A 53,141-nucleotide genomic window follows, 5' to 3' on the forward strand; every position below is an offset into this window, starting at 1 on the left:
CGCTTCCTCCGTGCAGGGGAAGGGGGCGGGTGGCGCGACGCCGTCCGGATCCGCGCCGGCCTCCGCCTCGCCTTCCGTCTCCCCGTCCGCTTCCGCCTCCCCGTCCGCTTCGGGTACGCCGTCCCCCTCCCCCTCCGACTCCGGGCAGGAGCGGCCCGGTGCGGCCGTCGAGGACGACAGCGGCACTCCTCCGCTCACGGTCGGCATCCGCCCGTACGCCTGGGAAAGCCCCTGCGGTCAGCGCTACCTGATCGACCGGGAGGCGGGGCGGGTCTCACCCCCGCCCGTCGAGCAGGACGCGCCCGCCTGGGTGGCCGCGCACGGGGCCGTGTCCTCCGGGCAGCAGTTCCTGGAGCTGACCGTGCAGGGGACCGGCGAGGAGACGGTGGTCGTCGACGGGCTGAAGGTCCGCACGGTCCAGAAGCGGTCGCCGCTCGCCTGGAACGACTACGCCATGGGCTATCCGGGCGTCGGCTGCGGGGGCGGCGTGCCGACCCGCTACTTCACCGTCGCCCTCGACGCCATGCGGCCGGCCGTCGTGCCGGAGGCCGGGCACGCCGACTTCCCGTTCAAGGTCAGCGAGTCCGACCCGGAGGTCTACTACGTCAGCGCCGACGCCTCCGCCTACGACGTGAGCTGGACGCTGGAGCTGTCCTGGTCCAGCGGCTCCCGGCACGGCACGCTGCTCCTCGACAACGAGGGCAGGCCGTTCCGCACCAGCGGCAACAACGGACGGCCCGCCTACGAGTTCCCGCTCGGCGGGTCCGCGTGGCAGCGCGCGGGGTCCTCGCCGACGCCGTAGGTGCACGGCGCCGAGCGCAGGCCGGGGGATCGGAGGCGCACGGGGAGACACGGTGGGCGAGGCGGAGGCCGACGCGGAACCGGACGGCGGCACGGGCCTTCGGCGGCCAGCGGCACCGATGGGAGCCCGCGTCGAGGGGCCGGCCCCCCCCTGCCGGGCTGGTCGCGCCCGTGTCCGGGGGCGGTCCGGCTGCGCGGGCGACGGGTCTCCCGGACTCGCCCTCCGCGCCGCCCACCCCTGCTTCCCTCTCGCACCGGCCCCGACGCCCTCCCGTCCGCATCCTGGAAAACCGTGTGTACACAGCAGCTGTCTCTCTAGGCTGCGGAGCGCGAGGACGAGGGCGTGGGGGATTGCCGTGCCCGTGGTTGAAGGAGCCGTTCCATGACCGTTGCCGCCACACCGATCGCTTCCGTGCCGCCGCTCGCCGCGCGGGCCCGCGCCGTCGGAGGGTCGCCCGTGCGGGACATCCTCGCCGTCACCGCGCGGCCCGAGGTGATCAACTTCGCGGGTGGGCTGCCCGCGCCCGAACTGTTCGACCGTGACGGCGTCGCCGCCGCCTTCCGGCACGTGCTGGAGGAGACGCCGGGGCGGGCCCTTCAGTACGCCACCACCGAGGGCGAACCCGTCCTGCGGGAACATCTGGCGCGGCGCATGTCCGTGCGAGGACTGCCGACCGACGCCGACGACCTGCTCGTCACCACCGGCTCCCAGCAGGGCCTGTCACTGCTCGCCACCGCGCTCGTCGACGCCGGCGACACCGTCCTCGTCGAGGAACCCTGCTATCTGGCCGCCCTCCAGGTCTTCGGCCTCGCCGGCGCGAGGATCGTCGCCGTGCCCGGCGACGCGGACGGCCCGGACCCCGAGGCCCTCGCGGAACTGGTCGTCCGCGAACGCCCCAAACTCCTCTACACTGTCCCCACCTTCCAGAACCCCACCGGCCGCACCCTGCCCACCGAACGCCGCGCCGCCCTCGCCTCCGTCGCCGCCCGGCACGGCCTGTGGATCATCGAGGACGACCCCTACGGCGAACTCCGCTACGACGGCGAGCGCGTCCCCTGGATCGCCGCCCACCCCGACGCCCGGGACCGCACCGTCCTGCTCGGCTCCTTCTCCAAGGTCATGGCCCCCGGCCTGCGACTGGGCTGGCTGCGCGCGCCGGCCGAGCTGCGCAGGGCCTGCGCGGTCGCCAAGCAGGCGGCCGACCTGCACACCCCGACCGTCAACCAGCTCGCCGCCGCACGCTACCTGGCCGTCTTTGACCTCGACGCCCATGTGGCACGGGTCGCCGCCGTGTACCGCGAGCGCCGCGACGCCATGCTCGCCGGCCTGCCGGACGCCCTCCCGCAGGGCTCGGTGTGGAACCGCCCCGAGGGCGGCATGTTCCTGTGGGCCCGGCTCCCGGAGACGTACGACACCGCCGCCCTGCTCCCCGCAGTGGTGCGCGAGGACGTCGCCTACGTCCCCGGCGCCCCCTTCTACCCCGGAGAGCCCGACCGCTCCACCCTCCGCCTCTGCTTCGTGACACAGACGCCGGAGGAGATCGCGGAGGGGCTGCGGAGACTGGGCCGGGGGCTCAGGGCCGAAGGCGCCTGAGGTCAGCCCCGCGTCAGTCCCACCAGAAGGACCAGACGTGCTCGCCGATCAGCCCGCTGGCATACGCCTCCAGGGTGCCGGATCCCTGGAGGACGTTGTCCGGGCAGAACGCGAAGTGCTCGGCGGCCACCGCCTCCGCCTCCGCCACGGTGGTGGGCGGGGCCGCCACGGACACGGCCAGCACGTCGAAGCCGATGCCCACGACCCGTATGCCGAAGCGGTCCTCCCAGGAACGCAGGACCGCTGACAGCCGCGCCGTGTCGTTCTCATGGTTCACCGGGCCCGACCAGCCGATGGCCGCCGGTACGTCCGCGCTGCGGCGGGCCGGCACGAGGGCCAGGTGCGGTACCTCGAACCACGACGGGCCCTCACCCGCGAGGGCGTCCGCGATCTGCGCGGCCCGCACGTCCGGATCGGCGTTGAGCGTGGGGGCGTCGGCCGGACCGGGCCACTCCTCGTCCTCCGCCGCCCACTCCTCCCAGAAGTCCTCCAGCACCTCTTCCGCGTCGTGATCCCCCGGATACGACATGCGGGCGGGCGCCAGATCCCACCGCTCCGGCCCGCCCTGGGAACCGCCCAGGTCGATCAGGACCGGCACCAGCCCGGCCCGCCCCGCCGGCCCGCCCAGCGCCGACCAGTTGCCCGGCGCCGCGGCCCGCTCGGCATGCCACAACAGCGGCTCGTGCCAGACACCTTGGTCCGTCGTGTCGATCAGCCTGCCCGGCGGCAGCTGGAGCCCGAGGGAACGCCCACTGGGATCGGACGCCAGCCGGGGCAGCGGGTTGGGAAGAGTCGCCATGCCTGTGACTGTAGGGGCACCCACTGACATTGATACCCAGGCTTTTCAGCGGCTCCTCCTGGCTCGTAGGCGGTGTGCCAGCCAGATGCCCAGGCCGATCGTGGGGAGGACGACAGCGGCCGGGATGGCCACGCCGGCCCCTCCGATCAGCAGGAAGGTGATCAGTGCCTCACCGACCGACGGGTCGTCCGTGCCGCCCAACCGTCTCTCCTCGCACTCGTCTTCACCATCACCTGCTGAGGGACGGGACGCGCGAGCGCGAGGAGTCGGTTCCGGCTACCGGATACGCGTCAGAGCCGCTCCGGCGTCCGGATGCCCAGCAGGGCCATGCCCTTGTGGAGGGTGCGGCCCGTCAGGTCCACCAGGAAGAGGCGGTTCTCGACGACCTCCGGCGCGTTGTCCGGGGACAGCACGTGACACTGGTCGTAGAACGTCGTCAGGTGCGAGGCCAGCTGGTACAGGTACGCCGCCAGCTTGTGCGGCTCGTAGGCCGCCGCGACCTCGTGGACCGTCTCGCCGAACTGGTCCAGGTGCAGGCCCAACGCCCGCTCCGCCGGGGCCAGTTCCAGCTCGGGGTGCACCACAGGACGCGCCTCGCCCGCCTTGCGCAGGATCGACTGGATACGGGCGTACGCGTACTGCAGGTACACCGACGTGTCGCCGTTCAGCGACACCATCTGGTCCAGGTCGAACTTGTAGTCCCGCACGGCCGAGGTCGACAGGTCCGCGTACTTCACGGCGCCGACACCGACGTACCGGCCGTTCTCCTCGATCTCGCGCTCGCTCAGGCCGATCCTCTCCGCCTTCTCCCGGACGACGGCCGTGGCACGGTCCACCGCCTCGTCGAGCAGGTCGACCAGCTTGACCGTCTCGCCCTCACGGGTCTTGAACGGCTTGCCGTCCTTGCCGAGGACCGTACCGAAGGCCAACTGGTGGGCCGTGGCCTCGCCGTTCAGCCAGCCCGCCCTGCGCGCCGTCTCGAAGACCATCTTGAAGTGCAGCGACTGCCGGGCGTCGACGACATAGACGAGCGAGTCCGCCTTCAACTGGAAGACACGGTCCCGGATCGCCGACAGGTCGGTCGCCGCGTAGCCGTAGCCGCCGTCCGACTTCTGGACGATCAGCGGGACCGGATTGCCGTCCGGACCCTTGACGTCGTCGAAGAAGACACACAGCGCGCCCTCCGAACGGACCGCGACACCCTTCTCCTCCAGGAGACGGCAGGTCTCGGCCAGCATGTCGTTGTAACCCGACTCGCCGACGATGTCCTCGTCGCGGATCTCCATGTCCAGCTTGTCGAAGACGGAGAAGAAGTAGATCTTCGACTCGTCGACGAACTTCTGCCACACCGCGAGCGTGTGCGGGTCCCCCGCCTGGAGGTCCACCACCCGGCGCCGGGCCCGCGTCTTGAACTCCTCGTCCGCGTCGAACAGCCTGCGCGCGGCCTTGTAGAGACGGTCGAGGTTCGACATCGCCTCCTCGCCGCTCACCCGGGCGTCCTTGTGGTCCAGCTCGTGCGGGTGCTCGTCCAGGTACTGGATGAGCATGCCGAACTGGGTGCCCCAGTCGCCGATGTGGTGCCTGCGCACCACGCTCTCGCCGGTGAACTCCAGGATCTCCGTCACCGCCGCGCCGATGACCGCCGACCGCAGATGGCCGACGTGCATCTCCTTCGCCACGTTCGGCTGCGCGTAGTCGATCACCGTCGTGCCCGGCGCGTCCGCGAGCGGCACACCCAGACGGTCGGCGTCCGCGTACCGCGCGCCCAGGTTCTCGACGATCGCCCTGTCGGTGATCGTCACGTTCAGGAAGCCGGGCCCGGAGACCTCGATGTCCTTGATCAGGTCACCGGTGACGACCTGGGCGACCACCTGCGTCGCCAGCTCCCGCGGGTTGGCCTTCGCCTTCTTCGCCAGGGCCAGGATCCCGTTCGCCTGGTAGTCCGCCCGGTCGCTGCGTCGCAGCAGCGGGTCCGCGCCGACGGCCTCCGGCAGAGCAGCCGAGAGGGCGGACGCGAGGTGCTGTTCGACGGAGTGACTGAGGGACGTGACCGAGGCCATGGAGTGGCTGCCGTTCTGCTCGGGTTTTCGGAAGTACTACGGAAACCGAGTATCCCACGCGGTGAAAAGCGGTTTTCGCGGATGCGGTCCGGCCTGGGACAATGGACGGACTTCAAGCCTTCCGGGCTTCTTGCCTTCCAGCCTTCACACCAGAGGACGTGCCGATCGTGGCTCAGAGCACCGAGACCACCGACTGGGTCTCCCGTTTCGCGGACGAGGTCATCGAGGAGTCGGAGCGCCGAGCCGGGGACAAAGCGGCAGCACCCGCCACCGCCCCCGTGGTCGTCGTCGCGTCCGGGCTCTCCCCCTCCGGCCCCATCCACCTCGGGAACCTCCGCGAGGTCATGACGCCGCACCTCGTCGCCGACGAGATCCGCCGCCGCGGGTACCAGGTCCGCCACCTGATCTCCTGGGACGACTACGACCGCTACCGCAAGGTCCCGGCCGGCGTCCCCGGAGTCGACGAGTCCTGGGCCGAACACATCGGCAAGCCGCTGACCGCCGTCCCCGCCCCCAAGGGCTCCGCCCACCCGAACTGGGCCGAGCACTTCAAGTCGGCCATGATCGAGTCGCTGGCGGAACTGGGCGTCGAGTTCGACGGCATCAGCCAGACCCGGCAGTACACCACCGGCGTCTACCGCGAGCAGATCCTGCACGCCATGCGCCACCGCGGCGACATCGACGCGATCCTCGACCAGTACCGCACCAAGAAGGCCCCCCCGAAGCAGCAGAAGCAGCAGAAGCCCCTCGACGAGGCCGAGGTGGAAGCCGCCGAGGGCTCCGGCGCCGCCGCCGAGGACGACGGCAGCTTCGGCGCCGCCGGCTACTTCCCGTACAAGCCCTACTGCGGCAACTGCGAGAAGGACCTCACCACCGTCACCGCCTACGACGACGACAGCACCGAGCTGACCTACGTCTGCGACCCCTGCGGCTTCTCCGAGACCGTCCGGCTCAACGAGTTCAACCGCGGCAAGCTCGTCTGGAAGGTCGACTGGCCCATGCGCTGGGCCTACGAAGGCGTCGTCTTCGAGCCCAGCGGCGTCGACCACTCCTCACCCGGCTCCTCCTTCCAGGTCGGCGGCCAGATCGTCGGCATCTTCGGCGGCAAGCAGCCCATCGGCCCGATGTACGCCTTCGTCGGCATCAGCGGCATGGCCAAGATGTCCTCGTCCAAGGGCGGCGTCCCCACCCCCGCCGACGCCCTGCAGATCATGGAACCGCAGCTCCTGCGCTGGCTTTACGCCCGCCGCCGCCCCAACCAGTCCTTCAAGATCGCCTTCGACCAGGAGATCCAGCGGCTCTACGACGAGTGGGACAAGCTCGACGCGAAGGTCGCCGACGGCTCGGCGCTCCCCGCCGACGTGGCCGCCCACTCCCGCGCGGTCCGCACCGCCGGCGGAGAGCTGCCCCGCACACCCCGCCCGCTGCCCTACCGCACCCTCGCCTCCGTCGCCGACATCACCGCCGGCCACCAGGACCAGGCACTGCGCATCCTCAGCGAACTCGACCCCGAGAACCCGATCGGCTCGCTGGACGAAGCGCGCCCCCGCTACGACAGGGCCGAGGCCTGGATCAACACGCACGTCCCCGCCGACCAGCGGACCATCGTGCGTGACGAACCCGACGCCGAACTCCTCAAGTCCCTCGACGAGGCCTCCCAGAACTCGCTGCGGCTCCTGCTCGACGGCCTCGCCGGCCACTGGTCCCTCGACGGGCTGACCCACCTCGTCTACGGCGTCCCCAAGGTCCAGGCCGGCTTCCCCGCCGACGCCACCCCGAAGGAACTCCCGCCGGAGATCAAGACCGCCCAGCGGACCTTCTTCGCCCTGCTCTACCACCTGCTCGTCGGACGCGACACCGGCCCGCGCCTGCCCACGCTGCTGCTCGCGGTGGGACAGGAGAGGGTGCGGGCCCTGCTCGGGGAGTAAGCGGTTCCTGACCTGTGCACGAGGAGGGGGCGCCCGGTGATCACCGGGCGCCCCCTCCTCGTACCGTCCGCGGACTGCCGCGTACCGCTTACGCGATGTGGTCGTCCTGAAGCTCCGCCGTGTGGCGGTTCGTGAAGCGGCTCACCAGACGGTCGGCCTCACGCTGCGGGAGCGTCGTGCCGAACGTCGCCTCCACATCGCCCCGGAACTGTCCCGACGTCGGATAGCTGCCGTCTATCGACTTCTTGAAGACCAGGTAGAAGTCCTCCTCGTCCGGCTCCGGAGGACCACCGCCCTCACCCAGCTCACGCGTACGGCCGGGAGCCACCGGGATCGGGAAACTGCCCGTCTCCTCCGGAGAAGGCTCCTGCGACGGGGGTTCCTGCTGGTACTGCCCCTGGTACTGCTCCGCCTGGAGCTGCTCCTGGTACCACTGCTCGTACTGTTCCTGCGGGTCGTACATGGGGTCGTAGCCGCCCTGATAGGCGACCTCCTGCGGCGGAGGCTGGAACCACGGGCTCTGCTCCGGCTCGGGTTCGCCCGCATCACGCTCCGCGTTCGCCTGCGCGGGCTGGACGGGACGCTGCTCGCCGGGAGCCTCCGCGGCTGCCGGAACCCGCGCGGTCTCCGCCGGCGCCAGCGCCTGCTGTGCCTGCTGCGGCGGCAACTCCTGCCTCGGCGCCGGGGGCAGCAACGCCGGCTCGATGCCCGCCGCCGCCAAGCCCGAAGGAGCCGTCTCCGCCAGCGGGACGCCGTAGCGAGCCAGACGCAGCGGCATCAGGGACTCCACCGGAGCCTTGCGACGCCAGGCCCGGCCGAAGCGGGAGCGCAGACGGGCCTGGTAGACGAGACGTTCCTGCTCCAGCTTGATGACCTGCTCGTAGGAACGCAGCTCCCACAGCTTCATCCGCCGCCAGAGAAGAAACGTCGGCAACGGCGACAGCAGCCAGCGCGTGAGCCGTACACCCTCCATGTGCTTGTCGGCCGTGATGTCCGCGATCCGGCCGATCGCATGGCGGGCCGCCTCGACGGACACCACGAACAGGATCGGGATCACCGCGTGCATACCGACACCCAGCGGATCCGGCCAGGCCGCCGCACCGTTGAACGCGATCGTCGACGCCGTCAGCAACCACGCCGTCTGCCGCAGCAGCGGGAACGGGATACGGATCCACGTCAGCAGCAGATCCAGAGCCAGCAGGACGCAGATACCCGCGTCGATGCCGATCGGGAACACATACGAGAAGTTCCCGAAACCCTTCTGCAGAGCCAGCTCACGGACGGCCGCATACGAACCGGCGAAGCCGATCGCGGCGATCACCACGGCGCCGGCCACGACCACACCGATGAGAATGCGGTGCGTCCGAGTCAGCTCGATTGGCGCTGCCACCCGTACTCCCCTCCCCTTGCGTGTTGTTGCGCGCAACAGGGTGGCACATGTGTGCGGATCGCGCGTTGCCGGTACGTCAGCTCTTCTTCGCCGCCGAAGCGGAGGCCGAAGCGGACGGCGACTTCGACGGCGCCTTCGACGAAGGCTTCGCCGACGGCTGCGACGGGGCCACCGACGACGAACCACCGCCCGCAGCCTTGCCATTGGCCGCCTCGACCGCCGCCACCGCCTCCTTGGCCGCCAGCTCCGCCGACTTCACCAACGCCGCCGCGTCCGGCGTCTTGTCACCCGCCAGACCCGCACCGTTGTAGTCAACCGTGACCACCACGTTCTCCACCCGGGACACGACCGTCTGCTGCTTGAACGCGCCCTCCGACTTCTTCAAGTCGTACCGCACCGTCGTCGCCTGGTCGCCCGTACCCGCGACCGCCTGCGACTTCGCGTTCGTCGCACCCGCCGTCGCCGCCACATCCTGGACCTGCTTGGCGTAGTACTCCTGCGCCTGCCGCTCGCCGCTGCTCGCCGCGTCCGTCTCGAAACGGACCAAGGACACGTTCAGCCAGCGGAACTGCGACCCCTTCACACCGTTGTTGTCCAGGCTCGACCAGGAACAGGAGGCGCGCGCCGCCGTATCGCTCGACGTCCCCTCCTTCCCGTTCGCCGGAGCCTTCGGCACCAGCGAGGTCAGGGTCTTCTTCGACAACACGCCACACGCCTCGGGCAGCGCACCGTACGCCGCCGCCTGCACCGTCGGCTCCGCACTCGGGGACGTACTCGCCGAGGCGCCACCACTCTTGTGCGCCGCGCCGGAGTCGTCACCCGAGCCGGAGTCGGAGCCGGAGGAGCAGCCTGCGGCGATCAGCATCACGGGTACTGCGGCCGCCGCGGCCAAGAGGCGGTTCAAGCCCCCCGCACGCATCGTTCGCCGGGCTCGCTGGTCGTCTCGCTGGGCTCGTCGCTGCATGGTTCCTTCACTCATGACGCTCGTGGTTCCTGCGGTCGGATCGGGGTCCGGGGGGCCACGGTACGCGGTGAAGAAGCTGTGCGTTTCCGCTTCCACGGCATCGGGCGCGAGCGGCCCGTGTGCCTGAAGTGGCCTCAGCCCGCCAGGGAATCGGCGAGCTGGGCCGCCAGTTTCCGGGCCCTGTCCTGCATTTCCCTGCTGTCCGGGACGACGCCGACCGACGCCGCCTGCTCCTCGTACTCGATCGTCACGATGACATTCGACGTGCGGAACGCCACAGTCACCATGCGCTGCTTCGCCGTCGAACCCGAGCTGGCGAGCACGTCGTTCACGAAGCCCTCGTCACCGAGATCGTCGAGCAGACGGGGCTGGAGGTCGGCGGAGGCCGAAGCGGAGGCCGAAGCGGAGGGGGGTGCGGAAGAAGAGGGGGACGCGGAAGGGGATGTGGATGCGGAAGGAGACGGGGAGGCGGACGCGGACGCAGACGCGGAAGGTGACGTCGCCGTCTCACTGCCCGACGGGGTCGGCGCCGGCAGACCCGCGGCCGTCACCTTCCGGGCGAACAGCGTCTCCGCCTGACTGTCGTCACTGACCGCGGTGTCGTACGAGACCACCCGCTCCAGGTCGACACTCAGATGGTCGATGGCATCCGGGGACTCCACCTTCCAACGGCAGCCCGCCTTGCGGTCCGTGTCGAACGTCAACGTCGCCTGCCCCGCATAGGCACTCTCCCGCTGCGCCGCGTCGGCGATCAGGCGAATACCCGGCAGCAGAGAGTCGAGAGTGCCGCGGGCCACCGCCCCGCAGGCCTCCGGCAGGGCGTCGTAGCGACCCGGCTCGGCGACGGCGGTCGCCGTGCCGGCGCCACCCGGATTGGAGTTGTCCGTCGTGCCACCGTCGTCCGAACTGCCCGTGCAGCCGGCCAGCAGCGCCGCGAGGAGTGCGGCGACGCCGGGTACGTACGCCTTCCGCTGCACGGTCGGCTCCTCTCGACGGTCACATCGTGGGTGGCATTCCAGTGTCCCCGCTGCTTAATCGCTTGCCGGACAGGGGCGGCCCCAGCAGACAATGTGTATCGCACGCAACACCGTGGATGCCGGTCCGCCGTCCTGATTGGCCACCTTGGCGCCGGTTTTGCGATTTATGACTTCTGTTGGTTTTCCGGGGGAATGAGGACGATATGTCGTACGTGGAAATGCCGGGCGCGAAGGTGCCGATCCGTATGTGGGCCGACCCCGCGACGGTCGAGGACGGCGCGCTCCAGCAGCTGCGCAATGTCGCCACCCTGCCGTGGATCAAGGGCCTGGCCGTGATGCCGGACGTGCACTACGGCAAGGGCGCGACGGTCGGTTCGGTCATCGCGATGCAGGGCGCGGTGTGCCCGGCGGCGGTCGGGGTCGACATCGGCTGCGGAATGTCGGCGGTGAAGACGTCGCTGACCGCCAATGACCTGCCGGGGGACCTGTCCCGGCTGCGGTCGAAGATCGAACAGGCGATTCCGGTGGGGCGTGGGATGCATGACAGTCCCGTCGAGCCGGGGCGGTTGCACGGGCTGGCGACCGGGGGGTGGGACGGGTTCTGGGGACGGTTCGACGGGGTCGCGGAGGCGGTCAAATTCCGTCAGGAACGTGCCACAAAGCAGATGGGAACGCTCGGATCCGGAAACCACTACATCGAGCTGCTGCTGGATGGTGAGGGGGCGGTCTGGCTCACGCTGCACTCCGGCTCCCGGAACATCGGCAAGGAACTCGCCGAGTTCCACATCGGCGTGGCGCAGAAGCTCCCGCACAACCAGGGCCTGATCGACCGTGATCTCGCCGTCTTCGTCGCGGACACCCCGCAGATGGCGGCGTACCGCAACGACCTGTTCTGGGCGCAGGAGTACGCGAAGTACAACCGCACGATCATGATGGCGCTCCTGAAAGACGTGGTCGCCAAGGAGTTCAAGAAGGCGAAGCCGACCTTCGAGCAGGAGATCTCGTGCCACCACAACTACGTGGCTGAGGAGCGGTACGAGGGCATGGACCTGCTGGTCACACGGAAGGGCGCCATCCGGGCGGGCTCCGGCGAGTACGGGATCATCCCCGGCTCGATGGGGACGAGCTCGTACATCGTGAAGGGTCTCGGAAACGAGAAGGCCTTCAACTCGGCCTCGCACGGGGCGGGTCGGCGGATGAGCCGGAGCGCGGCCAAGCGTCGCTTCACGACAAAGGACCTGGAAGAGCAGACGCGGGGTGTGGAGTGCCGCAAGGACTCCGGCGTCGTCGACGAGATCCCGGGTGCCTACAAGCCGATCGAGCAGGTCATGGACCAGCAGCGGGACCTTGTCGAGGTAGTGGCGAAGCTGAAGCAGTTCATCTGCGTGAAGGGCTGAGCGGCCCTGCCAGGGGGCTGGTGTCGAGCGCGAGGGGTCCGGGCCGGGTGGCCCGGACCCCTTCGCTGCGGGGAGATGTGCGGCATGGTCATCCGGCGGTGGGCGGGCTCCAGGAGGAAGAGGCGGCCGGGGCGGACGCGGTGGCGGCCGTCCGGGGTGGTGTGGCCGCCCAGGTCGCGGAAGTTGTGCAGGGCTTCGAAGGAGAGGTGTCTGTCCACGCCCGTGAGAACCGGTGGTGGCGTGGGGTCAGTTCCCGTGTTTGACGGCGTAGATCATCACGAAGGCGATGATGTGGATGCCGAAGAGGAAGTACGCGAGGAAGTACCAGACCTTGCGTTCGTCCTTGGTCTCCTGGGCCAGGCGGCGTTTCTCCGCCGCCCGTTCGGGGGTGTCCTGGGGCGCGTCCTCGCGTTCGTCCGACATCACAGGTCCCGGTGGACCTTGGTGTTGGAGGCCTGGGCGCGGGGGCGCAGGACCAGCAGGTCGACGTTGACGTGGCTGGGGCGGGTCACGGCCCAGGTGATGGTCTCGGCGACGTCGTCGGCGGTGAGGGGCTCGGCCACGCCTTCGTAGACCTTCGCGGCGCGGTCCTCGTCGCCGCCGAAGCGGGTGAGGGCGAACTCGTCGGTCCTGACCATGCCGGGGGCGATCTCGATGACGCGGACGGGCTGTCCGACGATCTCCAGGCGGAGGGTTTCGGCGAGGACGTGGGCGCCGTGCTTGGCGGCGACGTAGCCTCCGCCGCCTTCGTAGGTGCCGTGGCCGGCGGTGGAGGAGACGACGACGACCGTGCCGTCGCCGCTCGCGATCAGCTGCGGGAGGAGGGCCTGGGTGAGGTTGAGGGTGCCGAGGACGTTCGTCTCGTACATGCTGCGCCAGTCGGCGGGGTCGCCGGTGGCGACCGGGTCGGCGCCGAGTGCTCCGCCCGCGTTGTTGACGAGGACGCCGATGGTGCGGAAGGCGGTGGCGAACTCGTCGACGGCGGCACGGTCGGTGACGTCGAGCGGGTACGCCGTGGCGGAGCCGCCCGCCGCGGTGATCTCCTCGGCCAGTGCCTCGATGCGGTCCTTGCGGCGGGCGGTGAGGACGACGCGGTAGCCGGCCGCGGCGAGCTGCCGGGCGGTGGCGGCGCCGATGCCGCTGCTCGCACCCGTGACGACGGCGATGCGGGATGCGGCGGACGGGGCGGCGGTGGCCATGGTGGCTGCTCCTCGGTTCCTCGGGCGGGATGAAGGGGTCGAAAGCCTGCCCGGTCAGGATAGGCGGGTCCGGTCCGTGGACGGTCCGTGATCTCGGTCTCCGGACGGGCCGTGGGTTGCGCCCTCTCCCGCGAGCCCGGGCTGTGCCCCGGTGGGAGACTTGAGGTGGGTGATCCTCTGTTCTGGAGGAGGAGCGATGGGGCAGGCACGCGAGGTCATGGACCGGCTCACCGAGGCGCTGACGACGCGGCGGGATCTCAAGGTGATCGGCGAGCTGTACGCGCAGGACGCCGTCGCGGTGACGCCCGACGCGGGGGAGGTCCGGGGGCGGGACGACATCGTCGAGTACTGGCGGCAGATGACGGACGCGGTGCCCGAGGCCACGTTCGAGTCGCTGGCCGCATGGGAAGTGGGCGATACGGCCATCGACGAGGGATTCTTCAGCGGGCGCAACACCGGGCCGCTCCGGCTGCCCGACGGGGAGACGCTGCCGGCGACGGGGCGGGACTTCAGGATGCGGGGCGTGGACATCGCGTCGGTGGAGGACGGGCGCATCGTCAGCTACCGGCTGTACTTCGACCAGATGGACTTCCTGGGGCAGCTGGGGCTGCTGCCCGACGAGACTCCCTGAGTGACGTGCTCCGAGTGACACGCTCCGAGTGACACGTCCTGCGTGACACGCCCCGGACGGGCAGTCGGTGGGTCTGTCACTGTCCCCGGGGTGCCCACATGATCACTGCCATGCCGGCGAGGCAGATGAGGGCGCCAGTGATGTCCCAGCGGTCGGGGCGGAAGCCGTCGGCGACCATGCCCCAGGCCAGTGAGCCGGCGACGAAGACACCGCCGTAGGCGGCGAGGATGCGGCCGAAGTGGGCGTCGGGCTGGAGGGTGGCGACGAATCCGTAGGCGCCGAGGGCCATGACGCCGGCGCCGATCCACAGCCGGCCGCGGTGTTCGCGGACGCCTTGCCAGACGAGCCAGGCGCCGCCGATCTCGAGGAGCGCGGCGACGGCGAAGAGGGCGGCGGAGCGCAGGACGAGCATGGCAGCAGCTTCGCACGGGGGTCCTGTGGGCCGGGGTGGGTGGTCGTGCGGCCGGTCGGATGCGTTCGGGTACGTCGTACGATCTGCGGACGGCGCTACGAAGGGGTGTGCGGGCGATGTCCGGGAACGTGCGGTCGCGGTTGCTCGGTGAGCTGTCGGTCGTCTCCCGTCGGTACGTCGCGGCGTTCGCGTTGTTCAATCAGACGGTCGCCGACCGGCTGGGTCTGCACCCCACCGACCTGCAGTGTCTGAACCTGCTCTCGTTGGAGCGGGAGCCGGTGACGGCGGGCCGGGTGGCCGAGCTGACGGGGCTGACCACGGGGTCGGCGACGCGGCTGGTGGACCGGCTGGAGAAGGCGGGGTACGTCGTGCGGGAGCGGGACGCGGCGGACCGGCGGCGGGTGCTGGTGGCGACGGTGCCGGAGCGGATCGCCGAGTTCGGGCGGACCTGGGAGCGGCTGGGCGGAGACTGGAGTCCGCTGTTCGAGGATCTGGACGACGCCGAGCTGGCGGTGATCGTGCGGCACATGAGGCGGACGGTGGAGTTCAGCGGGGAGCAGGTCGTGCGGCTTCGGGGAGGGCTGGTCTAGGCGTGCGTGCGGTGGAGGACACCCATCTGGACGGGGATGTGGATGCCGCCGGGGAGGCGGCGGAGGCCGACGTCCGGCGGGGGCTGCCGCGGAGCTGGCCGTTGCTGCTGGTCGGTGCGGCGGTGCTGCCGGGTGCGGTGCTGGTGCTGGTCGGGCGGTCGTTGGACGAGCCGGCGGTGCAGGCGTGGCGGACGGTGTGTCTGGCGGTGACGGTGCAGGCGCTGCCGGGGTGTGAGTGTGCGTCGGTGCCGGTGGCGAACAGTCTGATCGGGCGGGGTGTGACTCCTGCGGCGGCCTTCGCGTTCCTGCTGTCGGCGCCTGCCGTGAATCCGGTGGTGCTGACCGCGACGGCGATCGCGTTTCCCGGCAGTCCTGAGATGGTGCTGGCCCGGCTGGTGGCCTCGCTGATCACGGCGGCGGTGATGGGCTGGCTGTGGCTCTGGCGGGGGCGCGAGGAGTGGCTGAAGCCGGCGGTACGGCACAGCGGGCATCGGCCGGGTGAGAGTCGCTGGACGGAGTTCCGGCGCGGTTTCCAGCACGACTTCCTGCATGCGGGCGGTTTTCTGGTGGTGGGGGCGATGGCGGCGGCGACCTTCAACGTGGCGGTACCGCGCTCGGTGGTGGACACGTTCTCGGACTCGGTGTGGCTGTCGGTGCTGTTCCTGGCGGTGCTGGCGATCGTGCTGGCGGTGTGCTCGGAGGCGGACGCGTTCGTGGCGGCCTCGCTGAGCGGGTTCTCGCCGACGGCCCGGCTGACGTTCATGGTGGTGGGTCCGATGGTCGACCTGAAGCTGATCGCGTTGCAGGCGGGGACGTTCGGGCGGGCCTTCGCGGTGCGGTTCTCCAGTGCCACGGCGGTGGTCGCGGTGGTGTGCAGCGTGATCGTGGGAGGGGTGCTGCTGTGAGGCGGTTCGCGCAGGTGGGGCTGCTGGTGCTGAGCGGCGTCGGGTTGCTGCGGACCTCGCTGTTCACGGAGGCGTACCTGCGGTACGTGAAGGAGGGGATGCGGCCGCTGCTGATCGCTTCGGGGGTGCTGCTGATCCTGCTGGGGGCGGCGGAGGCGTGGTCGGCGTGGCGGTCGGCGGGGCGGCGGCCGGATACCGATGGCGACGGTGACGACCACGGTCACGGTCATTCGGGTGTGCCGCGGGTCGCCTGGCTGTTGTTCCTGCCCGCGCTGAGCCTGTTGTTCTACGCCCCGCCGGCGCTGGGTTCGTACACGGCGTCGCGTGAGGCGCCGAAGGCGGTCGCGGTCGTCGACGAGGACGGCTTCGATCCGCTGCCGGCGACCTCGCCGCTGCCGATCACGCTGACCGACTTCACACAGCGGGTGCAGCAGGACAAGGCGCGGTCCATCGCGGGGCGCACGGTGCGGATGACGGGGTTCGTCACGCCCGCGGGCGGCGGCGGGAGCTGGTATCTGACGCGGATCATGCTGTCGTGCTGCGCGGCGGACGCGCAGTCCGTGAAGGTGCGGGTGTACGGGGTCGAGGCGCCGAAGGCCGACACGTGGGTGACGGTGACGGGGACCTGGCACGCGCAGGGCACGCTGGGTACGTCGTCGGCGGCGGTCGCGCTGGACGGCCGTACGGTCGCGAAGATCGAGCGGCCGGTGAACGGGTACACGGACGCGTTGCCGCCGGCGCCGGGCTCGTAGGGCGGCGGCCCTTGGGGCGGCCGGCCGGGATTTCGTGGTGCCGGCCGGCTGCGGTTGGTCGCGCGGTGCCCCGCGCCCCTGGGTGAGTGGGTGGCTGGGCGGGGTTCGCGGATGGGGTCGGTCGTGGCCCGGTCGATACGCGTGAAGAGGCCGAGGCCGGTGCCGGTGCCGGAGATCTCGGCGTAGGGACGGCGCGGGAGGCGTACGGCCGGTCCAGGTCTCAGCCGATCAGCCGGTGGTGCTCCCGGTCGGGGTGCGGAGGGCGGGAGCGGGCGCGGGACCGGTTCGCGGGGCCGGAGGTGGACGCGGGCGAGCGGTTCGGCGGCGCCGATGACGGTTCGGTGGCGCGGCGTGGGGCGGCGTGGGGCGGCCATGCCGGGGTCGCGGGGCGGGCCGCTGACATCGACGCCTGCGCTTCGGCGGAGGAATACGGGGGGTGGGGGCGCTGTTGGCACGGTATGGTTGAACGGTCAACAACTTTGGAGGTTGAGCGACCATGCAGTTCGGGATCTTCACGGTCGGCGATGTCACGCCGGACCCCACCACGGGGCGTACGCCGACCGAGCGCGAGCGGATCAAGGCCATGGTCGCCATCGCGCTGAAGGCCGAGGAGGTCGGCCTGGACGTCTTCGCCACGGGTGAGCACCACAACCCGCCGTTCGTGCCGTCGTCCCCGACGACGATGCTCGGCTACATCGCCGCGCGGACCGAGAAGCTGATCCTCTCCACCTCGACCACGCTGATCACCACCAACGACCCGGTGAAGATCGCCGAGGACTTCGCGATGCTCCAGCACCTGGCCGACGGGCGCGTCGACCTGATGATGGGCCGCGGCAACACCGGGCCGGTCTACCCCTGGTTCGGCCAGGACATCCGCGAGGGCATCAACCTCGCCATCGAGAACTACAACCTGGTGCACCGGCTGTGGCGCGAGGACGTCGTGAACTGGGAGGGCAAGTTCCGCACCCCGCTCCAGGGCTTCACCTCGACGCCCCGGCCGCTGGACGGCGTCGCGCCGTTCGTCTGGCACGGCTCCATCCGCTCCCCGGAGATCGCCGAGCAGGCCGCGTTCTACGGCGACGGCTTCTTCCACAACAACATCTTCTGGCCGGCCGACCACACCAGGCAGATGGTCGAGCTGTACCGGGCCCGCTACGCCCACTACGGGCACGGCACGCCCGAGCAGGCGATCGTCGGCCTCGGCGGGCAGGTGTTCATGCGGAAGAACTCGCAGGACGCGGTGCGCGAGTTCCGGCCGTACTTCGACAACGCGCCGGTCTACGGGCACGGGCCGTCCCTGGAGGACTTCACCGACCAGACCCCGCTGACCGTCGGCTCCCCGCAGCAGGTCATCGACAAGACGCTCGCCTTCCGCGAGTACGCCGGCGACTACCAGCGCCAGCTGTTCCTGATGGACCACGCCGGTCTCCCGCTGAAGACCGTGCTGGAGCAGCTCGACATGCTCGGCGAGGAGGTCGTGCCGGTGCTGCGCGAGGAGTTCGCCAAGGGCCGCCCGGCCGACGTGCCGGACGCGCCGACCCACGCATCGCTTCTGGCCGCGAAGAACGCCGCCGCTCAGGACAAGGAGACCGTCGCATGAAGCTCGTCGTCGTCTCGGCGGGACTGGGCGTCCCGTCGTCCACCCGCCTGCTGGCCGACCGGCTCGCGGCTGCCACCGCCCTGCGCACCCCGGCCGACGTGCGGGTCGTCGAGCTGCGCGACCTTGCCGTGGACATCGCCCACAACCTGACCAGCGGGTTCCCGGGCCGCGACCTGGCCGCCGCGCTGGGCGCGGTCACGGAAGCGGACGGGCTGATCGCGGTCACGCCGGTGTTCTCGGCGTCGTACAGCGGACTGTTCAAGTCCTTCTTCGACGTGCTCGACAAGGACGCGCTGGCCGGGAAGCCCGTGCTGGTCGCGGCCACCGGCGGCACGGCCCGGCACTCGCTGGTGCTGGAGCACGCGCTGCGGCCCCTGTTCGCCCACCTGCGGGCCGTCGTCGTCCCGACCGGGGTCTACGCCGCCTCCGAGGACTGGGGAGCGGAGGGCCTGCCCGAGCGGATCGAGCGGGCCGCCGGGGAGCTGGCCGCGCTGATGAGCGGCCTGGCGGCGACGCGGCCGGCCGTGAAGGACGAGTTCGCGGTGGTGCCGTTCGCCGAGCAGCTCGCGGCCCTGCGGCCGGCGGGCTGAGCGAGGCGGAGTGCGCGGGGCGGGGTGGTGATGCCTCACCGACCCGGCAGGGCTCGGTGAGAGGCACGTAAGAAGGGCACCCGGTGAGCCGCTCGTCACGCCGTGGGAACGGGACGGCTGGGACACTGGGCGCGTGCCTCACAAGCTGCTGCTCGCCGAAGACGACCGCGCCATCCGTCACGCCCTGGAACGCGCGCTGACCCTGGAGGGCTACGAGGTCACCGCGGTCGCCGACGGCGTCGAGGCGCTGGCGCACGCCCACAAGTCGCCGCCGGACGTCCTCGTCCTCGACGTGATGATGCCCGGCATCGACGGCCTCCAGGTCTGCCGGGTGCTGCGCGCCGAGGGCGACCGCGTCCCGATCCTCATGCTGACGGCACTGGTGGAGACCGCCGACCGGATCGCGGGCCTGGACGCGGGCGCCGACGACTACGTCGTCAAGCCCTTCGACGTCGAGGAGGTCTTCGCCCGGCTGCGCGCACTCCTGCGCCGCACCGGCGCCGGCACACCCCCCGAGGCACCGAAGCCGGCGGCGCCCGCGCGCGGGCTGGAGGCGGCCGGGCTGCGCATGGACCCGCAGGCGCGGCGGGCCTGGCGCGGGGAACGCGAGCTGGAACTGACCCGCACCGAGTTCGAGCTGCTGGAACTGCTGGTGCGCAACGCGGGCATCGTCCTCGACCACTCCACGATCTACGACCGTATCTGGGGCTACGACTTCGGCCCCGGCTCCAAGAACCTCGCCGTCTACGTCGGCTACCTCCGCCGCAAGCTCGACGGGCCCGGCGCCCCGCAGCTGATCCACACCGTGCGGGGCGTGGGCTACGTGCTGCGGGAAGACTGAGGCGCGCCCGGTGTCCGGCCGCGTACGGCGGTGGGTGTCCCGGCGGCGCCCCAAGCTCGGCTCGCTGCGGACCACGTTCGCGGTGTCCTTCGCGACGGTGACGGCGGCGGTCACCGTCGTCGTCGGCGTCGTGTCGTACAACGCCGCCGCCCGGCTGGTGCGGGTGGACCAGGAGTCCGTCTTCGACGAGGTCGTGCAGGACCTGCGCGACGAGGTGCGCGAGCGGGCGATGGACCCCGCCGACTTCTCCTCGGTCGCGCCCGGCCACGACATCGTGCGCCCCGCCCGCACCGACGTACAGGTGCTGGGCGCGGACGGGAGGATCTTCGACCCCGGGAACCCGGGGCTGCCCGTGAAGGACGCCGACCGGGAGATCGCCGCGGCGCCGGGCGCGGGCACGATCGTCCAGCACAAGGACGTCGACGTCGGCAGCGACGTCTACCGGGTCGCCACCGTCGCGCTGGGCGGCGGCCGGGGCGCGGTGCAGGTCGCGCAGGAGTTCAGCGACACCGAGGACCTGCTGCGGGCGCTCCAGCGGCGCACCCTGATCCTGATGGGCGCGGTCGTGACGGCGGCCGGGCTGTTCGGCTGGTGGCTGGCCCGGCGCATCACCCACCCCCTGGTCATCCTCACCGCCGCCGCCGAGGACGTCGCCCGCACGCGCCGGCTCGGCGTCCAGGTCCCCGTCACCGGCTACGACGAGGTGGGACGGCTCGGCCGCGCCTTCGACCGCATGCTGGGCCGCCTCGCCCGGTCCGAGGAGGACCAGCGGCGGCTGGTGCAGGACGCCGGGCACGAGCTGCGTACGCCGCTGACCTCGCTGCGGACCAACATCTCGCTGCTGCGCCGCATCGACGAGCTGCCGCCCGCCACCCGCGACGAACTCGTCGCCGACCTCGGCCAGGAGGCCCGCGAACTGACCGATCTGGTCAACGAGCTGGTGGATCTCGCCGCCGGCCAGTCGGACACCGAGCCGCCGCAGCGGATCGACCTCGCCGACCTCGCCGAGGAGGTGGCGGGGCTCGCGCGACGCCGTACCGGGCGGCGGATCGTGATGCGCGCGAGCGGTGACACCACGACCGACGGGCGGCCCGGCATGCTCCAGCGGGCGCTGTCCAACCTGGTCGAGAACGCGGCCAAGTTCGACCGCGAGGGCCTCGCGCCCATCGAGATCGAGGTGACCGGCCCCGCCGGGCCCGGCACCGTCCGCGTGGAGGTCCTCGACCGGGGGCCCGGCATCACCGAGACCGACCTCACCCGCGTCTTCGACCGCTTCTACCGCGCGGCGGACGCCCGTTCCCTGCCGGGCTCGGGGCTCGGTCTGTCGATCGTGCGGGAGGTCGCGCTGGCGCACGGGGGAGCGGCGTTCGCCTTCCGGCGGGCGGGCGGCGGGGCGGTGATCGGCTTCACGGTGGGCGGCGTGGAGTGAGGACCGTCGCGCTCCTGCTGTATGCGGGAGGGTCGGACTGAGCAGGTATGCGGGGCGAGGCGGCGGGAGTGGCCCGTCGACGGTGGTGGGAGCCGGGTGTGCCGAGTGGGCCGGAGACCGCCGCGTCGCGGCGAGCGGGGGAGGAGGCCGCCGTGCCGGCGGCGATCGACGAGGCGGCCGTGGGGCGGACCCGAGCGGGCGGCTGCCTGCCGGGCATCCGCTGCGGGACGTCGTGGGGCGGGCGCACGCAGACGCGACCGGCGCGGCGGCGCCGCGGGAACGCGGGGCGACGTACGGCAGCGACCTGCGGCTGTGCGCCGCGGCGGGGATCCCGGCGTTGCAGTTCGGGCCGGGGGACATCGCCGTGGCGCACAGCGCGGCGGAGCGGGTGTCGGTGCGGGAGGTCGTGGAGGTGGCGCGGACTGCTCACGGTGCTGCGGACGGTCGGGACGAAGTAGGCGGGCGGGAGCGCGGACGCGTGCGCGGGCCCGAGCCGACGCCTTCGCCTGGTTACCCGATGGGCCAGTGGGTGATGCCCACGCTCTGGCCGCAGTCGGTGGTGTCGGTCGTGCCCCGGCACACTCTGAGGGTGCCGGTGACGGTGTACGTGTAGCTCTTGGTGGCGGTGAAGTCGACGGAGCCCGCGCCGCAGATCTCGGCGTGCTTGGTGTACGGCATGACGACCCAGTCGTGCACGAAACGGGTCCAGACCGAGTAGCACCCGGTGCCGGTGTTGCTGAGCGTGCCGTCGACGACGAGCTTGCCGTTCGCGAGCCACCGGTCACCGGCCGCCGAGGCGGTGTCGTGGGAGGCGGACCAGGGGACGGTGGCGGCGGCAGCCGTCCCGGCGGCGGTCGTAGTGCCGGCCGCGGTGCTCGCGGAGACGGGGGCGGCGGCGGACAGGGTGAGCGCGGCGGTGGCGGCGGTGGCCAGTGCCGCGGTCGTGGTGATGGCTCGGGTGCGGGTGCGCAGGGACATCGGGAACCCTCTTCTTCCGTCAGCGGTTGGTTGTTCCAGGTGGCGTCCGGTGTGTCTGGTGTGTGCGGTGGTACGACGTGCGTGTCATGTGCCTGGCGTGCGGGGCGTGCGTGGCGGGTCGCCAAACGGGATCATCGTGCCCATGGCGTGCCGGGTCCCACCAGGACGTTTCCGGACATAACTCCGCAGTGCTGACGGGAATGTGACGAGAACGCACCCCCGGTGACCCGCGGGACGGCGGGTCGAACCGCTCAGGTCAGGACCACGCACCCACGCCGTTCCAGCTCGGCCGACAGCTCACGCGAGGGCTCGCAGGGATTCCAGCGCAGATCGAGCTTCAGGCTTCCTGCGTGGCGTCGATCTCGGCGATCAGGGCCTCGATGCGGGTCCTGATCTCGTCGCGGATCGGGCGGACGGCCCCGACGCCCTTGCCCGCCGGGTCTTCGAGGGCCCAGTCGAGGTACTTCTTGCCGGGGAAGACGGGGCAGGCGTCGCCACAGCCCATGGTGATGACGTAGTCGGACGCCTGGACGGCCTCGGTGGTGAGGATCTTCGGCTGGGCGTCGGCGATGTCGACGCCGACCTCCTTCATGGCCTCGACCGCGGACGGGTTGACCTGGTCGCCGGGGAGGGAGCCGGCGGAGCGGACCTCGATGCGGTCGCCCGCGAGGTGGGAGAGGAATCCGGCGGCCATCTGCGACCGGCCGGCGTTGTGGACGCAGACGAACAGCACGGAGGCGAGCGGGCTGGAGGGCATGGTTCTTCCGTAAGTTGTCAGGCGGCCCGGGAGGGCCGGGTGTGGCTGTGGTGATCGGCTACGGCGACTGGACGGGACCGGCCTCGGCCACCCTGATCGGCGTGGGCCGGCCGGCGAGGGACGCGGCGCGGGCGGTGGCGGACCTGGTCGGCTGATCCGGCGGAGGTCCGTCGGCCGATGCGGGGCGGGCGTCGTCGGCCGGAGGTCATGAGCCGGCGATCTTCAGCATCTGCCCCATCGCGGCCACCACGGACGGCTCCACCCGGTAGTACACCCATGTGCCGCGGCGTTCGGAGGTGAGCAGTCCGGCCTCGCGCAGCTTCTTCAGGTGGTGGGAGACGGTCGGCTGCGAGACGCCGACGTCGGAGATGTCGCAGACGCACGCCTCGCCGCCCTCGTGCGAGGCGACCAGCGAGAACAGGCGCAGCCGCACCGGATCGCCGAGGGCCTTGAACATCCCGGCGGTCCGCTCCGCCTCGTCGGCGGTCAGGGGCCGCTCGGTCAGCGGTGGGCAGCAGGGCACCGCGACCCCGGCGGCCGGCTCGCGCTCCAGCAGGGGCAGTGCCTTGGCATTCGACATACATCTATGTTGACACATGTCGAAGTAGTTGGGGCGGGTGGCGTGGGCGCCGATAAATTCGATAGCTGTCTATGTTGACGACTGTCGATGCAAGTGGGAGTCTGGCGGAGCAAGGAGATCGACGGATGTCGAAACAAAAGCCAAAGGGGAATCGTCGTGAGCGCGTCCAACAACGGCCACCTGCCCGTAGTGGTCGTCGGAGCAGGCCCGATCGGCCTCGCCGCAGCCGCCCGCCTCGTCGAGCGAGGTCTGCAACCGCTCGTCCTGGAGGCCGGCCCGTCCGCCGCCACGGCCGTGCGGGGCTGGGCGCACGTACGCCTCTTCTCGACCTGGGCCGAGGTCACCGACCCGGCCGCCGAGAAGCTGCTCGCCCCGACCGGGTGGGTGCGCCCCGACGCCGCCGCCTACCCCACGGGCGGCGACTGGGCCGAGCGCTACCTCCAGCCGCTGGCCGACGTCCTCGGCGACCGGGTCCGCTACGACGCGACGGTCACCGGTGTGGCCCGCGCGGGCCGGGACCGCATCGTCGACGCGGGCCGCGAGGAGCAGCCGTTCACCGTGCACCTGCGCACCGCCGACGGCCATGAGGAGCGCATCACGGCCCGCGCGGTCATCGACGCCTCCGGCACCTGGTCGACCCCCAGCCCGATGGGCGCCAACGGTCTCCCCGCCCTCGGCGAGAAGTCGGCGGCCGACCGCATCTCCTACCGCGTCCCGAACCTCGACGACCCGGCCGTACGCGCCCGGTACGCGGGCAGGCGCACCGCGGTCGTCGGCTCCGGCGCCTCCGCCTTCACCGCACTCGCCCAACTGGCCGACCTGGCGAAGCAGGAGGCCGGCACCCACGCGGTGTGGATCCTGCGCCGCGGTATCGGCGCCGGCACCTACGGCGGTGGTGAGGCCGACGAACTGCCCGCCCGCGGCGCCCTCGGCCTACGCGCCAAGGCGGCCGTCGAGGACGGACACGCCTCCGCGGTGACCAGTTTCCGCACGGAGGCCGTCGAGCGCGACGGCGACCGCCTCGCTCTCGTCGCGGACGACGGCCGCCGCCTCGACCCGGTCGACGAGGTGATCGTCCTGACCGGGCTCCGCCCCGACCTCTCCTTCCTCTCCGAGATCCGCCTCGGCCTCGACGAACGCCTCCAGGCTCCCACCGCCCTCGCCCCGCTGATCGACCCGAACGTGCACTCCTGCGGCACGGTCTACCCGCACGGTGTGAAGGAGCTGTCCCACCCCGAACAGGGCCTCTACCTGGCCGGTATGAAGTCCTACGGCCGCGCCCCCACGTTCCTCGCCATGACCGGTTACGAGCAGGTCCGCTCCATCGCCGCGGCACTCGCGGGCGACCAGGAAGCCGCCGAGCGGGTCGAGTTGACCCTGCCGGAGACCGGAGTCTGCGGCGGCGCGGGCCTGTTCGACGAACCGGGCAACGCCGAAGAGCCGGCCGGCGGCTGCTGCGCCACCCCCACCACGCTCCAGATCGGCACCGGCGGCTGCTGAACTCCCCACCCACCCCAGGAGGTTCGCCATGACATCTCGCGTACAGCTAGCCCTCCGCGTCCCCGACCTCACCGCGTCCGTCGCCTTCTACACGAAACTCTTCGGCACCGAGCCCGCCAAACTCCGTGACGGCTACGCCAACTTCGCCATCGCCGAGCCCCCGCTCAAGCTCGTCCTCATCGAAGGCACGGCAGGCGAGACGACCCGCATGGACCACCTCGGCGTGGAGGTCGACAGCACCGAAGCCGTCCGCACCGCCACCACCCGCCTGACCGAAGCCGGCCTGCCCACGGCCCAGGAGAACGACACCACCTGCTGCTACGCCGTCCAGGACAAGGTCTGGGTCCACGGCCCCGGCCAGGAACCCTGGGAGGTGTACGTCGTCAAGTCCGACGCAGACACCCTGACCAAGCAGCAGTCGAGCCCGTGCTGCACGACCTCGACGACCACGGAAGGCTGCTGCTGACCACGTCCACACCAGCGGGGCCGCGACCGGGGCGGGGGACCGGTCACGGCCCCGCACCCCTGAGGGGACACGTCAGGCGGTGCCAGAACCGGTGCCGGCACCGGAGCCCAGCAGAGCCGGATCACCGACGAGCGGCTCCACGACGCGACGCCGATCTGAAAACCGTTCCGGAAACACCGAAACCCTCAGCTCACGGCCACACCAGGCAATAAGGCTGATGCCCCGCCTCATGCAGCCGATGCGAGAAGTCCTGCCACTCGTGCAGCGAATGGGAGCGGGAGGGGGCTGACCTGGGGTTTCGCAGGGAAAAGTGCGTTGACCTGGGGAAACTGCTCTCCGTAGTTCTCACGGGTCAACACCGTTTCCCAGGCTCATGTGCCCTGGATGTGCCCTGGTGGGTTGGTTGGGATCAGAGCCAGTCGTTACTCAGCTCCTGACCGGCTGGCCCTCCGTTGCGTCTCGCCTCCCGTGGCCGGACAACCGGGTGTCCCAGCATCTGCGGTCCTTCTCCAGAGCCTGCGCGATGCAGCGGCGCCCCTCGTCCTCCGACACCCCCGTGAACGAAAGAAGCCGTGAGTCAGAATGTTTGCCTGCGGTTCCGTCCGGTAAGCCTGTGGGACTCGAACGACACCCAATGGATTAAAGTCCTGGCGGGGCGTGCTGAGTGGTTCCGGGTGCGGCCTCGGGGTCCGGAAGCACCTGGTCAGAACGCACTCGCTGTTAGGGGCGATCCACCGCATGACGGCTCGTGTCGCATCATCCGCTCACGCATCGCTCACGAAGGGACGGCTGCTGAACAGGACCACGCTGGAAGCCCCGGGGTCTGCTGGCCACGGCCGTATCGTCGGGGCTACCCTCACCGCGCCGACGCGGATAGCTCTTGCTTCAGCTGGATCACCTCGTCACATTTGTAGGTTTGTACGCGGGCGGAGCTGACGGAGGTTGTGGAAGCTCACCATGCCGCCCGTTATGGCCCAGGCTGGTCGGGCGGTGTTCCGTCAGGGAGTAGTCCGTAACGACTGATTAGTCGGGCGAGATCGTTCTTGCCTTGCTTGTTGAGCATCCGGATGAGTTCTTCCCGGATGTCGAGGGCTCCGACTTGCCCAGCGGTCACCACTTCGTTGATGGCATCCTCGGCCTGCCCGTGGCTCTCCAGCAACTGTGCGAGGGCAAATCGAGCTAGTTCGTGGCCGTTGTCGGCGGCGATACGCAGTTCCATGAATGCCTGGGAAAGGTCTCCCATCTGGGCATACAAAAAGCCGCGTTGCACCCGCGCGCGGGTATCGCCGGCGTCCGCCGCCTCCTGCAGGCTCTCGATCGCCGCCTGCAGTTCGGCACGGACAGCCTCGTCTTCCCCGCGCGCCTTCAGGAGGCGGATCAGGTCGTCGCGCGCGCCAGCCAGGCGGTGTTCGCGTAGGGCTTCGGCGGTCTGACCATCCTGTTCGAGGATGCGTCCCAGCTCGCGTCGAGCAATGAGGTCGCCCCGGTCGGCTGCATCGCGCAGTTCCATGAATGCCTCGTCCTTGTTCCCCTGCCGGATCAGCAGCCGCGCTACATGGGTGATACCGCAGTTGAGGTCCTCAGGATCTGCGGCACGAAGCTCGGTGAGAGCCTCATCGATCATCCCGTGCCTGGCGAGGAAATGGACCAGGCTGCTGCGAGCGAGCCCAGATCCCCGGTTGATGTCCTTACGCAGTTCGGCAACAGCCGTTGAGAGCCTGCCCTGCTTGGCTAGAAGATCGGCGAATTGTGTGCGGTCGACCGGCAGTCCGGCGTCGCTGGCCTCCTGCCACACGGCGATCGCTTCCTCCACACGGTCATGGCGGCTGAGCATCTCAGCCATCTCGAGACGCGGATGGACGCCCGTTCCCCTTCCCAAAGTGTCGTCGCATGCTTCAGCGCCTGCGATGTATGAGGCCATGGCATCGTCAACGCGTCCCTGCTTAGAGAACCGGCGAGCACGGTAGACGTGGGCGTATGGCTGGGTGGGGATAGCCAGTTGCAGTACCTGGTCGCTCTCGTCATGCCGCTCCTGGTCGGTGAGGAGGTCGGCCAGATCCAAGTACGCGGCCGTGGCGCCCGCCTGGGCGGCTCGCCACAGGAACTGTTCGGCGTACCCGTACAACATCCGGATGCGGGCAATGGTCCCCAGCCGGTGCAGCGTCTCAGGAGCATCGACATGGGCGGTCGCGTCGATGCTGCCCGGTGCAAAGCCTGCGTCGGCCCCGGAGCTGAGCGCGTCCCACAGTGAGGCGGGGATACGCAGGTGCTGCCGTGTCCGCTCACCGTGCTGTGCGAGGTACTCATGGAGGACGAACCCGTCGGCCTCACCAACGCCGGATGCGTTGCGCACCGGGGTGAGAGCCGCGATGCCATGGACTTCCTCGCTGGTGGACGCCAGCGCACGTTCGAACCAGTCCTCCCTTCCAACGCGCTCGGAACCGACCGGAAGGTAGTCGTCGACGGCGGCGCGGAGGAAGGCAGCGGTGTAGGGACCGTGAATCCCTAGTCGCCGCGCGTCCATAGCGACAGACATAATCGCTGTTCCGTGTCGGTCACCACCCCGCTCGTACCGGCTCACCAACTGGCGGCCGCCGGACAGCGTCTGGGTGACCCGCCAGCGCTCGCCTGCTGTCTCATGGGCGATGGCCAGTCTGGGATCGTGCGCGGCATGGTGCCGCAGCAGCTCCTGTGCGGCTGAGTCCTGGGCGAAGGAGTCGGGAACACCGATCTCCTCGACGTGATTCTCCAAGAACTCCCTGGCCAGTCGATGATGGTCAGCACCCTGTTCCGGTCGACGAGTGAGCTCGTCCCAGTGGCGCGGCCACATCGACCCGATGATCAGGCACGGGCCGGGTGCCTCCATGAGCATGCCCAGTGCCCGGGCGGCTGCGGCCCCGGCATCGGCGTCCAGCAGGTACGAGTGGAACTCGTCCAGCCACACCACCGTGTTCGGGCCGATGCGCGCGACAGCAAGGCGCGCGAGATCGGCCGCGCTATCCGGGCGGATCAGCGCCCAGTCGGCGCGGCACCTGAGCACCGCCTCCCACATGGTGCGGGTCTTGCCGCTCGAAGAGTCCCCGATGGCCACCACGCACGTGTTCGCAAACGTGCGGGCGAGGAATGCCCGAAGTCGACGGTCGTGGTCACGCTCCGCATACGGCGGGAGCAGTGGCAGCTCCCCGCTGGGAGGTACTCGAAACACGCCCCTTGCAGAGCTGAAGGGGCGGCCCGCATCGGCCGAAGTGACGGTGATGGCCCGGCGGACACCGAGTCGCAGTGGGTCCCACTGCGACACCGGTATCCGTGCTGGCCAGTCCTGACCAGCACGGGCAGCCTCCCAACGCTGGGAACTCAGATGCTCAAGCTGTCCATGCTGCGTGCGCCACCAGTCGACGTCCACCGAGACGGACAGGCTTCTGCTGCGGGTCCTCGCGTGGTCCTGGCACTTTGTGACCCAGCTCTTGACCATGTAGAAGTCCGGAGGCATGGCGTGACGGCCATTCTCCGTCTTGGAGATCGTCGAGCCACTCACGCCGAGAACGTCGGCCAGGCCACGCACCGTCAGCCCGGCCTCCTTGCGCAGTTGCCGAAGAAGGCCACCGAACCGCTGGAGCGCGTCGACCGGTGATCCTGACGGTGTGGTCACCCGTACATCCTGCCAGGGCCGAGCTGTGCCATGGCCGTGGTGCCGTCGTTCCCAATGGACGATCCCGGTGCCTGGATGAGCGTTCGCGGTGTGTTCGCGGTGCGTTCGCGAACACCACGCTCCTTCCCCTCCAGACGGAATCGTCATTTCCGTTCAGGTACGAGCGGAGAGCGAAGAAAGGGAAGGGCATGAAGGACTTCACAGGGGTTCTAACGGAGGCGCTGACCGGGGTTGCGGTGGTCCAGGGTGTGGCAACGTCTCCCCTCCTGGTGGCCGCGCTGATCGGCAGTCTTGTGCTGGTGTGCGTGGTCGTCCGCCCGGTGGCCAAGGCGATGAGGATCAAGGTTTCCCCGGAGGGCGTCCGCTGCGTCCGGCGGACGGTGGCGCTGGCATTCCTGAGCGGCGTGGCCAAGGCGGCCGGCAGTCTGGCGGTAGTGGCCGTGCTCTGGTGGGCCGCCCAGCACATGAGCTGGATCAGCTCGTGAAACTGGAATGATCGCGGGTAACCGGCCCGGAGCGCGGCTCGTGCGGCGCGTGTGGCCGAGACGCCCGAGGCTCGTTGCCCTGGCTGCTGCGGCGAACGGCTGAAGGCGATCCGGCTCGACACCTAATTAGTCAGCGGCTGGCGCGGATCATCACGGTGAGTACCGGCGAGGCCGGTGACGGCTGGCTCTGCCCGATGTCCTCGTACCCCCACGACTTGTAGAGCGCGTGGACCTTTCCGTCGCCTGCGGCCGGGTTGACCATGAGCGTGACGTACGGCTCGTCGCATGTGGCGAGGAGGGCGTCATGGATGCGGCGGGCGGTGCCGGTCTTCCGCCAGGTCGGCCGGACGCCGATCTCCTTCAGGGCCACGGCCGGACGCTCGGTGTACTTGTCCGCCGGCGTCGGGCTGGTGCGCTGCCAGTACCGGTCGCCGTGCTCGATTGTGTTGCCGTACGCGTAGCCGACCGGGTGCCCGTCCGCGTACGCGAGGACGGCCACGAACCCCGGCTCGGTGCTGTGTCGGTCCAGGCGCTCGCCGAAGGCGGTGACCGCGTAGTTCGGCAGGTGGAGCAGTGGGGCGCGCACGTCGGCGTACACGTCGAGGAGGTCGCCGCGGACGGTGTCGAGGGTGGTGAAGGTGCGCAGGTCGATGGCGGGTGCCGTGGTCATGCGGCCATCCTCCAGGTGGCTGCGTGCTCGGTCCAGGTCTGCGCGCTGGAGCTGCCCGGCGCGGTGGCGCGTAGCGCGGCCCCGAACTCCTGCAGCATGCGCGTGACGCGGGCATGTTGGGTAGCGGCCTCGGCGGGGACCTTCATCGCGGTGGCCGTGGCTGCGTCGGGGGCACCCTGCGCGAGCTGAGCGTGCGCGAGTCGGGTCGTGGTGATGGCCCGGGACCGGATCATGTGGGGTCGGAGGGCGGACAGGCAGCGGTGGGCGTGGTACTCGGCGGTCGAGTAGTCGCCGAGCGCCAAGTGCGCTGACAGGGCCAGGGAGTCCAGTTCGGCCTGGTCGTAGAAGGCGAGCATCCACACCGGCCGGTAGTCGGCGGGGTCGGCGCGCAGCATGGCCTCCTGCGCCTGCTCGAATGCCCGGCGGGTACCCATGCGGTCCTGCGCCGCGCCGTGGATGGCGCCCTGGCGGGCCAGGCCGAGGGAGGCGAACAGGGGGTCTCGGCGTGTGAGATGCAGGTTGCGGGCGACGTCGTTGGCGGCGAACGCGTCGGCGGGACGGCCCATGTGCCGGTACATGGTTCCCGCGTGGCTCCAGATGCGGAACTTGATCGCCTGATCGCCGGACATCTCGGCGAGAGCCTGGGCCTCACGCATGTGTGCCTTGGCGACGTCGTAGCGGCGGCCGTCGATGGCGGCCCACATCGCCGAGGAACGGAACGCCGCTGCGGAGGCGTAGAGGCTGCTGCGTACGCGCTGGCTGGCGCTGCCGGCGTTCTGGAGGTTCAGGGCCTCGTCGGCGAGTGCGGCGGCCCGTTGCTCGATGCCGAGTTGGCCGCCGTGGCGGTGGTCGCTGGCGATGATCTCGGCGAAGCGCTTCTGGAGGCGGTCTACGTCGCTCATGCCGATGCGGCGCGTTGCGGTGCCGGGCGCGGCTGCTGCGGCGGCAGCCGCCGCGATGCCGCCGACGAGGGTACGGCGCTTCATGTCGGGGTCCTCCTGCTGCGGTGGGGCTGGGGTGGACGGAGTCCGGCCCCGTGGCACGAACCCTAGAGCGATGGCGGGCAGACCGCTGACGTCCTCAAGTGCCTTGCGGGTAGCCGATTTGGGCCATGTGACCCGGCCTGCTTTCCAGTCCCGGACCGATGAGCCGTCGAGGCCGCCAGGCCGCCCGGTCAACTGCTCTAAGGCCCTGTTCACAGCGTCAGCAAGGCTGTTGGAGCTGTAGCCGTGTTCGGCCATCCACGCCTCAAGAACGGTGTTGCGCGTGGTGTCCATCCCCGCACGGTAGCTCTCCCGCCCCCTCACCCACCAGGTAAAAGGAAGGTCAAATCGCCCTAGGTCCTTCCGTGGGACGGACAGCTGATCGCCCTAATCACCTTGCCCTGAAAGGGAGTTGTCTTGTTGTCGGTCGCTCGCCACGCCCCACCGTGCGGGCGGCTGTTGACGGCCCGGCCCGCCCTTGAGGTTCCCCCGCAGGGGTGGGCCGGGCGCCGAGACAACCCGAAGGCTCCCCCAATGACGAGTCTCACTACGCGAGTTCACATCGCCTCCGTCGGCCACCCCGCCTATAGCCAGACCTTCCCCTGCGAGCCGTCCACGGCCGAGATCGGCCGCCGGCTCCTCCGGGACGTCCTCGGCATATGGCGCCTCGACAGCCTCGCCGACCAGGCCGCGCTGATCGTCACAGAGCTGATCGCGAACGCCGCCAGGCACACCCCGTGCCACGAGATCCGCCTGTTGGTCGAGCGTCCGAGCGCGACACGGCTACGTGTCGGGGTGTTGGACCGGGAGCCAGCGCGCTTGCCGGCTCTCAGCCAGGCCGATGACGATGACGAGTCGGGCCGCGGGTTGTTCCTCATCGACGCAGTCGCCGACCGCTGGGGATACGACCTGCACGGCTCGGGCAGGCGCCCATGGGGCAAAGAAGTCTGGGCCGAACTCCGTATCAAGGACGGCGCGTGAAGACCCGGCCACGGAGAGGCTGCCGCTCCCGCACGTCGCCCACCTCCGCCCCCGCCAGCAGATGGCCGGTGCAGTGGGACGGGCAACACGCCCCCATCTACGCGTGCGAGCCGTGCCTCGACCGCCTCAAGGCTCAGGCACTCGGCGACTTCATGGAGCGGCAACCGGCGACCGCTTGATCAGACTCCCGGCACACGACTTCCCGGTGCGAGGCAGGCGGCCCGCGAGGAATTCTTCGCGGTCACGTCCCCTCGTGCCGGGTGGGCCAGGAACCGTCCGGGAGCGGGCCGTCCGGCAACGCTCCGCGTGATGGGTCCTGGTGGGCACCATCGTCCAGCAACACACCAACGATTACGAGGAGTTGGAGCATGACCAGTAACCGCGTAGTTCCCAGCCATACCGAAGTACACCCGCAGACCCCAGGATCATCGGACGGCTTCGACCTGGACGTTTCCCTCGTCGAGATCGCCGACCCGGCGGGCCTGGTCAATCTGACCGACGACGGCTGCGGCTCCACCTGCGGAGCCTGCACCACCAACGTCGCCTGACCGAACCTCAGGTCACTCCGGGCTGGTGCCGCCGCGCCCCGGCGTGGCGGCACCAGCCGCCCGTCCCCACGCCCCACGGAGGTAGTTGGTGATTGCTCCGCCTGCAGCGTTCCGAACCGGCACAACAGCTCTCGTGCGCGCCGTAGCCCGGCCGTCGCTGCCGGTTCCTCCGTGTCCTGACCTCGATGACCGCTCGCCCAGCAGCTTGGCGGCCTGTGCTGCGTGGCTGCGTGCGGTCTGGGCGAACCAGGATGTCGCCGAGGCACTGCAACACTCCAGCCCGGTTCTCGCCGCGCAATTACTGGCGCTGTGTAAGGCGGAGCGGCCTCCTCTGCGAGACGTACGGCGCGCGGCGCAGTCCGTAGCCCGCTATCTACTGCGGGCCGAGCACCGGGCCACGCCTTTCGGCCTGTTCGCCGGCGTGACCACCACGGAATTCGGTCCGCAGGCGAGTGCAGGCTGGGGCGCGGATCACCTGGCCGTCGGCCGCGCGGGAGCAGAATGGCTGGCCGCCGTGATCAAACGGTTGGAATCATGCCCGGATCTCCTCGAACGACTGCCCGTCGTCGTCAACAACACCGTGTCCAGCCGGGGAGACCGGCTCATCGTGCCGTTCCAGCCCGACGTTCAGGACGACCGGACTCGCGCGGTCGAGACGTCCCTGGCCCTGACCACACCGGTGCGCGCGGTCCTCGCCGCGGCCCGGGCACCGATCCAGGTCGGAATGCTCGGGGACAAGCTCCGGGCAGAGTTCCCCGAGGCAGGGGCGGAGCGGGCGCGTCGTCTGCTGGCGGAGCTGATCAGGCGGCGGGTGCTGATCACGAGCTTGCGCGCGCCGAGCACCGAGACCGACGTCCTCGGCTATCTGCTCGGCCAACTCGACGCGATCGGTGCCGGATCCCTTGCTCCGGTCGCGGAGACGGTGCGTGAGCTTCGCGCGGTCCGGGCGGGACTGGGGGAGTGCGCCACGCGCGGTGGCCGGGACAGCGTCGCAGCACGGATGCGGGCCCTCGTGCCCGGCATGCGCCGCCACCCCGTCGCGCTCGACCTGCGCCTGGACGCGCAGATCGTTCTGCCGGACGAAGTAGCCCGGGAGATCGAGCGTGCGGCCCTCATCCTGACCCGGTTGAGCACCCGTCCGTACGGGACCGCGGCGTGGGGCGAGTACCACCAGCGGTTCTACGAGCGGTACGGCATCGGCACGATGGTGCCGCTCCAGGAGGTCGTGGCGGACAGCGGCACCGGGTATCCCGACGGCTACCCGGGCAGTCCGGCCGGCGCGCGTCGGCCTGGCCTCTCCGCCCGGGACGACGTCCTCGTACGACTGGCGCAGGCCGCCGTACTCGACGGCCGCGACGAGGTGCTGCTCACCGACGACCTGGTTTCGGCCCTGGATGTGGGGCCGGACGAGCCTCGGGTGCCGCCGCACTTGGAGGTGGGTGTGAGGGTGCACGCGGCCGGCTTGGGAGAGTTGCAGCGCGGGCGGTTCCGGCTGGAGGTCGTGAGCGTGTCCCGAGGCGCTGGCGTCTCCACGGGCCGGTTCCTCAGCGTGCTGACCCCCGCCGACCGCGAGGCCCTGACCACAGAGCTCGCCGACCTCCCGGCTGCGGACGGCAACACCGTGCCCGCGCAGCTCTCTTTCCCGCCGCTGCTCCCTGAGAGCGCCCACGTCACGCGCGCCCCGCAGGTCCTGCCCACCGTGATCAGCATTCAGGAACACCGAGCCCCGGCGGACTCCGTCCTCACCCCGGAGGACTTGGCAGTGGGGTGCGACGGCCGCCGCATGTACCTGGCCGCCCCTGACCGCGGACACCGCGTCGAGGCTGTCGGGGTGCACGCGTTGAACCTGCTTACCCACACTCCGCCGCTGGTGCGGTTCCTCACCGAACTGTCCCGCGCCCAGTGCGCCCAGGTCACCGTGTTCGACTGGGGCGCCGCCGGGGTGATGCCGTTCCTTCCACGCCTGCGGTACGGGCGCACCGTACTGGCCCCGGCACGCTGGCGGCTGGAGGCGCCCGAGCTGCCCGGCCGCGCCCGGCCTCGGGCCGAGTGGGACGCCGCGCTCACCGACTGGCGGGCCCGGCGGCGGCTGCCTCGCCGCGTCCACCTCGTGGAGGACGACCGACGCCTCTTCCTCGACCTCGACGAGGCCGGCCATCGGACGCTACTGCGCGGACACCTCGACCGTACGGACCTGGCCGTGCTCGTCGAGGCCCCGGAACCGGAGGCGTACGGCTGGTGTGACGGGCGAGCCCACGAGGTGGTGGTAGCTCTCAAGGCGACCCGGCCGCCGGCGTGGCCGCCCCTGCCCGCCCCCGCCCAGGCCCGAATCCTCTGCCCGGCCCAGATCCAGACGCCCGCTTCCTCCCCCGTACTTCTGGCCACTCTGTACGGAGACGTCCGCCGCCAAGACACCTTGCTTTCCCGGCACTTGCCCGTCCTCTTCGAACAACTCGGCAACCCACCGTGGTGGTTCATCCGTTTCCGCGACCCGGGCCAACACCTTCGCGTACGCATCGCACTCCCCGCCCCGGAAGCTTTCGCTGAGACGGCCCATGCGGTGAGCGCCTGGGCCGACGAGTTGCGCGATGTCGGCCTGCTGGCCGATCTGCGGTACTCCACCTCGTACCGCGAGATGGGCCGCTGGGGCTCGGGCGCCGCGTGGGAGGCGGCCGAGGAGGTGTTCCGGGCGGACTCGCGCGCCGTCCTGAGCCAGCTCGCGCAGCCGCAGCGCCCCGGCCCGCGCACGCTGGTGGCGGCCCATACCGTCGCCGTCGCCTCCGCGTTCCTCGGCAGCACCGAAGCGGCGATGCGGTGGCTGATCGACCACATCCCGCCGACAGCCCCAGCGCCCGGTCCGCGCCCGCAGTTCACCGAGGCCGTACGGCTCGCCAACCCGTGCGACGACTGGGCGGCGCTGCGCGGTGTCCCGGGCGGAGACGCCATCGTGTCGGGATGGGCAGACCGGGATACGGCACTCGCCGCGTACCGACCGCACCTGCCGGGCCCGGACACCCAGGGCATCGCCATCGACGACGTCCTGACCTCCCTGCTGCACGTCCACTTCGTGCGGCACATCGCCGTGAACTTCCCCGAGGAAGAGGTGTGCCTCTACCTGGCGCGCGCCGCCGCCCTGGCCTGGACCGCCCGCACCACCGGGAGGACTCCATGACCGCCCACCCCGCGCTCGACCTGGTCGACGCCGTCGCCTCCCAGCTCACCGACCCCTACACGGCACCCCTCGGACCCCGGGCAAGGTCCTCGGACCGGCAGCACCTCGCCTATGGCCCTCCCGGAATCGCGCTCCTACACATCGAGCGGGCCGCGAACGGCCTAGGGCCGTGGCAGCGCGCCCATGACTGGCTGGCCGCCGCCTCGCGGGAGCCGTTCACCAGCGGCCCCGACAGCCACCCCTTCTACGGGGCGCCCGCCTTCGCCCACGCCCTGGCCTGCGCCGCCGACCACCTGCCCGGCTCCTACCAGCGCCCCCTGAACGCGATGGACCGGCAGATCGAGATCGACGCCGGACGCCGCCTCGACGCCGCACATCGCCGTATCGACGCCGGACGCCTGCCGGAGCTCGCCGAGTTCGACACCATCCGCGGCCTCACCGGATACGGGGCCTATCTCCTGCGCCGTGACCCCGGCAGCTCCACGATGCGCGCCGTCCTCGACTACTGCGTGCGCCTCACCGAACCGATCACCTACCAAGGCGAGACCCTGCCGGGCTGGTGGACGCAGACGGGTCCCTCGGGCAGCCCGGACGACGACCGATTCCCCGGCGGGCACGCAAACACCGGTATGGCACACGGCATCGGCGGCGTGCTCGCCCTCCTGGCCCTCGCCGCCCGGAACGGCACCCTCGCCGAAGGGCACTACGCAGCACTGCGCGCCATCCTGGCGTGGCTGGACCGCTGGCAGCAGGAGACCTGTCGCGGACCGGCCTGGCCGTACTGGGTCACCCAGGACGAGTTGCGTACTGGGCGCCTCGCCCCGTCCGCGCCCCGGCGGCCCTCCTGGTGCTACGGCACCGCCGGCCTCGCCCGCGCCCAACAACTCGCCGCACTCGCCCTTGGCGACACCGACCGCCAGATCGACGCGGAGAACGCGCTCGTGGCCGCACTCACCGATCCCGACCAACTCAAGGCCACCACGGACAACGGCCTGTGCCACGGCTTCGCCGGCCTCGCCCACATCGCCGCCCGTACGGCCGACGACGCCCACCCCTTGACCGTGGGCCAACTCCGCGCCGCAATCCCGGCACTCCTGGCTGCGGTCCATCCGCCGGGCACCGACCCCGAACTCACTGCCACGGCGCTCATTCGGGACGAGGAACGGGGCCCCGGTCTGCTCGACGGCGCCGCCGGTACAGCCCTGGCCCTCATCGCGTTCAGCACCGCCGCACCGCCCCGGTCCGCCTGGGACGCCTGCCTGCTCATCGCCTGATCCGTCGACCGAAGGACCCCCATGCCCTCCGACCGCTGGCAGCAACACAACATCACCTTCGTCGACCGTGAGAGCGCCCGGCGCGTCATCGCCGAACGCATCGGCCCGGCCCTGATCATGGCTGAGGCCGACGGGCAGCTCACTGGCTGGTGGTTCATGAACAAGCAGCCCTGGCCGCTGCGTTACCTCGCTGAGGAGCCCTCACCGGTCATCGAGTCGCTGCTGAGCGATCTCGTCGGCGACGGTACGACCGTGTCATGGCTGCCGTACACCTACGAACCCGAGACCGACGCGTTCGGTGGCCCGGCGGCCATGGACGCCGCCCACAAGCTGTTCCACAGCGACTCCCGTCACCTGATCACTTACCGGCCGAGCCCGGAGCACCTGGGACGCCGGGAGACCGCCACCCTCCTCGCGAGCGCCATGATGCGTGGTGCCGGACTCGACTGGTTCGAACAGGGCGACGTGTGGGCGAAGGCCGCCTCCCTCCGGCCGTCCACCTCCCCACTGCCACCCGAACGAGCCGCCGAACTTACCCCGGCCTTGCGGAAGTTGATGACCGCCGATGCCCACGGCCTCTGCCGTCCGGACGGCCCGCTCCACACGCACGACGAATGGGTGACCGCCTTCGAACGGGCGGGAGCCACGCTCGCTGACCTCGCCAACCGCGGCGCTCTCACCCGCGGTCTGCGCGCCGTCATCGCCCATCACGTGATCTTCCACGCCAATCGCGCCGGTCTCCTAAGGGACGACCAAAGCGCCTTGTCCAACATCGCACGAGAGGTAGTCATGGGAACGAGCGACAACACCGCATCGCCCGCCGAAACCACGGTCGGCGCCGATAGCGTCAGCGCGGTGAACGCCGAGACAATCGCCACCCCCACGGCGGACGCCGAGCGCCTCCGCAACGCCCTGGTCGACCAGCTCCGCGCGGATGGGCACGCCCACACGACCGCCGTCGAGACCGCGTTGCGGACCGTGCCCCGCCACGTGTTCGTGCCCGAAGCGTCACTCGAAGACGCCTACGCCAACGCACCGGTGCACATCAAGTACGACACCGACGGCACGTCCATCTCCTGCGCCTCCCAGCCAGGCGTCGTCGCCCTCATGCTGGACCAGCTCGACGCCCAGCCCGGCGGGCGCGTTCTCGAACTCGGCGCCGGCACCGGCTACAACGCCGCTCTGCTGGCCTACCTGGTCGGCGAGAGCGGGCACGTGACCACTCTGGACGTCGACGACGACCTCGTGGAGGGCGCCAGCGCACACCTCGCCGCCGCCGGGATCACCAACGTCGGGGCCGTGACCCGCGACGGGGCCCTCGGATACGCCGAAGGAGCGCCGTACGACCGGATCATCGCCACCGTGGGCGCGCACGGCGTACCGCACTCCTGGCTGCAGCAACTCGCCCCCGGCGGTCGGCTCCTCGTCCCCCAGCGCCTCAAGGGCAGCGTCTCCCGCTCCATCACCTACGAGCAGCGCTACGGCCGATGGGTGTCCCTCGGCAGCGAGATGAACACCTTCATGCCGCTCCGGCGCGGCATCGCAGACGACGACCGCCGAGTCATCCCACTCAGCGCGGACGGCACCGTCCGGCTCCAGGCCCCCGCCGGGCAGAACATCGACGCCGACGCCCTCGCCGGTGTCCTGGACCAGCCGCGCACCGAGGAATGGACCGGCATGACGGTCCGCGCCATGGAGTCGCCAGAATGGATGGAACTGTTCCTCACCTGCGCCCTTCCCTCCGGCCTGATCCGGATGCTGTTCCCCCAGAGCGCCAAGGGCGATCTGCTCACCGAGGACCCCTACCCCTCCTCAACCGCAGCCGTCGAAAAGGGCGCCGTCACCTACCTGGCGCGGCGCCTGTCGGAGGAGCAGACCCCCGAGGGCGGCAAGCTCTGGGAGTTCGGCGTCATCGGCCACGGTCCCGGCAGCGACGAACTGGCCGCGAGGGTCGCCGACGCCATCCGCACCTGGGACCGCGACTATCGCGATCGCGAAGCCACGTTTGAGATCCAGCCCCTTGACGCGCCTGCCATCGAGCAGCGCCCCGGCCTCTTTGCTCTCGACACCCCGCTGAACCGCATCGTCGTCGACTGGCGGTGACGCCCCAGGCATAGCGGACGGTGCCCGTCGGCGTACGGCCGACGGGCACCGTCGCCTCAGCAGTTCTCACTCACGCCCCCGGGGGATCCATGGACCCGCACGGACCCGTAGCCCAGCGCTTTCCACTCGTCGCCCGATTCCGGCCCGCCTGTCTGCCTCTGCCCGAGCGCGTGCGCGCGCTCGCCGACCTGGCCGACACCGCGGTGAAGAAGACCGACCAGGGGAGCGCATCGGCCGTCTACAACCAGGCCGCGCTCATCGCCTCCGATCTCGACCTTTCCGACCTCGCCCGCGAGATGTGCCACCAGCACGCCGCCGCCTACCTCCACGCCTGCCCCCTGCCCGGCATGAGCGCGATCCGGGGCCTGGAACCGGTCATCAATCTCGCCCGCCTCCAGATCCGTGCCGGCCGCGCCGATGAGGGACGTCAGCGACTGCTCGACCTGTATGAGGCCGTCGAGACGGGCGCGGCTGCTCGGTTCGACGGTGTCGCGGTACCGGCGGAGCTCACCGCGAGCGACGAAGACCGCCACGAGGTCCGCGCGTGGCTGTGGCGCGTACTCCTCGCCGACGGCACGCGCACACTCACCACCGAGGGACGCTGGGCCGAGGCCAAAGCGCACATCGAAGCCCACCGAGGCGTAGGCAAACGGATGCTCGACGGGCGCCAAGTCGCCATACTCGCCGCCCTCGTCGCGGGTGACACGGCATCGACCGCTGCTCTCCTCGCCGACACGTTGCCCGGCGATCCATGGGAGCAAGCCGTCACGGCATGTCTGACCGTCCTGTGCCGCCGCGCCGCCGGACAGCCAATCGACGGCCACCTGGCGGACTTGGCGACGACTTACTCCGAGAGGAAGACCGAACCCGGGATGACCGTCTTCGACATCCGGCTCGGACTTACCGTCCTTGACGCAATCGGTTCCGCCGAGGCGCCCGGCACGCGCCGCATCGTCGAGGAACTGCACCGCAAGACGACGGACGCCGAAGATGGCTACGCGGCCCGCGAGATCCTGGCGCACCCTCTGTTCGCCGCGCTCGCCACGGACCGGCAAGCACAGGAATGCCGCGCTCTGGTGCGTGCCTGCGCCCTCAGGGCAGGAACTGTCCCCGATGAGCTGCGAGGACAACTGACGGCTGCTCTATGTGCCAGCGACACCGTGATCCGGGAGAGTCTCGCGCGCCCCTTCGATCCCGAACGTACAACCCCTATGTCGAGAGCCTGATGGACGCACGAACCTGGGTGCCTTCGTGCAGTACAGGTAATGGGTTGACTGCTGCCCTGACTGTGGTTTGAGGTTGAACGGGAGATCACCGAACAGGGATTTGTATTTTGGCGAGAGCAGGGTACCGAGCGAGGAACCTCCGCCTGCCCTCATGGCCCAACTGGTACCCGAGGACTAATGGTTCAACCGACACTCGATCTTGTCCAGCATCCGCATGAGCAGGCTGGCGGTCATGACTGCTTCGGATGCCTCGGTTACGTCATCGAAAGAGACTTCCCGGTGCCCGGAAGGGTTGCGGAGTACGGCATACACGCCCCGGAAGAGCATCATGGTTCCGTCGACCTCACCGGAGGGCGCGGCGGGATCGGCAAGCGGGCCGCCAGACTTGAAAGCCTTGGTCATCAGGTCCGTGCCAAACGCGTCGTCTCCGAAGCCGGCCAACTGCCGCACGCGAACCTCGACGGCCTTCATCGAAACGAAGATGGCGTTTTCGTACTCGCCAATGAGGAACTGTCGCCGGGCCTTGGCTTCGATCAACGGGTGCAGATATTCTTGCAGGCGGTTGACGCTGCGCACGGTCGAAATATCTTGCGCAACGGATTCATGCCCGCGACGCGTCACAAACATGGCCTGCGGGTTGCTATCACCTGGCTTGTTAGCAAGCATCCCGTGCGACCACAACCATTGCACCGCCTCAGAAATGGCCCGCATGGCTTGGCCGCCGTTCGCCCTATAGTTCTCGTCGCGGGTGTAGCCCAAGCAGTAGTTGTACGAATTCCACTCGTTGCTCCGCATCATGTCCTCGAGGACATGCAGTGCCAGTTCGTCAACGGGCAAATCGACGGCGGCTTGCGCAGTGATAGTAATCATGACCCACATATTTCTATTTCCGTCCCGCAGTCGAGAACTGCGGAGCCTCCTGGCTGGAGCGGCATTGCACGGGCTACTGGCGAGCGTTAGGTGAGAGAGTGCGTTAGTCGCTCTCTGGAAGTCAGTAACTGTCATCCATCCTGGAGTCGGGGCGAAAAGATTGCTCCCGAATAGTGAGCTGCATATTTTCCATTCGCCATTTCTTCAATTCCTTTCGGGCGTCCTTGAGGGCGTCGCATTGGTCGCTAGAAAGATAGAATTTGGAAGGACTAGACCACCTTGCATACCCGGCTAATAAGCTCTAGCTCCGGAGGCCGCTGTGTCTACTTGTCCCCGACAAACGGGCTCGCGTGGTTGAACCCGTCGGCAGAAAGAGCAGACTCAGTGCTGCTGTAGCGGGCAGGAGACCACTCAGGAAGACGCAGCTCGCCATCAGTGCGCCGATCTGTGAAATACGCTCCTTCGAGTCCCTCGCCAGGTTGCGAACCGATGTACACTTCTGCCGCACCCTTGTGCCGCTCGCTACGGTCACGCACACCGGGTCGAGGGGTGTTGACGTATTGCCAGCTAAGCCGCCATCGACCATCAGCATCGTGGATTAGCTTGGCGTGCTCAGAAATCGACTTCGACTCTCCAGTGAACAGAGTAACCGTCCACTTAGAAGCCGACTGGGAGATGTAAATTGCCGTCGAAATCGGGGGAACGCTCGCACCGTCCGGATGGACGTAAGAGGAGACGAGCTCACCACGCCACGTTCCGGCCACCAACGGCACGCCCGTGAAATACCGCACGGCTTTCCACTTCCAGATAAAGCGTTCCCAGAGGGTGAACACAAGTGCGGCAACTGTGCCAGCGACGGAGTAGATACGGAGCGGCACCTGTGAAAAGCCCTGGCCGGCGAGCAGCGCAAGCGTCAGCCACACGAGAGCGGCAATACCAATGCCGATGCGAACCTTGATGTTTTCCATCAGCTGTTAAGCCCCAGGTTCTGCCACGCCTTGAGCGTCAGTTCGTGCGCGTCTTCCATAGACCACTTCTGTCCAGGACCGAACAGAGGCTTGATGTCATTCGGCTCGTGCCAGTCTTCAGTGGAGGCGCCGGGCTTGGTCTGGTTCCAAATGTGTCGAATAACATGCGTGATGTCATCGGTGAGCGGTGTCAGACCTCCATGATTAAAGTGTCCATCTGGTGTGCAGTAAACCAGGCACTCCATGAAGTAGCTTGGAAGTGCCTCAATTTCATCGACTGCCACAAGATCGTTTTCCACGCGCTTGAGGATGCGCACCATCTGCTTGTAGCGCATTCCGGTGCGGTTATTCTTGGCCACCCCGTTGGTATACTGCTGCTCGGGGTAGTTAATAACCCACTCGCCGTTCGTGCGCCGCGTTGTGGTTCCCTCGAAGTGCTGGATCCTTCCCATGGTGTCGTAGTAGTATTTCCAGTGTTCAAACGAAGGCACGACGTCAGCCTTGACGCGACCGCCATTCTCGGCAATCTCGATAGCCGTAGAACCTGACGTGTCGCAGTCGCTGCCGTATGCGGCGCGCATGGCTTTCTCTAGCTCCGCACGGAACTCGGCCCCGTCGTAGTGCTTGCTCGTGATCGGATGACGCGCAATCTTGTCTGCTGGACGCAAGGCGTCGTCGTTGAAGTAGTGAAACCCCTTGTGGATTACTGCGATATCAACGTCGCTGTCGGCACGGACGTTGGTATTATTTTTGTACGAGCCCTTCGGCAAGAACCTAATGCCGATGCCATCGAAGCCACTCCAGCCCTCTACTGCCTTGCGTACCATGCGCTCGGCACGTTCCTGCTTGTCTTGCTCGGTGTTGCGGGACGGAGCCTTGTAGCGCGTCAACTTGTCTTCCAGTGTGGTCATGCCTAGTTCCCCGTTCTTACGTTTCTTGCGCAGCCTGTGTGTTGAGCGGGCCCCAGATCGGGGCGCGGTACACAACCAAGCTAGCTGTCGGCACTGACAGTTGCTCACGCTCCGTCAGGCAGCAGCCAGACATAGCAGTCAAGTCGTCAGCCTCCGTGACCGTTCGTGCTCACTTCTGGTCCTTCTTGGCCGACTGCATCTCCTGGTCCAGCACCCACACCAACGCCACCCCTCTCTTGGGAAACGTCCAGCCTGGATAGGCCGCTTGAACGTTCAGTGATGGCTCGGCTGCGCTCAGTTGTGAGATCCGTTGCTATCGAGGACCGGACAGGTAGTCCAAAACGTTGATGTGCCGGATACCGCAATCGCGGTACCAAATTTCAGCTTGAAGTCCTTGGTCGGTTGAGACTGCTGCGGATCGGCAGCGGCTTGCCGTCAACGGGGACACTCACCAGCTCGAAGGCTTCAGGCGATGCTTCGGTCAGACCATTGAGCCCCCTCAGCCTGGACTCCGATCGGGTGGCGCAGGCTGCCGTGTCGTTGAGGGAGGTGTTTGACGTGATCAGTGGCGTCGCGCCCGCGGCTGCTGCAGGACTGTGAGGGTGGCTGTCGCGTGCACCGGAACTTGGGGGCTCTGTGCTCGGCTGCGGGCCTGTGCTGCGCGGGCCGGTGCGCTTGGTGCCGGCCTTGCGCTGAGTCGCTGTACGCGCCAGGTCAGCACCCGTGCGGGGCGGCGGGCGTCGTCCAGGGCGCGCTGGTCGGCGACCTGCTGGAGAAGCCGTTCCGGGTCGTGTCCGGCTGCTTCTGCCTCGGCGAGGGCGGTGGTGAGAGCCGCGAAAGCGGGGTCTTCGATGATCTGCTCCGCATGGTCGGGCACGACTTGGCGTAGACGGCGGATCTGCCGCTCCACGGCCTGTTGGGGTGGCTGGCGCTGCGCGAGGGCAGCCAGGGGCGCGGCTGCGGCTTGGTCGTAGGCAGCCTGGAGGTGGAGCAGTGTCTGCTGGGCGGCGGCGACTTGCTGGTCGTGTTGGCGGAGCTGGTGCCAGCGGGCAGCGGCAATGACCATGAGGATCGCCGCGTCCAGGAACATCGCCAGGACGGCGCTGTCCTTGGGGGCGGGCTCGCGGACCATCGCCCGTACTGCGCCGCGCAGTGCGCGGGCGTGGTGGTGTTCGGCCCGGATGCGGGAGCGGGTGGCACGCTCGAACGCGCTGGCTGCCTCTCGGAGTTGGGGCCGCAGGGCCTGAGGTGCAAGGAGGGGGAGTGCGTCGAGGGCTTCGCCGAAGGCGGCGAGGTGGGCCTGGGAGGCTTCGTCGTCCGGCTGGTCGAGGTGGTGGGGGATGCGTTCGGCGGCGGCTGTGGCCTGGTGCCAGGGGTTGGGCCTGCGTCGGCCGGGCTGGTTGGTCGGCCGCGGCTCGATGTTCTCCAGGCGTTTCTGGATCCTGGGGAAGGACAGGTCCGGGGCGTCCGTACGCTCCAGGACAGCGGCCTTGAAGTGTCGACGATCGAGGGCATCTTCGACATCCTCTCCAGCATCCTCGGTGCGGCCGTGGAGGACGGGCTGCTGCCGAAGAACCCCTGCAAGCCGAAGTCGGTCAAGCTGCCGACGGCGACCAAGAAGAAGATCATCCCTTGGTCGTTGGAGCGCGTACGTGCGGTAGTCGCCGGACTTCCGAAGCGCTTCCAGGCCGGTGGCAATCTCGCCTTCGGCTGCGGCCTGCGCCAGGGCGAGGTGTTCGGCTTCGCAGTCGACGACATCGACTTCAAGGGCGGCTGGATCCACGTCAACCGCCAGGTGCGGCTAGTCGGTACGAAGCCCGTCTTCGCCCTGCCCAAGGGCAACAAGATCCGGTCAGTGCCCCTGCCGGCCCAACTTGCCGCCACTCTCAAGGCCCACATGAAGGAGTTCCCACCCGTCGTCGTCACGCTGCCCTGGGCCAAGCCGGACGGCGAACCGAAGACCTTCCGCCTCCTCTTCGTCGACGAGAAGAGTCGGGCGTACAACCGCAGCGTTTTCAACATGGGTGCCTGGAAGCTCGCCCTGGCCGCCGGCGTGATCCCTCCGCGCGAGCGCGGCGCGCGCTACCTCCAGGCGGCTCCGGAAGACGGCATGCACGCCCTCCGGCACGCCTACGCCTCCGTACTCCTGGACGCGGGGGAGAGCATCAAGGCGCTCTCCGAGTACCTCGGCCACTCGGACCCCGGCTTCACGCTGCGCACGTACACGCACCTGTTGCCGTCCAGCGAGACCCGTACCCGCAAGGCGATCGACGACGCCTTCACGGAAACGGAAGCCGAGGCGGAAGACGACGGCGACCCGCCCGCAGCCCAGGGCACATCAGTGCCCCCACCAAAACCCATGTGCCCTCAATGTGCCCTGGCCGCCTGACGGCCCCTCCGGGACATGGAAAAGGCGAGGTCCGAAGACCCCGCCCGCCACCAGTGAAACCCCAGGTCAGGGCCACACCAAGCAATACGGCTGATGCCCCGCCTCATGCAGCCGATGGCTGAAGTCCTGCCACTCGTGCAGCAGCTGGTACACGTTGAACGCGTCCCGCGGCCCGCCGCGGTCCGGGACCGTCGACCAGATGAAGGCTGCCGCGCCGACCGCTTCCTCGCCGATGTCGCGCAGGGGGTCGACGACCGTCATGGGGAGTTTCACGACCGCGTAGTCGGGGTGGAGGACGACGAGCTCCAGCGGGGGCACCTTGTGCAGGGGGACGCCCTCGATGCCGGTGAGGACCATCGCGGCCATCGTCTCCGGCTTGATCTTGGTGAACATGCCGTTCATGCCGAGTTCGTCGCCGCCGAGTTCCTCGGGGCGCATCGAGATCGGGACCCGGGCCGCGGTCGCGCCGTCCGGAGCGCCGAAGTACTTGTACGTCACCCCCACCCGACCACCGTTCCCGCTCCCCGCCCGGAGTCGGTCGACCGTACGGTCGAGCCGCTCGGACTCACTCGGTACACCAGGGGCACCAGGGACGCCCTGTGTCTGACGTGCTTCGTTGGCTTCCTCCGCGTCGCGCCGGTGCTTTCCCCGCCGGGCACGTCGAGGACCCATGCCGTCGGTCCCCTCGCCCAGTCCGCCACCGCGATGCATATCTCCACCCGACTGCTTTTCTAGGACGCGCGGACCCCGCCGCGCAACCCGATCATCGTGTCAGTGACCTCCCCCACGGCCGCACGCCGAAACGTGCGCTGAAACACCTGTCCGCAGGATCTTCGCAGCCCCTCGACTCGCTGTCGGTGTGAGCTACGTCTATCAGACTCAGTCCGTTTCAGTTTCGCAGATGAAGAACGCTCCGTGACCGGCCTGCCGGGGCCGGGCGGGCACGGCACGGGCCCCGCCGTCCTCGGGCGCCCCTGGCCTACCCTGATGAGGTCACTGGCAACCGGAGTCCGAGAAGTCGGAGAAGTCGCAGGTCATGAGCGAACTGCCCTATTCATACGAAGCGTCTGCCTCACAGGCGCTGTTCGACCGTGCGGCCGTCGTCACGCCGGGCGGCGTGAACTCCCCGGTGCGCGCCTTCCGCGCCGTCGGCGGCACGCCCCGGTTCATGGTGTCCGGCACCGGCCCGTACCTGACGGACGCGGACGGCCGGGAGTACGTCGACCTCGTCTGTTCCTGGGGCCCCATGATCCTCGGGCACTCGCACCCCGAGGTGATCGCCGCCGTCCAGGACGCCGTCTCGCGCGGTACGTCCTTCGGGACGCCCGGTGAGGGCGAGGTCACGCTCGCCGAGGAGATCGTCGCGCGGGTCGAGCCCGTCGAGCAGGTCCGGCTGGTGTCCAGCGGGACCGAGGCCACGATGTCCGCGATCCGGCTCGCCCGCGGGTTCACCCGGCGCTCCAAGGTGATCAAGTTCGCCGGCTGCTACCACGGCCACGTCGACTCGCTGCTCGCCGCGGCCGGGTCCGGCGTCGCCACCTTCGCCCTGCCCGACACGCCCGGCGTCACGGGCGCCCAGGCCGGCGACACGATCGTCCTGCCGTACAACGACCTGGAGGCCGTGCAGGAGGCCTTCCACCGGCACCCCGGTGAGATCGCCTGCGTCATCACCGAGGCCTCGCCGGGCAACATGGGCGTCGTACCGCCGCTGCCCGGCTTCAACCAGGGACTCAAGGACGCCTGCCAGAACAACGGCGCCCTCTACATCTCCGACGAGGTCATGACCGGGTTCCGGACCAGCCGCGCGGGCTGGTTCGGGATCGACGGGGTCAGGCCCGACCTGATGACCTTCGGCAAGGTCATGGGCGGCGGTTTCCCGGCCGCGGCGTTCGGCGGCCGGGCCGACGTGATGGCGCACCTCGCGCCCGCCGGGCCCGTCTACCAGGCCGGCACCCTCTCCGGGAACCCGGTCGCCACCGCCGCCGGTCTCGCCCAGCTCCGGCTCCTCGACGACGCCGCGTACGCGAAGATCAACGCCGTCTCCGAGCAGATCCAGGCGCTGGTGTCGGACGCCCTGTCCAAGGAGGGCGTCGCGCACACGCTGCAGAGCGCCTCCAACATGTTCTCCGTCTTCTTCACGGACCGTCCCGTCCGCAACTACGAGGACGCCAAGGCGCAGGAGTCGTACCGCTTCACCGCCTTCTTCCACTCGCTGCTGGCGAACGGCGTGTACCTGCCGCCCTCGTCGTACGAGTCCTGGTTCGTGTCCACGGCCCACGACGAACGGGCCGTCCAGCGCATCGCCGACGCCCTTCCGGCGGCGGCCCGAGCGGCTGCGGAGGCCACCGCGTGAGCACCGACAACAGCAAGGACCTGACCGTCGTCCACCTGATGCGGCACGGCGAGGTCGCCAACCCGGACGGCATCCTGTACGGCCGTCTGGCCGGCTACCACCTCTCCGACCTGGGCCGGCGCATGGCCGACCGGGTCGCCGAGCACCTCGCCTCCCGTGACGTGACCTACGTCTGCGCCTCCCCGCTGGAGCGGGCGCAGGAGACGGCGACGCCGATCGCGAAGGCGCACGGGCTCGACATCGCCACCGACGCGCGGCTCATCGAGGCCGGCAACGTGTTCCAGGGCAAGACCTTCGGCGTCGGTGACGGGGCGCTGCGCCGGCCCGGGAACTGGCGGCACATCTACAACCCGATCAAGCCGTCCTGGGGCGAGGCGTACGTCGACCAGGTGGTGCGCATGATGGGCGCGCTGGACGCGGCGAAGGACAAGGCGCGCGGCCATGAGGCGGTGCTCGTCAGCCACCAGCTGCCGATCTGGATCGTGCGGTCCTACGTCGAGCGGCGGCGGCTGTGGCACGACCCGCGCAAGCGGCAGTGCACGCTCGCCTCGCTGACGTCGTTCACGTACCAGGGCGACACGATCGTCTCCGTCGGCTACTCCGAGCCCGCCCGTGACCTGGTCCCGCCGCACCTGCTGGCCGGCGCCAAGCCCGTGAAGGGGAAGGGCAAGGCCTTCGGCGCCTGAGCCTCGCGCGTCGGGGCCTGAGCCTCGCGCGTCGGGGCCTGAGCCTCGCGCGTCGGGGCCTGAGCCTCGCGCGTCGGGGCCGGCCTCGCCCGGTCATCGGAGTGGGCCTCGCGCGCCGGAGCCGGCCTCGCGCGCCGGAGCCGGCCTCGCGCGCCGGAGCCGGGCGCGCCCGGTTTCCCGTAACCGCTTGCTGCCACCGCGCCCCGTCCCGGCCCCGCCCCCTGTTACGTAATACGTACAAATGATCGGAACCTCCCTGTTCGACGCGTCCTCTGACTGGGTGACCAACAGAGCACGCGACGAACGGGGATGCCATGCGCACTCTCACCCGCAGGGGAGCACTCGGACTGGGCGCGGGGGCCGCGGCAGCCGCCGGACTCGCGGGCTGCGGCACCTTCACCGGGTCGGACGACCCGAGCCCCGGCGGCGGCAAGGGCGGGACCGGCAAGGGTGGGTCGGCCTCCCCGAAGCCCACGGCCACCGCACGGCCGATCGGTGACGGCTCCACCTCCTTCACCGGGAAGCAGCCGCACCAGCCGGAGAAGCCCGTGCCCCTGGAGCCGGGTCAGGAGCCGCCCCAGTTCGTCGTCTTCTCGTGGGACGGGGCGGCCGAGGTGGGAAACGGTCTCTTCCCGCGTTTCCTCGACCTCGCCAAGGAGCACGGCGCGGCCATGACCTTCTTCCTCTCCGGGCTCTACCTCCTGCCCGAGTCCAAGAAGCGGCTCTACGACCCGCCCAACAACCCCCGCGGCGCTTCCGACATCGGTTACCTCACCGACGACCACGTCAAGGCGACGCTGATCAACGTCCGCCGTGCCTGGCTCGAGGGCCATGAGATAGGAACCCACTTCAACGGGCACTTCTGCGCCGGTTCCGGGTCCGTCGGCAACTGGACCGGTAGCCAGTGGCGCAACGAGATCGACCAGGCCAAGTCGTTCGTCAAGGAGTGGCGCACCAACACCGGGTGGACCGACCTGCCCGCGCTGCCCTTCGACTACGACAAGGAACTCGTCGGCGCCCGCACGCCCTGCCTCCTCGGCCAGGACAAGCTGCTGCCCACCGCCCGCTCCCTCGGCTGGCGCTACGACGCCTCCTCGCCCGGCGGCCGTCAGGTCTGGCCCGACAAGAAGCAGGGCATGTGGGACCTGCCGTTGCAGCAGATACCGTTCCCCGGCCGTGGCTTCGAGGTCCTGTCGATGGACTACAACATGCTCGCCAACCAGTCGGTCAACTCGACGAAGGCGCCCAGCCACAACTACCCGGGCTGGCGCAAGCAGTCGGCGCAGGCGTACATCCAGGGCTTCCGCCGGGCGTTCGAGACGAACCGCGCGCCCTTCTTCGTCGGCAACCACTTCGAGCAGTGGAACGGCGGCATCTACATGGACGCCGTCGAGGAGGCGTTCAAGCACATCGCGCGCGAGAAGGAGAAGGGCGCGGACGTGCGCCTGGTCTCCTTCCGGCAGTTCGTCGACTGGATCGACGTGCAGAAGCCGGAGATCCTCGCCAAGCTGCGCACACTGGACGTGGGGCAGGAACCGGCCGGTGGCTGGAAGACGTTTCTCGCGGGGGCCTCCGGGACCGCCGGCGCCGGTACCGCGTCGAGTTCCGCGAACGCTGCCTGAAATGCGGTTTTCTGCCCGCAAGGGGGGTGCCCAAGATCCCCGGAACGGGCATGCGAAACTTTTCACATGAGTGCCGCCAGCCGCACCCCCTTGTCCGCCGCCGTAGCCGTCGCCACGGCGTTGCTGTTGTCCGCCTGTACCTCCGGAGGCGTCTCCGGCGGGGGCGGTGACACCAACTTCATCATGGGCAAGGACGGCATCTCGACCGTCGAGAAGGGCGAGCGGGACCCGGCTCCGGACCTGTCCGGCAAGACCATCGACAACAAGCAGCTGGCGGTCTCCTCCTTCAAGGGCAAGGTCGTCGTCCTGAACGTGTGGGGATCCTGGTGCGCCCCCTGCCGGGCCGAGGCTCCCAACTTCCAGAAGGTCTCCACCGACCTGAAGGCGCAGGGCGTGCAGTTCGTCGGCATCAACGTCGCCGACGCCAAGGAGTCGAGCGCCCTCGCCTTCGAGAAGACGTACGGCGTCACCTACCCGAGCCTGTACGACCCGAGCAGCAGGCTGATGCTCCGGTTCAAGAAGGGCACACTGAACCTCCAGGCGATCCCCTCCACGCTCGTCCTCGACCGGGAAGGGAAGATCGCGGCCCGCTCCCTGGCCGCGCTCAGCGAGGAGAAACTGCGCTCCATGATCGACCCGGTCCTCGCGGAGAAGTGACGTGAGCACGGTCACCACCCTCGCGGCGGAGGGCTACAACGGCACGGTCCTCAACGGAGCCCTGCTGGTCGCCCTGCCCGTCGCCCTGCTCGGCGGACTCATCTCCTTCTTCTCGCCCTGCGTCCTGCCGCTCGTGCCCGGCTACCTGTCGTACGTCACCGGTGTCGCGGGCACCGATCTGGCCGAGGCCCGGCGCGGCCGGATGGTCGCCGGCGCCTCACTCTTCGTGCTCGGCTTCACGGCGGTGTTCGTCTCCAGCGGAGCCCTCTTCGGCTTCTTCGGCGACACCCTCCAGGCCAACAGCGGTGTCCTGTCCAAGGTGCTGGGCGTGCTCATGATCCTCATGGGCGTCTTCTTCATGGGCCTGATGCCCTGGATGACCCAGCGGGAGTTCCGCTTCCACCGCAGGCCCGTCGCCGGACTGGCGGGCGCCCCGCTGCTCGGCGCGCTGTTCGGCATCGGCTGGACCCCCTGCATCGGCCCCACCCTGGCCTCCGTGCTCGCCCTGTCCTCGCAGCAGTCGAGCGCGGGCCGCGGTGCCATACTGACCGTCGCCTACTGCCTCGGCCTCGGTCTGCCGTTCGTGCTCGCCGCGGTCGCCTTCCGTAAGGCGCTCGGCACCTTCGCCTGGGTCAAGCGGCACTACGTGTGGGTCATGCGCGTCGGCGGCGTGATGATGATCGGGACCGGTGTGCTGCTGCTGACCGGCGCGTGGGACTACCTCGTGCAGGACCTGCAGTCCTGGTCCAACGGCTTCACCGTGGGGATCTGATCGATGAACAAGACCACAGCCGACGAGCCCACCACGGCCCCCGACGACCAGGGACTCGACGCCGCAGGCTCCCAGCTGTCCACGGCCCCCACCGACACCCTCGCCAGTGGGCCAGGCCTGGGCCTGATCGGCTGGGCCCGCTGGTTCTGGCGCCAGCTGACCTCCATGCGGGTGGCGCTGCTGCTCCTGCTGCTGCTGGCGCTCGGCGCGATCCCCGGCTCGCTGATCCCGCAGACCGGCAGCGACGAGACGAAGGTCGCCGACTTCCGCGCGGCGCACGAGACGCTCGCGCCGCTCTACGACCGGCTCGGGCTGTTCCACGTGTACAGCTCGGTGTGGTTCTCCGCGATCTACATCCTGCTGTTCGTCTCCCTCGTCGGCTGCATCGTGCCCCGCACCTGGCAGTTCGTGGGCCAGCTGCGCGGCCGTCCGCCGGGCGCGCCCAAGCGGCTGACCCGGCTGCCCGCGTACACGACGTGGCAGACGCGGGCCGCGCCCGAGGAGGTCCGCGAGGCCGCCCTCGCGTTGCTGAGGAAGCGCCGTTTCCGGGCCCACCTGGCCGGTGACGCCGTGGCCGCCGAGAAGGGTTACCTCCGTGAGGTCGGCAACCTCGCCTTCCACATCGCGCTGATCGTGATGCTGACCTCCTTCGCCTGGGGCCAGCTCTTCAAGTCCGAGGGAAACAAACTCCTCGTCGAGGGAAGCGGTTTCTCCAACACCCTCATCTCCTACGACGACTTCAAGTCCGGCAATCTCTTCAGCGTCGACGACCTGACGCCGTTCAGTTTCTCCCTGGACGAGTTCACCGGCACGTACGAGGCGAGCGGCCCCAACAAGGGCACCCCCCGTACCTACGAGGCCGCCCTCACCTACAGCGTCGGCGCCTACGGCAAGGCCCGGAAGACGACCGTCCAGGTCAACCACCCGCTGGAGATCGGCGACTCCAAGGTCTACCTCACCGCCCACGGCTACGCCCCGGTCGTCACCGTCCGGGACGGCAGGGGCAAGGTCGTCTTCAGCAACGCCGTACCGCTGCTGCCCCTCGACTCCAACGTCACCTCCTCCGGAGTGGTGAAGGTTCTCGACGGTTACAAGAACGCCCAGGGCGTCACCGAACAGCTCGGCTTCCAGGCCTTCTTCCTGCCGTCCTACGTCAAGGGCATGGAGACCGCCTCCACCTTCCCGGCCCTGCTCAACCCCGTACTGAACCTCGCGCCCTACCACGGCGACCTCGGCGTCGACTCGGGCATCCCGCAGAGCGTGTACCAGCTCGACAAGACCCACATGAAGGCGTTCGAGGACGCCAAGAAGCTCCAGCTGAGGGAGAACCTCAAGCCGGGCGAGACCATGACCCTCCCGAACGGGGCCGGCACGGTCACCTACGAGGGCACCAGGGAATGGGCGAACTTCCAGGTCACCCAGCAGCCCGGCAGCGGCTGGGCGCTGGGCGGCGCGATCGCCGCGATCTTCGGCCTGGCCGCCTCCCTGTTCATCCAGCGCCGCCGGGTGTGGGTGCGCGCGGTGCGCCGCGCCGACGGCGTGACGGTCGTCGAGATGGCCGGGCTCGGCCGCAGCGAGTCCGCGAAGGTGCCCGAGGAACTCGGCGAGCTGGCCGGGATCCTGTACGACCGGGCTCCCGGAGCGCCCGAGGACGACGCAGACACCCCCGAATCCCCCGACAC

At 69.7% G+C, this 53,141-nt stretch carries 46 protein-coding genes and 4 pseudogenes; 29 read left to right on the forward strand and 21 right to left on the reverse strand.

Annotation, left to right across the window (positions count from 1 at the left end):
• Together P1P75_RS08525 and P1P75_RS08530 are read left to right on the forward strand one after the other, a co-directional pair.
• Positions 1-802 (forward strand): annotated as a pseudogene (locus P1P75_RS08525) (transcriptional regulator); the annotation flags it as partial.
• 381 nt (positions 803-1,183) lie between these two features.
• Positions 1,184-2,395, forward strand: coding sequence for a PLP-dependent aminotransferase family protein (locus tag P1P75_RS08530; protein ID WP_319253145.1), 1,212 nt, complete (start codon positions 1,184-1,186; stop codon positions 2,393-2,395).
• A 13-nt stretch (positions 2,396-2,408) separates the two neighbouring features.
• On the opposite strand, the gene P1P75_RS08535 is transcribed toward P1P75_RS08530, so the two are convergent.
• The 3 genes from P1P75_RS08535 to argS form a co-directional block, all read right to left on the reverse strand.
• Positions 2,409-3,194: a DUF4253 domain-containing protein gene (locus P1P75_RS08535; protein ID WP_319253147.1), complete on the reverse strand. Its 786-nt coding sequence runs from the start codon at positions 3,192-3,194 to the stop codon at positions 2,409-2,411.
• A gap of 45 nt (positions 3,195-3,239) precedes the next feature.
• A complete protein-coding gene (locus tag P1P75_RS08540; protein WP_319253149.1) occupies positions 3,240-3,395 on the reverse strand; it encodes a hypothetical protein in 156 nt (51 codons plus the stop codon).
• A gap of 89 nt (positions 3,396-3,484) precedes the next feature.
• On the reverse strand, positions 3,485-5,254 hold the full coding sequence (gene argS, locus P1P75_RS08545; RefSeq protein ID WP_319253151.1) for an arginine--tRNA ligase: 1,770 nt from the start codon (positions 5,252-5,254) through the stop codon (positions 3,485-3,487).
• A 158-nt stretch (positions 5,255-5,412) separates the two neighbouring features.
• Between argS and lysS the strand changes: the two genes are divergently transcribed.
• Entirely contained in the window at positions 5,413-7,182 is a 1,770-nt protein-coding gene (lysS, locus tag P1P75_RS08550; protein ID WP_319253153.1) for a lysine--tRNA ligase, read from the forward strand.
• Positions 7,183-7,270: 88 nt separating this feature from the next.
• Here the strand turns inward: lysS and P1P75_RS08555 are convergent, their stop codons facing one another.
• From P1P75_RS08555 to P1P75_RS08565, 3 genes are all read right to left on the reverse strand, one after another.
• Positions 7,271-8,572, reverse strand: coding sequence for a DUF2637 domain-containing protein (locus P1P75_RS08555; RefSeq protein WP_319253155.1), 1,302 nt, complete (start codon positions 8,570-8,572; stop codon positions 7,271-7,273).
• A gap of 76 nt (positions 8,573-8,648) precedes the next feature.
• Positions 8,649-9,551, reverse strand: a complete 903-nt coding sequence (locus tag P1P75_RS08560) for a DUF3558 family protein (protein WP_319253157.1) — start codon at positions 9,549-9,551, stop codon at positions 8,649-8,651.
• 119 nt (positions 9,552-9,670) lie between these two features.
• Positions 9,671-10,513 (reverse strand): DUF3558 domain-containing protein, encoded by an 843-nt coding sequence (locus tag P1P75_RS08565; protein WP_319253159.1) that lies wholly within the window; start codon positions 10,511-10,513, stop codon positions 9,671-9,673.
• A gap of 203 nt (positions 10,514-10,716) precedes the next feature.
• On the opposite strand from P1P75_RS08565, the gene P1P75_RS08570 reads away from it, so the two are divergent.
• Positions 10,717-11,910, forward strand: a complete 1,194-nt coding sequence (locus tag P1P75_RS08570; protein ID WP_319253161.1) for an RtcB family protein — start codon at positions 10,717-10,719, stop codon at positions 11,908-11,910.
• Here P1P75_RS08570 and P1P75_RS08575 read toward each other — a convergent pair.
• The 3 genes from P1P75_RS08575 to P1P75_RS08585 are packed head-to-tail and all read right to left on the reverse strand — an operon-like array spanning position 11,820 to position 13,109.
• On the reverse strand, positions 11,820-12,128 hold the full coding sequence (locus P1P75_RS08575; protein ID WP_319253163.1) for a tyrosine-protein phosphatase: 309 nt from the start codon (positions 12,126-12,128) through the stop codon (positions 11,820-11,822). The two genes, P1P75_RS08570 and P1P75_RS08575, sit on opposite strands and share 91 nt — an antisense overlap.
• Positions 12,129-12,156: 28 nt before the next feature.
• Positions 12,157-12,333 (reverse strand): hypothetical protein, encoded by a 177-nt coding sequence (locus tag P1P75_RS08580; protein WP_319253165.1) that lies wholly within the window; start codon positions 12,331-12,333, stop codon positions 12,157-12,159.
• On the reverse strand, positions 12,333-13,109 hold the full coding sequence (locus tag P1P75_RS08585) for an SDR family NAD(P)-dependent oxidoreductase (RefSeq protein ID WP_319253167.1): 777 nt from the start codon (positions 13,107-13,109) through the stop codon (positions 12,333-12,335). The genes P1P75_RS08580 and P1P75_RS08585 overlap by 1 nt, the downstream gene beginning before the upstream one ends.
• Positions 13,110-13,305: 196 nt before the next feature.
• Here P1P75_RS08585 and P1P75_RS08590 point away from each other — a divergent pair, with 196 nt between their 5' ends.
• A complete protein-coding gene (locus tag P1P75_RS08590; RefSeq protein ID WP_319253169.1) occupies positions 13,306-13,740 on the forward strand; it encodes a nuclear transport factor 2 family protein in 435 nt (144 codons plus the stop codon).
• Between the two features lie 76 nt (positions 13,741-13,816).
• Here the strand turns inward: P1P75_RS08590 and P1P75_RS08595 are convergent, their stop codons facing one another.
• A complete protein-coding gene (locus P1P75_RS08595) occupies positions 13,817-14,152 on the reverse strand; it encodes a YnfA family protein (protein WP_319253171.1) in 336 nt (111 codons plus the stop codon).
• Between the two features lie 116 nt (positions 14,153-14,268).
• Here P1P75_RS08595 and P1P75_RS08600 point away from each other — a divergent pair, with 116 nt between their 5' ends.
• The 8 genes and pseudogenes from P1P75_RS08600 to P1P75_RS08635 all read left to right on the forward strand — a co-directional run.
• Positions 14,269-14,742, forward strand: a complete 474-nt coding sequence (locus P1P75_RS08600) for a MarR family winged helix-turn-helix transcriptional regulator (RefSeq protein ID WP_319253173.1) — start codon at positions 14,269-14,271, stop codon at positions 14,740-14,742.
• A gap of 26 nt (positions 14,743-14,768) precedes the next feature.
• Positions 14,769-15,647, forward strand: a complete 879-nt coding sequence (locus tag P1P75_RS08605) for a permease (RefSeq protein ID WP_319253226.1) — start codon at positions 14,769-14,771, stop codon at positions 15,645-15,647.
• Positions 15,644-16,399, forward strand: a complete 756-nt coding sequence (locus P1P75_RS08610; protein ID WP_319253175.1) for a TIGR03943 family protein — start codon at positions 15,644-15,646, stop codon at positions 16,397-16,399. The genes P1P75_RS08605 and P1P75_RS08610 overlap by 4 nt, the downstream gene beginning before the upstream one ends.
• 496 nt (positions 16,400-16,895) lie before the next feature.
• On the forward strand, positions 16,896-17,999 hold the full coding sequence (locus P1P75_RS08615) for an LLM class flavin-dependent oxidoreductase (protein ID WP_319253177.1): 1,104 nt from the start codon (positions 16,896-16,898) through the stop codon (positions 17,997-17,999).
• On the forward strand, positions 17,996-18,589 hold the full coding sequence (locus P1P75_RS08620) for an FMN reductase (protein WP_319253179.1): 594 nt from the start codon (positions 17,996-17,998) through the stop codon (positions 18,587-18,589). Before P1P75_RS08615 ends, P1P75_RS08620 begins: the two co-directional genes overlap by 4 nt.
• Positions 18,590-18,722: 133 nt before the next feature.
• Positions 18,723-19,430 (forward strand): response regulator transcription factor, encoded by a 708-nt coding sequence (locus P1P75_RS08625; protein WP_319253181.1) that lies wholly within the window; start codon positions 18,723-18,725, stop codon positions 19,428-19,430.
• Between the two features lie 10 nt (positions 19,431-19,440).
• Complete coding sequence (locus P1P75_RS08630; protein ID WP_319253183.1) at positions 19,441-20,859, forward strand: HAMP domain-containing sensor histidine kinase; 1,419 nt, start codon at positions 19,441-19,443, stop codon at positions 20,857-20,859.
• A gap of 193 nt (positions 20,860-21,052) precedes the next feature.
• Positions 21,053-21,317: pseudogene (locus P1P75_RS08635) on the forward strand (peptidase M20); the annotation flags it as partial.
• Positions 21,318-21,369: 52 nt separating this feature from the next.
• On the opposite strand, the gene P1P75_RS08640 reads toward P1P75_RS08635, so the two are convergent.
• The 3 genes from P1P75_RS08640 to P1P75_RS08650 all read right to left on the reverse strand — a co-directional run bounded on the left by P1P75_RS08640 (position 21,370) and on the right by P1P75_RS08650 (position 23,174).
• On the reverse strand, positions 21,370-21,837 hold the full coding sequence (locus tag P1P75_RS08640; protein WP_319253185.1) for a hypothetical protein: 468 nt from the start codon (positions 21,835-21,837) through the stop codon (positions 21,370-21,372).
• A gap of 337 nt (positions 21,838-22,174) precedes the next feature.
• Positions 22,175-22,594 (reverse strand): arsenate reductase ArsC, encoded by a 420-nt coding sequence (locus P1P75_RS08645; RefSeq protein ID WP_319253187.1) that lies wholly within the window; start codon positions 22,592-22,594, stop codon positions 22,175-22,177.
• 205 nt (positions 22,595-22,799) lie between these two features.
• Complete coding sequence (locus P1P75_RS08650; RefSeq protein WP_319253188.1) at positions 22,800-23,174, reverse strand: metalloregulator ArsR/SmtB family transcription factor; 375 nt, start codon at positions 23,172-23,174, stop codon at positions 22,800-22,802.
• Between the two features lie 156 nt (positions 23,175-23,330).
• Here P1P75_RS08650 and P1P75_RS08655 point away from each other — a divergent pair, with 156 nt between their 5' ends.
• Positions 23,331-24,674: an NAD(P)-binding domain-containing protein gene (locus P1P75_RS08655; protein WP_319253189.1), complete on the forward strand. Its 1,344-nt coding sequence runs from the start codon at positions 23,331-23,333 to the stop codon at positions 24,672-24,674.
• Positions 24,675-24,702: 28 nt separating this feature from the next.
• Positions 24,703-25,140: an ArsI/CadI family heavy metal resistance metalloenzyme gene (locus P1P75_RS08660; RefSeq protein ID WP_319253190.1), complete on the forward strand. Its 438-nt coding sequence runs from the start codon at positions 24,703-24,705 to the stop codon at positions 25,138-25,140.
• A gap of 967 nt (positions 25,141-26,107) precedes the next feature.
• On the opposite strand, the gene P1P75_RS08665 is transcribed toward P1P75_RS08660, so the two are convergent.
• Positions 26,108-28,789, reverse strand: coding sequence for a helix-turn-helix domain-containing protein (locus P1P75_RS08665; protein WP_319253192.1), 2,682 nt, complete (start codon positions 28,787-28,789; stop codon positions 26,108-26,110).
• 188 nt (positions 28,790-28,977) lie between these two features.
• Between P1P75_RS08665 and P1P75_RS08670 the strand changes: the two genes are divergently transcribed.
• Complete coding sequence (locus P1P75_RS08670) at positions 28,978-29,274, forward strand: hypothetical protein (protein ID WP_319253194.1); 297 nt, start codon at positions 28,978-28,980, stop codon at positions 29,272-29,274.
• Between the two features lie 130 nt (positions 29,275-29,404).
• Here P1P75_RS08670 and P1P75_RS08675 read toward each other — a convergent pair whose 3' ends face one another.
• Positions 29,405-29,944 carry a GNAT family N-acetyltransferase gene (locus tag P1P75_RS08675; RefSeq protein ID WP_319253197.1) on the reverse strand — a complete coding sequence of 180 codons (540 nt, stop codon included), beginning with the start codon at positions 29,942-29,944 and terminating at the stop codon, positions 29,405-29,407.
• Positions 29,941-31,221 (reverse strand): XRE family transcriptional regulator, encoded by a 1,281-nt coding sequence (locus P1P75_RS08680; RefSeq protein WP_319253199.1) that lies wholly within the window; start codon positions 31,219-31,221, stop codon positions 29,941-29,943. Before P1P75_RS08680 ends, P1P75_RS08675 begins: the two co-directional genes overlap by 4 nt.
• Before the next feature lie 240 nt (positions 31,222-31,461).
• On the opposite strand from P1P75_RS08680, the gene P1P75_RS08685 reads away from it, so the two are divergent.
• The 6 genes from P1P75_RS08685 to P1P75_RS08710 all read left to right on the forward strand — a co-directional run bounded on the left by P1P75_RS08685 (position 31,462) and on the right by P1P75_RS08710 (position 40,231).
• Positions 31,462-31,908, forward strand: coding sequence for an ATP-binding protein (locus tag P1P75_RS08685; RefSeq protein WP_319253201.1), 447 nt, complete (start codon positions 31,462-31,464; stop codon positions 31,906-31,908).
• A 368-nt stretch (positions 31,909-32,276) separates the two neighbouring features.
• Positions 32,277-32,456 (forward strand): FxLD family lanthipeptide, encoded by a 180-nt coding sequence (locus P1P75_RS08690; protein ID WP_319253203.1) that lies wholly within the window; start codon positions 32,277-32,279, stop codon positions 32,454-32,456.
• 205 nt (positions 32,457-32,661) lie between these two features.
• Positions 32,662-35,628, forward strand: coding sequence for a lantibiotic dehydratase (locus P1P75_RS08695; RefSeq protein WP_319253205.1), 2,967 nt, complete (start codon positions 32,662-32,664; stop codon positions 35,626-35,628).
• The gene (locus P1P75_RS08700) at positions 35,625-36,902 is read left to right on the forward strand and encodes a lanthionine synthetase C family protein (RefSeq protein ID WP_319253206.1); all 1,278 of its coding nucleotides are present in this window, start codon (positions 35,625-35,627) and stop codon (positions 36,900-36,902) included. The genes P1P75_RS08695 and P1P75_RS08700 overlap by 4 nt, the downstream gene beginning before the upstream one ends.
• 21 nt (positions 36,903-36,923) lie before the next feature.
• Positions 36,924-39,005, forward strand: a complete 2,082-nt coding sequence (gene fxlM / locus P1P75_RS08705) for a methyltransferase, FxLD system (RefSeq protein WP_319253208.1) — start codon at positions 36,924-36,926, stop codon at positions 39,003-39,005.
• An 89-nt stretch (positions 39,006-39,094) separates the two neighbouring features.
• Positions 39,095-40,231, forward strand: coding sequence for a hypothetical protein (locus P1P75_RS08710; protein WP_319253210.1), 1,137 nt, complete (start codon positions 39,095-39,097; stop codon positions 40,229-40,231).
• Between the two features lie 174 nt (positions 40,232-40,405).
• Here P1P75_RS08710 and P1P75_RS08715 read toward each other — a convergent pair whose 3' ends face one another.
• The 4 genes and pseudogenes from P1P75_RS08715 to P1P75_RS08730 form a co-directional block, all read right to left on the reverse strand.
• A complete protein-coding gene (locus P1P75_RS08715; RefSeq protein WP_319253212.1) occupies positions 40,406-41,101 on the reverse strand; it encodes a TIGR02391 family protein in 696 nt (231 codons plus the stop codon).
• Positions 41,102-41,424: 323 nt separating this feature from the next.
• Positions 41,425-42,069: a hypothetical protein gene (locus P1P75_RS08720; protein ID WP_319253214.1), complete on the reverse strand. Its 645-nt coding sequence runs from the start codon at positions 42,067-42,069 to the stop codon at positions 41,425-41,427.
• Positions 42,069-42,980: a nucleotidyltransferase gene (locus P1P75_RS08725; RefSeq protein ID WP_319253216.1), complete on the reverse strand. Its 912-nt coding sequence runs from the start codon at positions 42,978-42,980 to the stop codon at positions 42,069-42,071. The genes P1P75_RS08720 and P1P75_RS08725 overlap by 1 nt, the downstream gene beginning before the upstream one ends.
• 562 nt (positions 42,981-43,542) lie before the next feature.
• Positions 43,543-44,445, reverse strand: a pseudogene (locus P1P75_RS08730) (mobilization protein); the annotation flags it as partial.
• Between P1P75_RS08730 and P1P75_RS08735 the strand changes: the two are divergent.
• A pseudogene (locus tag P1P75_RS08735) lies at positions 44,446-45,369 on the forward strand (tyrosine-type recombinase/integrase); the annotation flags it as partial.
• A 66-nt stretch (positions 45,370-45,435) separates the two neighbouring features.
• Here the strand turns inward: P1P75_RS08735 and P1P75_RS08740 are convergent.
• The gene (locus P1P75_RS08740) at positions 45,436-46,080 is read right to left on the reverse strand and encodes a hypothetical protein (RefSeq protein WP_190047026.1); all 645 of its coding nucleotides are present in this window, start codon (positions 46,078-46,080) and stop codon (positions 45,436-45,438) included.
• Between the two features lie 325 nt (positions 46,081-46,405).
• Between P1P75_RS08740 and hemL the strand changes: the two genes are divergently transcribed.
• From hemL to P1P75_RS08770, 6 genes are all read left to right on the forward strand, one after another.
• Complete coding sequence (hemL, locus tag P1P75_RS08745; RefSeq protein ID WP_086772911.1) at positions 46,406-47,722, forward strand: glutamate-1-semialdehyde 2,1-aminomutase; 1,317 nt, start codon at positions 46,406-46,408, stop codon at positions 47,720-47,722.
• Complete coding sequence (locus P1P75_RS08750) at positions 47,719-48,408, forward strand: histidine phosphatase family protein (RefSeq protein ID WP_319253217.1); 690 nt, start codon at positions 47,719-47,721, stop codon at positions 48,406-48,408. The genes hemL and P1P75_RS08750 overlap by 4 nt, the downstream gene beginning before the upstream one ends.
• 314 nt (positions 48,409-48,722) lie before the next feature.
• Complete coding sequence (locus P1P75_RS08755) at positions 48,723-50,030, forward strand: hypothetical protein (protein WP_319253219.1); 1,308 nt, start codon at positions 48,723-48,725, stop codon at positions 50,028-50,030.
• Between the two features lie 66 nt (positions 50,031-50,096).
• Positions 50,097-50,687, forward strand: a complete 591-nt coding sequence (locus P1P75_RS08760; protein WP_319253221.1) for a TlpA disulfide reductase family protein — start codon at positions 50,097-50,099, stop codon at positions 50,685-50,687.
• A 1-nt stretch (position 50,688) separates the two neighbouring features.
• A complete protein-coding gene (locus tag P1P75_RS08765) occupies positions 50,689-51,459 on the forward strand; it encodes a cytochrome c biogenesis protein CcdA (protein WP_319253223.1) in 771 nt (256 codons plus the stop codon).
• A 3-nt stretch (positions 51,460-51,462) separates the two neighbouring features.
• Positions 51,463-53,141 (forward strand): cytochrome c biogenesis protein ResB (locus tag P1P75_RS08770; protein WP_319253225.1); only part of this gene is annotated, 1,679 nt, incomplete at its 3' end.

Source organism: Streptomyces sp. ID05-39B (assembly GCF_033794725.1).
GTDB classification, from domain to species: Bacteria; Actinomycetota; Actinomycetes; order Streptomycetales; family Streptomycetaceae; genus Streptomyces; species Streptomyces bobili.

Excerpts from the sequence above, each read along its gene's own strand:
- argS (WP_319253151.1), bottom strand. The coding sequence starts at position 5,254 with ATGGCCTCGGTCACGTCCCTCAGTCACTCCGTCGAACAGCACCTCGCG.
- P1P75_RS08710 (WP_319253210.1), top strand. The coding sequence starts at position 39,095 with ATGGACCCGCACGGACCCGTAGCCCAGCGCTTTCCACTCGTCGCCCGA.
- P1P75_RS08640 (WP_319253185.1), bottom strand. The coding sequence starts at position 21,837 with ATGTCCCTGCGCACCCGCACCCGAGCCATCACCACGACCGCGGCACTG.
- P1P75_RS08530 (WP_319253145.1), top strand. The coding sequence starts at position 1,184 with ATGACCGTTGCCGCCACACCGATCGCTTCCGTGCCGCCGCTCGCCGCG.
- P1P75_RS08615 (WP_319253177.1), top strand. The coding sequence starts at position 16,896 with ATGCAGTTCGGGATCTTCACGGTCGGCGATGTCACGCCGGACCCCACC.
- P1P75_RS08675 (WP_319253197.1), bottom strand. The coding sequence starts at position 29,944 with ATGACCACGGCACCCGCCATCGACCTGCGCACCTTCACCACCCTCGAC.
- P1P75_RS08720 (WP_319253214.1), bottom strand. The coding sequence starts at position 42,069 with ATGGAAAACATCAAGGTTCGCATCGGCATTGGTATTGCCGCTCTCGTG.
- fxlM (WP_319253208.1), top strand. The coding sequence starts at position 36,924 with ATGCCCTCCGACCGCTGGCAGCAACACAACATCACCTTCGTCGACCGT.
- P1P75_RS08725 (WP_319253216.1), bottom strand. The coding sequence starts at position 42,980 with ATGACCACACTGGAAGACAAGTTGACGCGCTACAAGGCTCCGTCCCGC.
- P1P75_RS08645 (WP_319253187.1), bottom strand. The coding sequence starts at position 22,594 with ATGCCCTCCAGCCCGCTCGCCTCCGTGCTGTTCGTCTGCGTCCACAAC.
- P1P75_RS08660 (WP_319253190.1), top strand. The coding sequence starts at position 24,703 with ATGACATCTCGCGTACAGCTAGCCCTCCGCGTCCCCGACCTCACCGCG.
- P1P75_RS08685 (WP_319253201.1), top strand. The coding sequence starts at position 31,462 with ATGACGAGTCTCACTACGCGAGTTCACATCGCCTCCGTCGGCCACCCC.
- P1P75_RS08560 (WP_319253157.1), bottom strand. The coding sequence starts at position 9,551 with ATGAGTGAAGGAACCATGCAGCGACGAGCCCAGCGAGACGACCAGCGA.
- P1P75_RS08715 (WP_319253212.1), bottom strand. The coding sequence starts at position 41,101 with ATGATTACTATCACTGCGCAAGCCGCCGTCGATTTGCCCGTTGACGAA.
- P1P75_RS08580 (WP_319253165.1), bottom strand. The coding sequence starts at position 12,333 with ATGTCGGACGAACGCGAGGACGCGCCCCAGGACACCCCCGAACGGGCG.
- P1P75_RS08670 (WP_319253194.1), top strand. The coding sequence starts at position 28,978 with ATGAAGGACTTCACAGGGGTTCTAACGGAGGCGCTGACCGGGGTTGCG.
- P1P75_RS08590 (WP_319253169.1), top strand. The coding sequence starts at position 13,306 with ATGGGGCAGGCACGCGAGGTCATGGACCGGCTCACCGAGGCGCTGACG.
- P1P75_RS08755 (WP_319253219.1), top strand. The coding sequence starts at position 48,723 with ATGCGCACTCTCACCCGCAGGGGAGCACTCGGACTGGGCGCGGGGGCC.
- P1P75_RS08535 (WP_319253147.1), bottom strand. The coding sequence starts at position 3,194 with ATGGCGACTCTTCCCAACCCGCTGCCCCGGCTGGCGTCCGATCCCAGT.
- P1P75_RS08570 (WP_319253161.1), top strand. The coding sequence starts at position 10,717 with ATGTCGTACGTGGAAATGCCGGGCGCGAAGGTGCCGATCCGTATGTGG.
- P1P75_RS08600 (WP_319253173.1), top strand. The coding sequence starts at position 14,269 with ATGTCCGGGAACGTGCGGTCGCGGTTGCTCGGTGAGCTGTCGGTCGTC.
- P1P75_RS08700 (WP_319253206.1), top strand. The coding sequence starts at position 35,625 with ATGACCGCCCACCCCGCGCTCGACCTGGTCGACGCCGTCGCCTCCCAG.
- P1P75_RS08585 (WP_319253167.1), bottom strand. The coding sequence starts at position 13,109 with ATGGCCACCGCCGCCCCGTCCGCCGCATCCCGCATCGCCGTCGTCACG.
- P1P75_RS08620 (WP_319253179.1), top strand. The coding sequence starts at position 17,996 with ATGAAGCTCGTCGTCGTCTCGGCGGGACTGGGCGTCCCGTCGTCCACC.
- P1P75_RS08680 (WP_319253199.1), bottom strand. The coding sequence starts at position 31,221 with ATGGACACCACGCGCAACACCGTTCTTGAGGCGTGGATGGCCGAACAC.
- P1P75_RS08690 (WP_319253203.1), top strand. The coding sequence starts at position 32,277 with ATGACCAGTAACCGCGTAGTTCCCAGCCATACCGAAGTACACCCGCAG.
- P1P75_RS08650 (WP_319253188.1), bottom strand. The coding sequence starts at position 23,174 with ATGTCGAATGCCAAGGCACTGCCCCTGCTGGAGCGCGAGCCGGCCGCC.
- P1P75_RS08595 (WP_319253171.1), bottom strand. The coding sequence starts at position 14,152 with ATGCTCGTCCTGCGCTCCGCCGCCCTCTTCGCCGTCGCCGCGCTCCTC.
- P1P75_RS08760 (WP_319253221.1), top strand. The coding sequence starts at position 50,097 with ATGAGTGCCGCCAGCCGCACCCCCTTGTCCGCCGCCGTAGCCGTCGCC.
- hemL (WP_086772911.1), top strand. The coding sequence starts at position 46,406 with ATGAGCGAACTGCCCTATTCATACGAAGCGTCTGCCTCACAGGCGCTG.
- P1P75_RS08740 (WP_190047026.1), bottom strand. The coding sequence starts at position 46,080 with ATGCATCGCGGTGGCGGACTGGGCGAGGGGACCGACGGCATGGGTCCT.